Source organism: Sulfurihydrogenibium subterraneum DSM 15120, assembly GCF_000619805.1.
Lineage (GTDB): Bacteria > Aquificota > Aquificia > Aquificales > Hydrogenothermaceae > Sulfurihydrogenibium > Sulfurihydrogenibium subterraneum.
Genome location: NZ_JHUV01000008.1, coordinates 345077 through 402747, shown reverse-complemented (window position 1 = coordinate 402747; position 57671 = coordinate 345077). Strand labels below are relative to the sequence as shown.

Below are 57671 nucleotides of genomic sequence, written 5' to 3'. Positions count from 1 at the left end.
AGAGAAGTTATTTTCTAATCAGCAGATATTAGACGCTTTGCTAAAAGGCAAAGATATATGTGCCAAGAAACCAGAAGAAATTAATAAAATTTCACCATTACATAAATATACATTTTTATACTTTCTTTTTGAAGAAATAATTGGATTCAAACAAAAAGAACTTTATAAAAGAAGTGATAAATATGATTTATTAACACAAGAAGATATAAAAATGTATTTAACTCAAAAACCTATATTTGAAAGGAAAAAAGATAAAATAGAAGAAGCTATTAGCAATACTTTAAATTATGAAAAAGAAATAAGAAAAAATATTGATGGATTTATATTTACTTATTATCAATTTTTTACAGTCCTTTTTACAGAACTTTTCTTTTTATTTAGAGAAAATATAGAAAGTGAGCTTAAAAAGTATATAGAAAAAAATTACTCTAAAGCAAAGGAAATTTTAGCAATAAAAAGAGATGAATTAGAACTTATTAAAAATACTAAAAAAGATAAAACTAAATTAGAAAAAAGCGTAGAATATTTTGAAAATTATGTTAATCAGCCTTTAAACAAACTTGCTTATTATATGGCTACTGGAAGTGGAAAAACTCACATACTTCACATAAACATCCTTCAAACAAAAAAATATTTAAGAACTGAAAAAAAATATTTTCTAATTGTCCCTAATAACGAACTTGCACTGCAACATAAGAAAAATTTAGAAAAGTTTGGAATTAATAACATTGGATATATAGAAGACAACAGAGATACTAAACTTTTTAAAGAAGTTGAAAAACTTATATTAGAGTATGAAAGTAATAATTATGATTTAGTAATTTTAACGGTTCACCAATTAAGATCTTTTATGAGTAGATATAAAGATAAAGATATTGGAGACTTTGGGGATAATATTTTATTTGTTGATGAGGGTCATAAAGGAGGAGAATCAGGGTGGAGAGAAGATAGAAATAAACTCGCAGGAAACAATGGATTTGTATTTGAGTATTCTGCTACTTTTGCTCAAGCTATTAAATCAAATGAAAAACTTTTAAGAGAATACTCAAAATCAATTATATACTTTTATCCTTATCATAAATTTCACGATGATGGATATGGAAAAACACCAGAGTTTTATCCTAAAGAAGAAACCTCAAAAGTTTTATCAATTATGACAGAAAACAAAAGTAAAACAAAAATTAAAGAAATTACAGTTGATAAATTTAAGCTTTTTGTTCAAAACTTGTTATCCCATTATAATCAAGTAAAGTATTATCTAAAAAATAAAGACGATAAAGAATTCTCTGAAAAGTTTAAATTACCATTAAATATGTTTGTTGTTTATAGAGTTGGTTCTAACAAAAATGAAGATGTTTCATCTCATATATACGAGTTATACAAATTATTTCAAAGATTTTTAAAAAATGAAAATAATGAAACTTTGAATTTAATTTTAAAATATAGAGAAGATTTTAACTTAGACCTTCCTGAAAGAGATATATTTGATGAAATAATTACTTATTGCCTTTATGGAGATAAAAATGACGATAATCAAAGTATTAGAGTATGGGAATTTAGCAATAATGAATTATCATTTTCCTTAGGAGAACCTGATAAATCATTTGCGGTTGTATATGTAGGAAATGTTGCATCTATATCTGAGTTTGAAAAAATAAAAGTGAAATCACATCTTTATAATTCTATCATAGATAATTTCTTATCAGACCCAGATAACAGCAATATTCAGTTCTTAATTGTAGGAAGAAAATTATTAGAAGGCTTTGATACTATAAGAATTAATACTTTATCTTTATTTGAAATTGGAAAAAGTGAAGGTAGTTTAGTAGTTCAGTTATTTGGGAGAGGTGTAAGACTAAAAGGTAGTAAAGAAGATCCTTTAAAAAGGGAAAATAAACATCCTGTTATGGAAAAATTAAACATATTTGGATATAACGCAGAATATTTGAGAGACTTTATAGAAAATGTAGAACTGTATGATGTAATAAATGAAGTTGAATATGTAGTAAAAATTAACTTTGAAGATGATAGTAATGGAAATCCTTTATACAAGGATAAAAAAATACCCCATATAGAAAAATCTTTTGAAGAAAGTGATGAGTATTTCTTACTATATAAAGATGAGAAAATAAAAAGTAAAATAAAGAAGAAAATTTCAAATTATTTAGAAGAGTATGAAGATGGTTTAGAGTTGCAAAAACTTATCCAGTTTAAGTATATATTCAACAGAGTTTTAGAAGAAGTTAAATACAGCCATGTATTAATAACTTATAAAGATTTAGAAGATATCTTTAACTTTCTTTTTGATAAGAAATATAAATTTAAAGCATACTTTAAAAATTTAGATGCTCTTAATGAGTTTATTATTTTAATGTTAAAAAATTATATTTATTTGCTCTATAATCAAAAAAGAAAAGAATATGAAACTGAGCATATTACTTTAAAATCCTTAGATGAGACACACAAAAACTTAAACTTTTCTTACAAAATAAGAGTCCCAGAAAATTCAGAAATTAACAAGGTCTTGAAAAATATTAGCAAGAATGGAGAAATAAATCTATCCCTAAATCAATCTACATTTGACAATTATTGTTTTGAAACAATGTATTTAGAAAATAAAGATTTAAATAAAAAAGAACTCTTTGCCATAAAAGTAGATAGACATATATACTATCCTCTTTTATGTAAAATCAATGATGACAATATTTTAATATCTCCAGATAGATTGGAAGAAAGCGAAATAAAATTTGTCGATAAGTTTTGCTCTTTTATAAAAAAAGAAAATAGTTTAAAAGAAAATCTTACACTACTAAGAAATCTTAAATCAGGTGTTGGATTTTCAGGTTTTTATCCTGATTTTATCTTATGGTATTTAGAAGAAAAAGAAAATGAGACTATTGAACATATAATTTTTATTGACCCTAAAGGAATGACGGCTCATAATGTAAGAGAAGTTTTAGAAAAATCTAAATTATCTTTAAGATTAAAAGAATTAGAATTAAAATTAAGAGAAAAAGATGAATTTAAAAATGTACGATTACATTCATTTATTCTTTTAAATCAACCTTTAGAGGAATATTTGAAAATTGAAGAAATGAAAGATAGTATAAATAATTTTTTTACAGAAGAAATTATTGGAGATACTAGAAAGATAAATATAGAAGAGTTAAAAGATTTAATGAGATTATATAATATTTTTTATTTAGAAGAAGAAAATGTAATTAATGGTATTTTGAATAAATTAAGTACTAACCTTATAGATGAATACGAAAACATCAAAAAAATTTTTATTGAAAAATACAAAAAAGATGAAAAATTAAAACAATTTTTTACAGAATGGCAAGAAATAAAAACTGAAAAAAATTTAAAAAACATTAAAGAAAAATACGGATTATGCACTCAAGTAATTAAGAAAGAAGAAGCATTAATTGCTTTCTTATTAAAGATTTTAATAAGTGATAAAGATTACGAAGAATACTGTAAAAAATTAGGTGAATTTTCAATTAACTTTAAAGAATTAAAAGATGAATTAAAAGAACAAGGAATGGAAATTTTAATAGAAAAGTTTTTTGATAACTTATTCTCCGAAATTCTTAATGGAGTTCCTTTGGCAGGAAAGATTTATAAAGCAACAAAAGAATTTCTAAAAAGAAAAGGATATAATATTCCTTAGATAACTTTAAATTCAAGTAAATAATAAAAATCTTATGATATTAGTTATTGTAAATAATTGCTAACTAATATAGATTTTTAAGACAACTTGATTTTAGGAGAGAGTTTAATGAGCCATTACATAGAGCCTAAACTTAGTATAGAGCTTGCCCATCAGTGTGTCAAATGTTCAGCTTGCCGTCAAGTTTGCCCAACTTACTCTGTTGTTAAAGAGGAAAGGTCTTCTCCAAGGGGAAGGTTAGCTCTGGCTGAGGCTGTAGTTGACGGAGTACTTCCTTTAACGGAAGAGATAGCAGCTCAGTGGAACCAATGTGCTATGTGTAGAAGATGTGAATGGATATGCCCTAATGAAGTAGAGTATAAAGAGATAATGTTTAGAGCCAGAAATATGGCAAAAGAAAAAAGTAAAAAGGATTACTTTAAAAATGTTGTTTTTAAAGGTCTTGCAATGATGGGTAATCCTCTTACAAAAATAGGAATGAAATTTGCTCCTGCTCTAATGGAAGCTTACGGAAAAATGCTTGGCAAAGAAGTGCCCGAGTATAACGCAGTTTATATAGATGTAGGTATTCCTAAGTACGCTAAACTTATGCCAAAGCCTTCTGCAAAACCTTTTGGTCTGAGAGGTAAAGAGGTAAAATCAGAAAAATCAAAAGGTAAACTTTTATTTTTTACTGGATGTATGATAGATGCATTTCAAGGAAAAGTTGGAGAAAGTGTTTTAAAGCTTATGGAAAAGGCTGGATACGATGTAGTTGTTCCAAAGGATATAAGATGTTGTGGAGCTCCTCACCTTTACAGTGGCGAGATAGATTCTTTTAATAAACTTATGAAGCATAATAAACAAGAGATAGATAAATACCAATTTGATTACATAGTGGTTGCGTGTCCAACATGTGGTGGAGCTCTAAAAGAAGAGTATAAGTACCCTGTTAAAGACTTTGCGGAAATATTAGAAGAGGAAGGATTTTTTACGTTTAGAGGTAAAGGAGAAAAAGTAACGTTCCACTTTCCGTGCCATTCTTACACAGCGATGAAAACAGACCCTAACGTTTATAGAAATGTTTTAAAGAATGTTAAAGATGCAAATTATGTAGAAGGGGAAGAGGCAATGATGTGTTGCGGGTTTGCGGGATACTTCTCTGTTGCAAACTACGAAGTAGCATCTGAACTCCAAAAAAGAAAGATAGAAGACTTGAAAAAAACTCAGGCAACTTATGTTTTAAGCGACTGTCCGGGATGTGTTTTAAATCTTGCTGATGGAATGTATAAGCATGGTGATTATAAAAATGTTAAAGTAATGCATTTAGCTGAATATTTAGCGGAGAGATTAGAAGATGAAGGTGCTGCTGAAGAAAGAAAGTAATGTAAAGTATAGATGTAGAGTTTGTGGATACGTGTATGACCCGGAGAAAGGAGATGAGATAAATCTTATCTCTCCGGGGATAGAGTTTATAGACCTTCCGGATAAATGGAGATGTCCTGTTTGTAACTACTCAAAGAAAGAGTTTAGGAAGGTTTAGGTAGTATATTCTGCGTTTATCTCTACATACTTGTAGCCTAAATCACAGGTGTAGAAAGTCCATTCTTCTTCGCCTCTACCAAGGTAGAGGTTTATAACAATCTCTTTATTATTTTTTAAGTAATCAATAGCTGATGGTCTATCAAATTCCATCGGCTCTCCATTGTAAAGTAAAAAATCTCCCAGATAAAGTTTGACTTTTGAAAAATCTATATCTAAGTGGAGCTGTCCTACAGCTGAAAGTATTCTTCCCCAGTTTGGGTCGTTTCCAAACATTGCAGTTTTAAAAAGGTTTGATGTCGCTATAGCTTCTGCGACTTTTTTAGCTTCTTCTTTTGAAGATGCTTGGAATACGTTTATCTCTATAAGTTTTGTAGCACCTTCTCCATCTTTAACGATCATTTTTGCAAGTTCTAAAGCCACTTCATATAGCTTTTTTGCAAAGTAAACTCTGTTTGAATCATTTATCTCAACGTTTGACTCTCCTGTTGCAACTACTACAAAACTGTCGTTTGTACTCTCACATCCATCTACTGATATTGAGTTAAAAGTCCTATCTACAACAAGTTTTGTAGCTTTGTCTAAAAGGTTTTTATCTATTTTAACATCTGTAAATATGTAAGCAAGCATAGTTGCCATATTAGGATGTATCATTCCTGCACCTTTTGCTATACCTTTTACGGTAAAGACTTCTCCATCTATCATTCCAGTTGTCTCATAGTACTTATAAAAAGCATCTGTTGTAGATATAGCTCTTGCTGCCAATTCTAAATCTAAATCTTGAAGGTTTTGGCAGGCTTGTTTTATGCCATTTTCCACTTTATCCATAGGAAGCTGAACGCCTATCACACCTGTTGAAAACACCATAACTTCTGATTTATCTAAACCTAAACACTCTGCGGTAATTATTGCCATTTTTTCAGCATTTTCAAAACCTTTTTGACCTGTTGCTGCGTTTGCATTTCCACTGTTTATAACCAAAGCTGATATTTTATCCTGTATCTCGCAAACTAACCTATCGTACAAAACTGGAGCTGCAGCCAAAGAGTTTTGAGTAAACATTCCACTGTAAACAGAAGGAGGAAATTTAACAACAAGTATATCGTAATCTCCTGATGGTTTTATCCCAGCCTTTGCAACACCTATTTTAATATTCATCTAACACCCCAATATTTTTTAATTTCCAGTTTGTAAGATTTTCTGACCTTAAAGAAAAGTAAGAGCAGTCCCATATATCTGGTTGATACCTTACTATCCAATCTGGAATTGAGTCATCGTAAGGTTTTGATTCTATATTAACTTTATCTACCTTCAACATTCCTTTTAATCTGTTTATAATATCTGTGTTTTTATATGGGGATTTTATAGAAGTTTTTGATTTTCTTTGACCTGTTATAAAGTCGTAGTGTCCATCTTCCTCTATCCAAGTATTTAATGATATTACTACATCACTTGTTAAAGCCAGTCCATCTTCAAAAGGTGTAAATATAGCTTTTAATTTTAATTTACCTAATATCTCTTTAAGCTTTTCTTCTTCTACTATTAGAGAGATTTCTTCTCCAAAGATTATTAAGTTTTCTATCTCACCCGATAAAACTTTTTCAAAGATTTTAGTTATGGGGTAAATGTTTTTAATGTTGTTTATAACTCCAAAAGCGTTTGAGTATGGTGGAGATATTACAATTTTACAGCCTTTTTCAACTTCAAGATTTTTAAGGACTTCTCCTAAATACTTTGCATCTTCTCCATAAAAGTAAGATGAGTAAACTATTACGCTACCTTCTTGTGCTACTTCTTTTATTTTTTCTATAATATCTCTACCTTTAGCCTGTATAAAGTGAGGATACAGCTTCTTTATTCTTCCTAAATTTTCTCCTATGTACACAACTTTTTTCTTCATGTAGTAAGTTAAAACAGGATTGGTCAGGGTTATATCATCTCCTATAACTATGTAGTGGTTTGCATTTTTTATCTCTTCTTCAGTAGGAGGTTTGTAATCTCCAAAACCTTCAAGAAGTGGAACAATATCTAAAGTGATAATAGAGGTTGTAATTAATCCAAGGCTGTTTATACTTTCTAATACTTCGTTTGAAAGGTAAGGAGATACAATAACAGCTGTTTTTGAAGGATTTTTGTTTACTGTTTCTGCAACGTACTTTAAAGCGTTGTCTAAAGATGTGTTTTCTCCGTTAATCTTTGGACTTTTTAATCTGTTTGTGTTAAAAGCATCATAACCTAAGTAGGGTTTTGCGCATACTTCCAGCTCAGCTGTACTTCTTATTCTAAAAACTTTTTTACCGTCGTGGTCTATTACAACTGAACAGCCTAAACTACATAAGCTACAATGGGTAAATGTTTCATTTAAAAGCCAGGGACGAGCATTAAACTTAAAAGGTCTAAATATTATTGCACCAACAGGACATATATCAACACACAAACCACACATCTCACAGCTGGTGGTATCCATAGGTTTATTAACAGGCGCTATTAAAGTTTCAAAAGCCCTTTCAAGTGGATAAATAGAATGAGACTGGTTTATATTATCGCAAACACTAACACATTTCATACATAAAACACATCTGTTAGATATATATTCAAGATAATCACTTTCCCAGTCAACTTCTTCTCTTATCTTTTCATAAGGGGTTATAGGTAAAACTGTATTTTGAGGACCCCAGTAAGTTCCCCAGTTTTGAAGGTCACATTCTCCAGCTTTATCACATATAGGACAGTCAAGAGGATGTCTTGTAAAAAGCATCTCTAAAATAAACTTTCTATCTTCTTTTACTTTATCATTTTCTGTTTCTATCTCCATTCCTTCGTATACATAACTACCACAGGCAATTATGCTTCTTTTAGCTTTTACGTCGTAAACAAGGCACATTCTACAACCACCAAAGATAGGCAGTTTTTCGTGGTAGCAGAATGTAGGTATTAGTTTGTTGATTTTTTTTGCAGCTTCTAAAACTGTTGTGCCTTTGTTAACTTGTATCTCAATACCATCTATCTTTACGTTTACTTTTTCCATAGGTTTTAACCCCATAGCTTGAACTTTAAAGCATTATAACAAAAATTTTGAATTTATTCTAATTTTCTGATATTATAATATGTGATATTTACAAAGAAGGAGGAGTTTATGCACGTAGGGATAAATCTTGACCAAACCTTATTTATTCAACTTGGACTGTTTTTAGTATTTATGTTCGTAATGAAAAAAATCTACTTTGACCCTTATTTACAAGCATTTGAAGAAAGAGAATCAGCAGTTAAAAAGCTGTTAGAAGAAGCTGAGGCCAATAACAAACAAGCTCAAGATATACTAAAAGAAGTTGATACAATTTTGTCAAAAGTAAAAGAAGAGAGTAAAAAGATATTAGAAGAGTCTTCAAGAGAAACAAATCAGATAGTTGCTGATATTATAAGAAAAGCTCAAGAAGAAGCTGAGAAAGAGATAGAAGAAGCTAAGAAAGACATAGATAGAGTAGTTGAGATAGAAATAAAAGCTTTAGATACAACAATAGAAAAAATAGCTGAAAAAATAGTTGATAAACTAACTCTCAAGGAGAAGGCAGCATGAAAAAAGTTTTTTTAATGGGTTTGTTTATAGTAGGAATTTCTTTTGCGTCTGAAGGGTCTGAAGAGTCAGGTGTTTTACTTTGGAAGGCAGTTAACACTATAATTCTTTTAGGTGTGATTGCTTACTTTGGTGGAAAACATATTAAAAATTTCCTAGAAAGCAGAAGACAGTCAGTTTCCAATATGGTTTTAGAAGCACAAAAAGCTAAGGAAGATAGCATTAAAGCTTTAGAAGAAGCTAAAAGGAAATTAGAAGAAGCAAACTATAAGTTGGAAGAAGGGATAAGACTTGCAAAAGAAACAGCTGAAAATGAAAGAAAACACGCTATTGCTCAAGCAAATGAAATAGCAGAAAGAATAAAATCACAGGCAAAAGAAACTATAAATATAGAAATTAAAAGAGCAGAATTAAAGATTAAAAAGTATGCAACTTCAAAAGCTTTAGAGTTGGCTCAAAACTTACTAAATCAAAAAGTAGACCCAGAAACAACTAAGTCTATAATAAACAAAACAATAAAAGAGTTGGAGGCTTAAGTTGAAAGTAGATAAAAAATTTTTAAAGAACATTGTTAAAAAGATAATAAAAGTTTTAGGAAATGATGAAGAGAAGCTTTCTAACACATCAAAGGCTTTAGATGTTCTTTCTTTATTTTACAAATCAAATTCAAACTTTAGAAACTTAGTCTTAAGCCCGACAGTATCTTTAGAAGAGAAAGAAAAGGCTATCTTGAAAGTTTTAACTACATTAAATTTACCTGAAGAAGTAAAATCTTTAATTCTTCTATCTATAAGAGAAAATAAAGGAAACATCATTAAAGAGTTAAACAAAGCTTTTAAATTTGAAGTAGAAAAGTTTTTTGCAACAGTTCAAGGGGAAGTTATTACAGCTCATCCAATTGATGAATCCTTACTAAATGGAATAAAAGCTTCTTTAGAGTCTAAAATTGGTAAAAAGATTGAGTTTACAGTGAAAGAAGATAAAAGTTTAATTGGTGGTGCGGTTATAAAAGCTGGAAGTTATATACTTGATACTTCTGTAAGAAATTACTTAAAGCAACTTGAAAGAACATTAACCAGATTTTAATATAACAGGAGGTTTATAGATGTCTGTGATAAGAGCTGATGAAGTTTTAGAACAATTAAACAAGCAACTTCAAGAGTTTGAAGTTTCTGCAAAACTTGAAGAAATTGGAACAGTTATTCAGGTGGGAGACGGTGTTGCCCGTATTTACGGTCTTGAAAAGGCTATGATGGGAGAGATGCTTGAGTTCGAAAACGGTGGTGTTGGTGTTGTATTCAACCTTGAAGAAGATAACGTTGGTGCGGTTTTACTTGGTTCTGATGTAAACGTAAGAGAAGGTAGCGTTGTTAAAAGAACAGGAAGAATTTTATCTATACCAGTAGGAAAAGGACTTCTTGGAAGAGTAGTTGATGGTCTTGGAAACCCAATAGATGGAAAAGGTCCTTTAACTGATATAGCATATTACTCTCCTGTTGAAAAGATTGCTCCAGGGGTAGTAAAAAGAAAATCAGTTCACGAACCTCTTCAAACAGGTATCAAAGCAATTGACGCAATGATACCAATAGGTAGAGGACAAAGGGAGTTAATAATTGGAGATAGAGCAACTGGTAAAACGACTGTTGCTATAGATACTATACTAAATCAAAAAGGTCAGGGTGTTTACTGTATTTATGTAGCAATAGGTCAAAAGAGAGCAAACGTTGTCCATATAGTTGAAACATTACAAAAACACGGTGCAATGGAGTATACAACAGTAGTTGCTGCTACAGCATCAGATCCTGCAACAATGCAGTACATAGCTCCATTTGTTGGATGTACAATAGGTGAGTACTTCAGAGACAACGGAATGCACGCTTTAGTTATATACGATGACCTTACAAAACACGCTTACGCTTACAGACAGTTATCACTCCTCTTAAGAAGACCCCCAGGAAGGGAAGCGTATCCGGGAGACGTTTTCTACCTACACTCAAGATTATTAGAGAGAGCTGCTAAACTAAACGATGAACTTGGAGCAGGTTCTTTAACTGCTTTACCTATAATAGAGACACAAGCAGGTGACGTTGCTGCATACATACCAACAAACGTTATATCTATTACTGATGGTCAGATATTCCTTGAAGCAGATTTATTCTATAAAGGTATAAGACCTGCTATTAACGTAGGTATCTCTGTTTCAAGGGTTGGTGGAGCTGCTCAAATAAAAGCTATGAAACAGGTGGCAGGTACTTTAAGACTCGACCTTGCTCAGTTTAGAGAGCTTGAAGCATTCGTTCAATTTGCATCAGACCTTGATAAAGCAACTCAAGCTCAAATTGCGAGAGGTCAAAGAATGGTTGAGCTCCTAAAACAACCTCCTAACCAACCTGTTCCAGTAGAAAAGCAAGTAGCAATCATATACATAGCAGGACAGGGATACCTAGACGATGTACCTGTAAACGCGATTCAAAAGTTTGAGAAAGAGTTTTACACCTTCTTAGATACAGAAAAGCCAGACATCCTTGAAGCCATAAGAAGAGAAAAAGCATTGTCAGACGATATAAAAGCAAAACTTGATGCGGCTGTTAAAGAATTTAAGCAAAAAGTCGCATTTTAGGGAGATGAAAAATGGCTAAGTTATCGCCAAGGGATATTAAAAGAAAGATAAATGGTATAAAAAATACAAGAAGAATAACTTCAGCAATGAAGATGGTTTCTGCGGCTAAATTGAGGAAAGCCCAGAACCTTCTTTATGCTACAAGACCTTACTCTGAAAAGCTGTATGAGCTTATTTCCGACCTTTCTATATATATAGATAGAGAGGCTCATCCACTTTTAGCAAAAAGAGAAGTTAAAAATGTAGACCTTATCGTTATAACAGCTGATAGAGGACTTGCAGGGGCATTTAACGCAAACGTTTTAAAAACAACTTGGAGAGAGATACAGAACTTTCAATCAGAGGGAAAAACTGTAAATTTAATTTTAATCGGAAGAAAAGCGGTTAACTTTTTCAAAAATAAAGGTTTAAATGTTGTTGCATCTTATGAAGACGTCTATAGAAATCAGATGAATCTGTCGTTTACCTCATTACTGGGAGGAATTATCTCTTCTAGATTTATAGAAGAAAAGACAGATGCAGTTCATTTGATTAACAACGAGCTTATAACATCTTCTACTTATGAAACAAAAATAAGAGGACTTCTGCCATTAGAGCCTAAGGAAACTTCCAGCAAAAAGTATGATGAAATGAGTATATACAATATTGAGCCTTCTAAGGAAGAGGTTTTAAGCTCCTTACTCCAAAGGTACATTAACTTTCAGCTTTACAGAGCATTAGTTGAATCTTCTACTGCAGAACATTCTGCAAGGATGATAGCAATGGATAATGCTACTAAAAATGCTGGAGAAGCTATTAGAAAGTGGACTATCATATTTAATAAGGCAAGACAAGAAGCTATTACAACAGAGCTTATAGATATTATTAACGCTGCTGAAGCAATAAAGTAAAAATTAAGGAGGATATATAAATGGCAAAAGGAAAAGTAGTCCAGATTATAGGTCCGGTAGTAGACGTTGAGTTTCCGGAAGGACAACTGCCGGCAATAAGAAACGCTATAAAAGTTCAAAGAACAGCTATTGATGACACTGGAAAAGAGTACGTTGAAGACCTTTACCTTGAAGTTGCACAGCATCTTGGAGATTCAAGGGTTAGAACAGTTGCTTACGGCCCTACTGACGGTCTTGTTAGAGGAGTTGAAGCTGAGGATTTAGGTTCTCCTGTAAAAGTGCCTGTAGGAAAAGCAGCTCTTGGTAGAATATTTAACGTTGTAGGACAACCTATAGATGAAGCAGGACCTGTAAACGCAGAGGAGTATTGGCCAATATTTAGAGAAGCTCCTTCTTTTGAAGAACAATCTACAAAGGTAGAACAGTTTGAAACAGGTATTAAAGTTATTGACTTATTAGTACCTTTAATAAAAGGTGGTAAAGTAGGACTGTTTGGTGGTGCTGGAGTTGGTAAAACTGTTTTAATGCAAGAGCTTATACACAATATAGCTAAATTCCACTCTGGATACTCTGTTGTTGTTGGTGTTGGTGAAAGAACAAGGGAAGGAAACGACCTATGGATGGAAATGAAAGAGTCTGGTGTTTTACCTTACACAGCGATGGTTTACGGTCAGATGAATGAGCCTCCCGGAGTTAGATTTAGGGTTGCTCAAACAGGACTTACAATAGCTGAATACTTTAGAGATGTTGAAAAGCAAGACGTTCTGATATTCATAGATAACATATTTAGATTCGTTCAGGCAGGTGCTGAAGTTTCTACTCTTCTTGGAAGACTTCCTTCTGCAGTTGGTTATCAACCAACACTTGGAACTGACGTTGGTGAAGTTCAAGAAAGAATTGCATCTACTAAGAACGGTTCTATTACGTCTATTCAGGCTGTTTATGTTCCTGCGGACGATATTACAGACCCTGCTCCAGCATCTATATTTGCTCACCTTGATGCAACTATCGTTCTCCAAAGAAGATTAACAGAGTTAGGTATATACCCAGCTATAGACCCATTAGAGTCAACATCAAGAGCTTTAGCTCCAGAGTATGTAGGTGAAGAACACTACTATGTAGCAAGGGAAACTCAAAGAATCTTACAAAGATACAAAGAGCTCCAAGAGATTATAGCAATTTTAGGTATGGAAGAACTTTCAGATGAGGATAAAGCTATCGTTGGAAGAGCAAGAAGATTACAGAGATTCCTTGCTCAAAGATTCCATGTTGCTGAACAGTTTACAGGTCAACCTGGTTCATACGTTAAGAAAGAAGAAACTATACAATCTTTCAAGGAAGTTGTTGAAGGTAAGTGGGATCATTTACCAGAACAAGCATTCTACATGGTCGGTGGTATAGAAGAAGCCAAAGAAAAAGCTGAAAAATTAGGTGTTAAAGTTTAATAGATTTAAGGGAGGTTAATCCTCCCTTTACATTTAAGAGGTTTTGAATATGGAACTTGTGCTCATTGTTATGGGCTTATTTTTCTTAGTTGTTTTATTTGCTGGAATATTAGGTATGAAAATCTCTAAGTAGTTGAGGAAACTTATCTATTCTACATTTAGCCTTTGCTTCAAAGTCTAATCTAAATCCTTTTTTGTATTTTGAAAATCTTTTAAAGCCTGTAAAAGCAACCATAGCACCGTTGTCTGTGCAAAGATTAAGAGGAGGATAATAGAATTCAATATCTTCAATTTTTGAAACTTCTTCTCTAAGTTTTGAGTTGGCGGATACTCCTCCGGCTATTACAACTCTTTTTACGCCAAACTCATTGCAAGCGTCTAAAGTCTTTTTTAAAAGGGTCTCTATAACAGCAGCCTGAAAAGAAGCTGCAATGTCTTCCTTTTTATATAAACCTTTTCTTATTTCTTTTATTACTGCTGTTTTTAAGCCACTGAAAGAGAAGTTAAATCTGTTTTCCCCTTTTTCGTTTATGAGAGGTCTTGGAAATTTTATTATTTCTTTTCCGTTTTGTGTTAATCTGTCTATTACAGGACCTCCGGGAAAACCTAAATCCATAGCTCTTGCCACTTTATCAAAAACTTCTCCAACTGCGTCATCTAAAGTCCCACCTATATAAACATAATCCTCAAAATCTTTGACTAAAACTAACTCTGTATGTCCTCCTGATACTACAAGAGCTATAAAAGGATATTTAATCTCTTTTATCAAAAAGTTTGCAAATATGTGTGCTTCTATATGATGTACAGGTATAATTGGTTTCTTTAAAATAAAAGTTAGAGATTTTGCAGCTGCAACACCAATTACCAATGATACAATAAGTCCCGGCATAAACGTTGCTGCTACTGCATCAATATCTTTAAGGGAAATCTTTGCATCTTTTAATGCTTTATCTAAAACAGGTAAAAAGTTTTTTGTGTGTTCCCTTGCAGCAAGTTCTGGATAAACTCCTCCAAACTCTAAGTGAATAAATTGAGATGATACTACATTTGAAAGGATACCTCTTTCACTGTCATAAACAGCTACAGAGGTATCATCACAGGAGCTTTCTATTCCTAAAATTATCATCTTAATTTAATTTTTTGGCAAAGTTTAAAATTTTTACAGCATTTATGGCAGCTTCAAGTTGAGGGTCTTTTATTTCGGCTTCTTTTCCGTTCATTTTAGCTTCTCTTTCTGCTTTTGCTCTCTCAGCTTCTTCTTCTTCACTTACTTTTACTATTATATCGGGAGTTATACCTTTATTCATTATAAGATTTCCATTTGGAGTGTAGTAGTGGGCTACAGTTAATTTAACACCAGCACCATCAGGTAAAGGTATAAGTGTTTGTACAGACGCTTTACCGAAAGTTGTATCACCGACTATAATCGCTCTGTTATTATCTTTTAAAGCTCCGGTTAAAATTTCTGATGCAGATGCAGAGCCTTTATTAACGATAACCGCTATTGGAATTTTTTTATCCACTACTGGTTCTGATTGGGAGTAGAACTCCTCTCTGTTCTTAGGGTCTCTACCTTGTGTGTAAACGATCAATTTACCTTTAGGTAGTAGCATATCAGCAATAGAAACTGCAGAAGTGAGTAATCCACCGGGGTTGTTTCTAAGGTCTATTATAATACCTTCTTTATTTTTAAAAGATTTTAAAGCTTTTTCAAATTCTTCAGCTGAATTTTCTTGAAACTGGGTTAATCTTATGTATCCTATTTTCCCGTTTTCTAATTCTTTTGTTTTAACACTTTTTACTTTTATTATGTCTCTTACTAACTCTACTTTAAATGGCTTTTCTACACCTTTTCTAAATATAGTTAAGGTAACTTTTGTTCCCGGCTTTCCTCTCATTTTTTTAACTGCTTGAAAGAGAGTCATCTTATCTGTTGGTTCTCCATCTATTTCTATTATCCAGTCTCCAGGTTTTATTCCTGCTTTAAATGCAGGAGTGTCTTCTATCGGCGATACAACTAAAAGTTTATTGTTTTCCATTGTTACTTCCATTCCAAGTCCACCAAACTCTCCCTGTGTTTCTGAAGTAAACTCTTTAAACTCCTCTGGTGTAAAGAAGGTTGAGTAAGGGTCAAGTGAAGATAGTAAACCTCTTAGTGAGCCATAAAGTAATTTCTTAGATTCCGTTGGTTCAACGTAGTTATCTTCTACTAATTTTAAAACGTCTGTATAAGTTCTTATTATTTGAATATCTTCGCTGTAATCTGTTTTTGGTGTTTTTGCGTTAAGTCCAAAACTCATTCCGGCAACAAATATTAAAATCACACCTACAACCATTGAGATTCTGCTTTTCATCTTATCTCCTTTAAATAATTTTATCTAAAATTTAGTATATCATAAACTTATTTTTTATCTACTGCTTGAAAATATAAAATCAATTTCTTCTTTTTCAAGTTTAGGATACTTTTCTATCTCTATGTTTTCTAAAAGATGGTTTACTTTACTCATACCTATAAGCACTGTTCCTACTCCCGGAGTACTTCTTACAAACTGTATAGGGATATGGACATCTTTTTCTACTTTGAATAATTTTTTAGCATTTTCATCAAATCTTCTAACTATTCTTCCTTGGAATAATGGTGCGCTTATGTATGTATATATACCAAGAATTTGAGTTGCTTCTAAAGTGGAGTAGAGCTTACCATTATAATATTGATTTTTTAGTGTGTAGCTTTCAGTCATTGCTAAGTTATAAGGTAGCTGAATAAATCTAAAGTGATGGTTTTCTCCGCCTACTTCTTTGGCAATATCAAAAATTTCAAACAGATTTAGATGTTGGATATGGTCAGGATTAACTCTAAAACCGTTCCACGTTGCAAGTCCATAATATCTTAGCTTTCCTTGATTTACTTTTCCTTCTAAGAGTCTGAAAACCGTCCAGAGTTTTTTGTAAAACGTTTGTTTATCTACTATCTGAAGCTGGTCTTCTGGATTATGTAAAAAGTATATGTCAATGTAGTCTGTGTTTAAGTTTTCTAAACTTTTTTCAAGAGACCAGTCTATGAATTTTGGCGTTAGTATATTTCCGTAAGGTGTGATGTCCTCTTTGTTTACAATGCCTTTATCTATTAAATTTTCCTTCAAATACTGTGTGATGTTTTCTACTTTAAGTCTATTATCCTTTGGAAAGTATCCGCCTTTCGTAGAGATAATTAAATTTTTTCTATCTATCTGTTGTAAAACTCTACCTATAACCCTTTCACTTTCCATATCTCTGTAATTTATAGCTGTATCTATTACGTTGATGCCCAGTTTTACTGCTTTTTTTATGGTCTCTTCATAGTTTTTGTTTGTATTTTCATCTGGACTGCCTAAGTAAGTTCCAACTCCTATTTCAGATAGCTTTAAATCTAAAAAGTTTTTATAGTTCATAATTTTCACCTTCTTTTATCTGTATTCTTTTTAACTGCTTTTCTTCTGTATCTAAAAATAAAGCTTGGAATATATAATTCCCTTCTTCTGGTTCATACTTTACAGGCATTCCTGTTATAAATTTCTCTATGATTTGATGGCTTTTAACTCCTATTACAGAGTTGTAAGCTCCTGTTAAGCCTACATCTGATATATAAGCTGTGCCTTTTGGTAGAAATCTTTCATCCGAAGTTTGTACGTGGGTGTGAGTTCCAAAGACTAAAGTTGCCCGTGAATCTACGTAATAACCAAAAGCTTGTTTTTCTGAAGTTGCTTCTCCGTGAAAATCCACTATTATGTAGTTTGATGTATCTTTTACTTCGTTGTAGATTTCATCAAAGGCTCTAAAAGGACAATCTAAAGGAATTCCCATAAAAACTCTTCCCATAAGGTTTATAACTGTTATTTTTTTACCGTTTTTTTCGTAGGTGTTAAAACCTTTTCCTTTTGCAAGGGGTGGAAGGTTTGCAGGTCTAAGTAATCTTTCATCATCTATGATTGCATACACTTCTTTTTTATCAAATGTATGATTTCCAGATGTTATGACGTCTACTCCTGCCGTTAGGATTTCGTCAAATGTAGGTTTTGTAATACCGTTTCCGTGGGCTAAATTTTCTCCGTTTAAAACTACAAAGTCTATCTTTAGCTTTTCTTTAAGGAAAGGAAGAACCTCTTTAACGGCTCTCCTTCCTGTTCTTCCTATTACATCACCTATTACTAAAAATCTCATACTTAACCTACTTTGCTAATTCTACAAACCTTGATTCTCTTATTGTGACAACTTTTATCTGTCCAGGGAATTCTACTTCTTTTTCTATTCTTTTTGCTATTTCTTTTGTTAAAAGGTAAGCTTCCTCGTCTGAGAGTTTTTCTGCGTTAACTATGACCCTTACTTCCCTACCTGCCTGTATTGCAAAAGACTTTTCTACATTTTCAAAAGAGTTAACAATAGCTTCTATTTTTTCAAGTCTGTTTATGTAAGATTGTAGAACCTCTCTTCTTGCTCCTGGTCTTGCTGCTGAAAGTGCGTCTGCAGCTGCTACTAAAACAGCTTCAGGATACCTTGCAGGTTCATCTCCGTGGTGGTAAAGAATTGCATTTATAACGTAGTCTGGCTCTCCGTATCTTCTTGCTATTTCAGCTCCGACCTTAGAGTGAGCTCCTCCTACTTCGTGGGATATAGCTTTACCTATATCGTGCATAAGCCCTCCTCTTCTTGCCATCTTTTCATCTAAACCAAGCATTGCTGCCATCATTCCTGCAAGGTGTGCAACTTCTTTAGTGTGTAATAAAACATTTTGGGTATAAGATGTTCTGTAGTTTAACTTTCCAATGTAGTAGTAAAGCTCAGGATGTACATCGGTAAAACCAAGTTCAAGACATGTTTCTTCTCCTAACTTTCTAATATGCTGATCCATTTCTTCTTTTACTTTTTCAACAACCTCTTCTATCCTTCCAGGATGTATTCTACCATCAGCTATAAGTCTCTCTAAAGCTGTTTTTGCAATCTCTCTTCTTAACGGGTCAAAGGAAGATATTGTAACTATGTCTGGTGTATCATCTATTATTAAATCTACACCTGTTGCCATTTCAAAAGCTCTTATGTTTCTACCTTCCCTTCCTATTATTCTACCTTTGATGTCATTGCTTGGAAGGTCAACAACTGAAACTGTATACGTAGTAGTTGCTTCTGGAGCAAGTCTTTGAATTGCAGTAACAAGATTCCATTTTGCTTCTTTTTCTGCATTTTTCCTTGCCTCTTCTTCTATTTCTCTCATAAGTTTAGCAGCTTCTAACTTTGCTTCTTCTTCTACTTTTCTCATAAGTTCTGTTTTTGCTTCTTCTTTTGTCATGCTTGCAATTCTTTGAAGCTCTAAGATGTACTGTTCTTCAGCAGATTTGACTTTTTCTTCTTTTTCTTTTAACTGTTTCTCTAAAGCCTTTATCTCTGTTTCTAATTTAGCAATTTCTGTAGCTCTTTTTTCTATTTCTTCTTCTCTATGTTCTAATCTTGCAAGTCTTTTCTCTAACTGAGATTCTTTCATTAAAAGTTGTTTTTCTAAGTTTTGAAGTTCCTCTCTTTTTTGTCTAAGCTCGTTTTCAAGTTCCTGCTTTCTTTTTAACAGCTCTTTTTCAATAATAAACTCTTGTTGTTCTTTTAGTTTTAATGCTTCTCTCTCTATTTCTGACGCTCTTATCTTTGCCTCTTTTTCTGCTTCTTTTATGACCCTTTCAGCTTCTTTTTCAGCTTCCTTTTTTATCCTTTCAGCTTCCTCTTTTGCAAGCTTTTCTAACTCTTCTTTTCTGCTTAATACTTTGCTATACTCTTGCTCTTTTTCTTTTAACTTTTTTTCTACCATTACTTTACAAGCAGTAAATCCAGCTCCACCAGCAAAAACTGCAGATAATAATCCTACTATCACTTCATTCATTTTACTTCCTCCTTCTTTGTTTTTAAAATTTGTGTTGGTGTGATAATTAAATCAACTTGTATATCGTGCAAGTCATGGGGCAGTTTTTCTAAAAGTTGAAAATCATAACAAAAACCTACTTTTACTGTATCTTTTCTTAGTTTTGGTAAAAATCTGTCGTAATAGCCTTTTCCATAACCAATTCTGTATCCTTCTTTATCGTAGGCAACTGCAGGAACAACTATTATGTCTATATCTTGAGTGTCTATCTGGATACCTACAGGCTCTTTGATGCCAGCATACCCTACGATTAGATTGTCTAAATCTTTGATAATAATTGGTTTAATATCTTGTCCTGATACTTTTGGCAGAACTACGGTTTTTTTCTCTTGTAATAGTTTTCTTATCAAAGGTACGGAATCTACTTCTTTTCTGTGTGGATAATAAAGCATGAATGTTTTAAAATTTAAGAAGTCGGAGTTTTGCAGAAAATTGTTGACGATTTTGTTAGAGTCTTCTTGCCAGTTAGGATAAATCTCCCTTTTTGCTAAAAGCTTCTTTCTAAGTTCTACTTTCAATATGACCTCCCAAACTAACTTGGAAGGTCAGGGCTAAAAAAGTGTTTTAGGCTCCCACAGAGCCGTTGGGATGGTTCTTCTGTTCTTGGGCACTTCCCCAATAGGTGGGTGCTCCCACTGTAGTCCCAAGGGATCTACAGAATATCGAGCTCCCTTTCTGATGTATATAGCCCAGAAAATTTTTAAACCATCCCAGTCGTACCCCGCAGGAAAGCCTTAATTATTTCTAAATCTATATAAAAATCTTTTATCACTTTTTCAGCTCCTGACTACTTCCTTAATTCAATGTCAGGATAAATTAATTTAAGTTTGTTTAAAATTTCTTCAACTTCTACATTTACCTCTTCATCTGATAAGCTTTTATCAGGATTTAAAAACTCAACAGATACCGCAACACTCTTAAGACATTCAGATAAGAAGTAAACGTCAAAAAGTTTAACATTCTTAATAAGATTTGAAGAGTTCTTTAAATCTTCTATTAAACTTCCAACTTTTACATTTACGTCTACTACAAAAGCAAGGTCTCTTTTAACAGGTGGATGTTTCGGAATCTCTTTATAAATAACAGGTCTTTTATTTAGATAGTAGGTATAGATGTATCCTTCCTTTACTGGATTTTCTTTAATCTCTCTTGGAACGTACTTTAGTTTTAACTCAAAAACAAAAGTGTTTTTTGGAATCTCAAACTCTGCTGCAATTTGAGGATGGATTTTTCCAACATAACCAACTATAAAGCCGTTAATGACTATATTAGCTGATTCGTAAGGATGTAAAAATACAGGTAAATTTTCATCTGAAATGGAGTACTCTAAACCAAGGGAATTTAGAAGATTGTTTACAACACCTTTTAACGATAAGAAATCCCAATCTCTGTCTGTCCTGAAGCTTCTTACAGGTGAAGTATAGTTATAACCATCTACCAATTTACCACTTACAAGCCCTGCTACGTTTATTGATTCGTGGTCTTCAAAAAATGTAGATGATATTTCAAAAATAGAGAGGTCTTTTCTACCAAATCTTAAGTTTTCAATCTGGTTTTGAATTAGGCTAACTATAATAGTGTCTCTCATTACACTTTGAGATTTTAAAATGTAGTTTAAAATCTGTATCTTAGGAACTGGCAAAGATAAAGTGGTATAAAAATCTGGAGATGTAAAGGTGTAGTTAAGAACTTCTGTAAAACCGTTGTCTAAGAAAAACTGGCGTACTTTAGTGTCAAATTCGTAATCTTTAGGTCTGTTAAAGGTTTTAGTAAAGATTTTAAGATAGTCTTCTTTAAAGTTATCGTATCCGTAAATCCTTGCAACTTCTTCAACTAAATCTATCTCCCTTTCTAAATCGTAAGTTCTAAAAGAAGGAATGTAAACTTTAAAATCTTCTCCATGTTTTTCTACTGGTATCTCTAACCCTGTTAGTATTTTTTCAACAGTTTCAGACTCTATTTTGCTACCTAACACTTTTTCTATAAAAGATGGTCTTAGGACTATAGTTTTAGGCTGATAAGGTTTTAGGTATAAATCTTTTACAGCTCTAACTTCTCCACCTGATAAAGAAAGGATTAAAGAAATTGCCTTGTCAGAAGCTGTAGAGCAGTTTTCTACGTCTACACCTCTTTCAAACCTATAGGAAGAGTCTGTAAGGATAGAGAGTCTTTTAGCTGTTTTTCTTACGCTTATAGGGTCAAATACAGCAGCTTCTAAAAGGATGTTTTGTGTGTTTTCATCTATTTTACTGTTTTCTCCACCTATTACTCCTGCAATTGCAAGAGCTTTTTTATCGTCAGCTATAACTATATCCCCAAATGTTAAAACTCTTTCTTGACCATCTAAGGTTATTATCTTTTCTCCTTCAAAAGCATTTCTAACTGTAATTTTACCTTCAATTCTGTCTAAATCAAAGGCGTGGAGAGGTTGACCTTCTTGAAGAAGAATGTAGTTTGTAATGTCTACGATGTTGTTTATAACAGATATTCCAGATTTTATAAGTTTTAATCTGATAGATAATGGAGATTGTCTTATTTTTATACCTTTTATAACAGTAGCTTTGTACCTTAAGACTTTATCCGTTTGAATGTTTATTTTTACATAATCTCCTACAGTAGAAAGTTGTGGATAGTAATCTTTTCTTTTTAAACCAAATGCAGCTGCTATTTCCCTGCTTAAACCTCTAACGCTTAAAACGTCTCCTCTGTTTGGAGTGATTTCTACTTCAAAAATATCATCTTTGCCAAGGTCTAAAATCTCATTTGCATCTACTCCAACAGGTGTATCTTCATCTAACAAAAATAAACCGTCAGATTTCTCTTCCAACCCAAGTTCTTCAAGGGATAAAAGCATTCCTTCTGAGGTGAAAGAACCAAAGTTAACAAGCTTTATCTCTTTACCTAAGATGTTAGCCCCTACCTTTGCAAGAATTGCAACATTACCAGCTTTTACGTTGTCAGCTCCTGTTATAACCTGATACTCTTTTTGTCCATTACTTACTTTACACACAAAGAGTTTGTCTTTTTCTGGATGTTTTTCTACTGATAAGACTTTTACTGTGATTATGTTAGGAATGTAATTACCAAACTTATAAACGTTTGTTTCTATACCTATAAGATTTAATTTCTCTGCAACTTCTTCGGCTGGAATATCAATATCAACAAACTCTTTAATCCACGAGTAAGGAATCTTCATCCTATCCCCTTAAACTGAGAGTTAAACCTCATGTCGTTGTTAAAAAGTAGTCTGATGTCGGTTATTTGATACTTTAGCATAGTGATTCTCTCTATTCCAAGTCCAAACGCAAAACCTGAATAAACGTTAGGGTCTATACCACAGGCGGTAAATACGTTAGGGTCTACCATACCACAGCCAAGTATTTCAAGCCATCCAGTATTTTTACAAACTTTACAACCTTTCCCACCACAAACGGTACAACCAATGTCAACCTCAGCCGAAGGCTCTGTAAATGGAAAGTAGCTTGGTCTAAACCTTATAGGAATGTTTTTACCAAATACTGACTCTAAAAATATCTTTAAAACACCTTTTAACTGCCTAAAGGTAATATCTTTGTCAACTACAAGTCCTTCTATCTGGTGGAACATAGGAGAGTGGGTAGGGTCTAAATCCTTTCTGTAAACTCTACCAGGAGCAACTACGGCAATAGGTGGTTTCTTTTTTAACATAGTTCTTATCTGAACGGGAGATGTATGAGTTCTAAGAATCATACCGTTGTTTAAATAAAAAGTGTCCTGCATATCCCTTGCAGGATGATTTTCTGGTATGTTTAACATAGTAAAGTTATAGTTTTCATCTTCAACTTCGGGTCCAGATTCAACAGAAAATCCCATATACAGAAATATATCTGTAATCTCTTTTAGTGTTTGTAAAACAGGATGAGGACTTCCAATTTCAAACCAGTTTGGTGGTAAAGATACGTCTATCTTTTCTTTTTTTAGAGATTCTTCTAACGCTTTCTTTTTAAAACTTTCTTCGTACTCTCTTATTTTTTCTTCTAAAAACTCTTTTATAGAGTTTGCAAGCTGTCCTATCTCTTTTCTCTCTTCAGGTGGTAAAGTACCTAAGGTTTTTAATATAGATGTAATTACTCCTTTTTTACCTAAGTACTTTACTCTAATATCATTTAAGGAAGAAGGGTCTTTAACCCCTTCCATCTCTTTTAAAACTTCTTCTTTAAGACTAAGAAGCTGAGCTTTTATATCCATAAATTAAGCTGCCAAAGCAGATTTCGCAGTTTCTACTAATTTAGCAAAAGCTGGCATATCGTTTACAGCCATGTCTGCAAGAATTTTTCTATCAAGTTCTATTCCTGCCTTTTTCAGACCGTTAATCAATTGGCTGTAGCTGATCCCATTTAATCTTGCAGCTGCATTTATTCTTGTAATCCATAAAGATCTAAACTGTCTTTTCTTCTGTCTTCTGTCTCTGTAAGCGTAAGCAAGAGAGTGCATTACTTGTTCTTTGGCTCTTCTGTAAGACCTATGTTTTTGTCCGTAGTAGCCTTTAGCCAGCTTTAAGATCTTCTTTTTATGTTTCTTTGAAGATGGTCCTTTTACTCTCATTTTTAATGACCTCCTGTTTAGTTATTAGGTAAAAGTGCTTTAAGTTTATGCTCTATACATTCTGGAGCGTATTGTGGTTTTCTTCCTTGTCTTTTTCTTTTAGATGATTTTTTAGTATTATAGTGAGAAACGCCACCTTTTGTGTACTTAATCTTTCCTTTTGCTGTAAATTTTAATCTTTTTGCAGCAGTTCTATTTGTTTTCATCTTAACTTTTGCCATTGATTTCCTCCTTCAAAAATTTGTAAGAGATAATTATAACATACTTTCCAAAAAAATTTAAAATATGTTATAATGTTTTTTCGTTTAAATTTAACTTAAGGAGGATGTTTAGATGATTCAAACGATAGAATGGAAGGCATTACCAAGAAAAAAAGGAACAAAATCAGAAGTTAAACAAAACAGAATGAAAGGGTTAATACCTGCAGAAGTTTACGGAAAAGGGCACCCTAACTTGTCTGTATATATACAGAAAAAAGCACTTTTAAGCAGACCTCACGGAAACTTTCTCATTAACCTTTTAGTAGAAGGAGACCCAGAACCAAAATTATGTGTATTAAAAGATATCCAGTACAACTACTTAGGAGACGAACCTATTCACGTTGACCTTTATGAAGTCACTTCCGGAGTTGAGTTTGATATAGAAGTTCCTGTAGAGTTTGTAGGTAAAGCAAAAGGTGTAGAAAAAGGTGGAATATTTGAAGCTCATCTACACTCTATAGTTGTTAGGACAGAACCTAAGAATATTCCAGAAAAAATAGTTGTAGATGTATCAAACCTTGATTTAGGAAATGTTTTACACGTTAGAGATATAACTCCTCCAGAAGGCGTTAAAATAATGACTCATGGAGAAGAAGTTTTAGCTGTAGTGGCTGAGCCTGAAGAAGAAGTAGCCGAGGAAACTACAGAAGGGGCATCTGCTTAATTGATTAAAGCTGTTATAGGACTTGGAAATCCAGGACAAAAGTATAAAGATACACGCCATAACGTCGGTTTTATGGTTGCCGACGCTATGGCAAAAGTCTTAAAATGCAATAACAAATATAAAGAAAAAGCATTTTCTCACATATACGAATGTCCAGATTATGATGTTATAGTTGCAAAGCCTCAAACGTATATGAATTTAAGTGGAAATGCTGTTTTAAACATATTAGAGGATTACAATTTAAAACCAAATGAAATACTTGTAGTTTACGATGACCTTGATTTGAATTTAGGTACTATAAAGGTAAGAACAAAAGGTTCAAGCGGCGGGCATAACGGGTTAAAATCTATTATAAGTATGATAAAAACGGAAGAATTCCCAAGGTTGAGAATAGGAATAGGAAGACCAGCTAAAAAAGAAGAAGTATCTGATTACGTTCTATCCCCTTTTACAAAAGAAGAAAAGTTTATAGTAGATAAAGTTATAACTGCTGCTACTGAATGTATATTAAATGTGTTAAAATATGGAATAGAAAAATCTATGAACAGCTGTAATAAGAGCGTAATTTAAGCCTTGCTTTTCCGTAAAACGGGAAGGCTGATTTTATAAAAATCATCCAGAAGGAGGTATGTGTATGAGACATTATGAGCTTGTGTGCGTTTTGAAACCAACTCTTTCAGAAGAAGAGTTGAACGCTAGAGTAGAAGCAATCCAAAACCTGATTAAAGAAAATCAGGGAGAGATTTACAACTTAGAAAAGTGGGGCAGAAGAAACCTTGCTTACCCTATTCAAAAGTTTAATTCTGGGTACTATTACTTGATTAACTACAAAACAGACAACAGTAAACTTGCTGGAATCCTTGAGTATAACTTAAGAATCACTGAAGAAGTCATAAGATTTTTAAACATGAAAATCCAAGTTAAAGAGGATAAAAAAGAGGTAGCATAATTATGCTTAATAAAGTTTTGCTAATAGGTAGGTTAACAAGAGACCCTGAAATAAGGTACCTTCCGAGTGGAATGCAAATAACCAGCTTTTCTTTAGCTGTTAATAGAAGATTTAAAGATAAAGGTGGAAACTGGCAAGAGGAAACATATTTTTTTGATATCGAAACTTTTGGATCGTTAGCAGAAAGACTTGGAAAACAGTTATCCAGAGGAAACCAGATCTTTTTAGAAGGTTCCTTAAGACAGGACAAGTGGGAAAATCAAGCAGGAGAAAAAAGGTCTAAGATTAAGATAGTAGCTGAGAAGGTATCTTTACTTTCAAGACCTACTCAAGGCGATTCAAATCAAAAGTCTTCTTATGAAGATAATGAGTTTGTAGAGCCTACAGACTTAAACTCTGATGAAGACGTACCATTTTAATTTTTGAAAAAGGAGGTATTTAAATATGGCAAACGTTCAACAAAACAAACCATTTTTCCAAAAAAGAAAAAAGTACTGCAAGTTCTGTGCAGAAAAGAAAGAACCAAATTACAAAGATGTTGAAATGCTGAAAGAGTTTATATCAGAAAGAGGTAAAATTGTTCCAAGAAGAATATCCGGAACCTGTGCAAAACATCAAAGAAAGTTATCTGTTGAAATCAAAAAAGCAAGACAGCTTGCTTTAATACCTTATGTGATAGTGTAAGGAGGTTAGAAGATGAAGGTTATCTTAACTAAAGATGTAGAAGGTTGGGGAACTCTTGGTGATATCATAGAAGTAAAGGATGGCTTTGCAAGAAACTACCTTATACCAAGAGGATTAGCTTATCCGGCAAATGACCAGTATGTAAAACACGTTCAAGAAATACTAAATCATAAGGCAAGAAAACTCCAGAGAGAAAAAGAAAAAGCTTTAGAACTTGCTAAAAAATTAGATGGTGTAGAGATAGAAATAAAAAAACCAATAGGTGTTACTGGAAAAATGTACGGATCGGTTGGAACTAACGAGATTGCTGAAAAGTTAGCAGAAAAAGGCTTAGAAGTAGATAAGAAAAAGATAATGCTTAGAAGTCCTATAAGAAACCTTGGTAGTTACAACGTTCAAATTAAACTTCATCCAGAAGTTTCTGCCACTATAAGAATTCACGTTCAACCCGAATAATCATGGCTACCAATAATGACAGCCCTATCTTACCTTACGATGAGGTTACGGAAAGGGCTGTCCTTGGTAGTTTGTTTATACATCCAGAGATTGTAGATACAGCTGTAACGAAGTTAAAACCTTACGATTTTTTTAATCAAAGACACAAAGAAATATTTAACGCTGTAATTCATCTATTTAACGAAAGTAAACCTATAGAACCTATCTTAGTAAAAGAATTTTTAGAAAAAAAAGGTAGTTTAGACTTAGTAGGTGGACTTCAGTATCTCACAGAACTTGCTTTAGAATCTGTCCCACCAGAGATATTTTATCAACTAATTGATATACTCAAAGAGAAAGCTACTTTAAGAGCTTTAATAGAATCTGCCCAAAAAATAATAACGAAAGCAAAATCTCCAAGTACAGATATAAACTCCCTTTTAGAAGAAGCAGAAAGTATTATATTTCAGGTAACTGAATCAAAAGAAAATATATACTATTACAGTATTGGGGAAGTATTAAAAGAAACTTTAAGAATAATAAATGAACTTGCAAAAAAAGAAACGGTAGTAACCGGTATCCCGACAGGATTTTATGATTTAGATAGACTCACAACTGGCTTTCATCCAGGAGATTTGGTAATAATAGCAGCAAGACCCGGTATGGGTAAAACAAGTTTTGCATTATCAATACTTCACCATCTTTCTATCATAGAAAATGTTCCTTCTGCTTTTTTCTCATTAGAAATGTCTAAAGAACAGATTGCTATGAGGCTATTAGGTGAAGAAACAAAAATACCACTAAAGAAAATAAGGTCTGGGTTTTTAAATGATGGTGAGATAGAAAGTATTACAAAATCAGCCATCAAATTAATGAAAACTCCTCTATATATAGACGATACAGCATCTTTATCTATTTTAGATTTAAAGGCAAAAGCAAGGAGACTGAAAAAAGAAAAAGATATAAAAATAATAGTAATAGACTACCTTCAGCTTTTAAGGTCTCACAGAAGAGTAGAAAATAGGCAGCAAGAAGTAGCGGAAATATCAAGAGGATTAAAAGGTTTAGCAAAAGAGCTTGGAATACCCGTTATAGCTCTTGCTCAGCTTTCTCGTCAGGCTGAGATGAGAGCAGATAAAAGACCACAACTTGCAGACCTTAGGGAAAGCGGTTCTATAGAGCAAGATGCAGACCTTGTTTTATTTATACATAGGCCGGAGTATTATAAAAAAAATCCGTCTCCTCAAGAGGAAGGACTTGCAGAGATAATAATTGCAAAACAGAGAAATGGTCCTACAGGAGTTATAAACTTAGCCTTCGTAAAAGAAATAACAAAATTTGAAAATTTAGCTAAAACCAGTGATAATATAGTAGAAGAAGAATTTGAAGAAATAAATCAATACGAAGAAGATGGGGTAGACTTCTAATGTTTTTTACTAAGTTTGTTGAACATACAGGTGAGATAACTTTATTTTTTATAAAAACAATAGTTGCTACTTTTAAGAGATTTCCAAAATTAAAACATATACTAAAATATATGGAAGATATAGGAGTTAATGCCGCTTTACTTATAATTTTAACAGGTTTTTTTACCGGTGGTGTTTTGGTTGTTGAAACTTATCCAACATTTCATAAATTTAACGCAGAGTATTTGATGGGTGCTCTCGTTTCTCTTTCTTTGGCAAGGGAGCTTTCTCCAGTTTTAGTTGCTCTTCTTGTAACTGCAAGGTCTGGTTCTGCAATTGCAGCAAATATCGGTACTATGAGAATAACAGAGCAGATAGATGCCCTTGAAGTTATGGCTGTAAATCCATTTAGTTATCTTGTTTCTCCAAGGCTCATCGCTGCTATAGTAATGGTTCCTGCGTTAACTGTTTTATCTTATGTAAGTGGTGTAATAGGTGGTTATTTTACCTCCGTTTACATATATGGGATAAATGAGTATATGTATTGGGAAAAATTAAAGGATTTCACAGAGTTAAAGGATATATTTGGTGGACTTTATAAGGCAGCAGTATTTGGAGCTGTACTGACTACTATAACCTCTTATTTTGGATATATCACAAGGGGAGGAGCAGAAGGAGTTGGAAGGTCTACAACGACAGCAGTGGTAGTTGCTTCTGTTTTAATACTGATACTTGATTACTTCTTAACAGCTCTCATTTACTAATGAGAACAAATGAGAATATTAGATAGATATATATATCAAAAACTTACAGTATACTTCTTTATAATATTCCCAGCTTTCTCTTTAGTTTCTGCTTTAGTTGAACTTATAGAAATTCTTAGAAAATCAAAAGTTCAGGATTTTAGTTTAATATTAGTTTATGTTTTGGCAAAACTCCCGGAGAATTTTTATTACATAGTTCCAATTTCTTTAATAATATCTGCTTTTGTTGTAGTAAATGAGATTGTGAAAACAAGGGAAATCTACCCTATACTGCTTAACGGTATACCTATAAACTACATATCTAACAGGATAATAATTTTCTCAATTTTTATAACTTTTTTACAGATTTTAAATCTTGAGCTCTTAATGCCTAAATCAAACAAAATTTATATAGAAACTTATCAAAAGCTAAAAAATCAGCCTTTAGAGGATGAAAAGGCTATAGCTTACAATCTTTGGCTTAAATTAGATGAAAAAAATTTTATATATTTTGATTTTTTTGATTTAGAAAAAACAGTTGGGAAAGAGATAGTTCTGATAAAAATGGATGATAACTTTTTACCTACTAATAGATGGGAAGCTGAAAGTTTTAAAGTAGAGCCAAATAGCTTAATCCTTTTTAAAGGAAGAGAGATTATTGTAAAGTACATAGAAGATGTAAAAGTGAATAATTTTGATGAAAAGAGAGTATATGTAAGTATTGACCCAGATAAGATAAAAAAACTTATTAAAGAAAAAAAACCTGTATCTATCACTCAACTTTATAAAGTTGCAAAAATAGCCCAAAACTATGGATACGATGCATCTTATTTTTGGAGTAAATTTTATCAAAAGCTTGCAACTGTAATATCTCCTTTTGTTTTAACTGTTTTTGCAGTTGGTTTTATATGGAGAAAAAATAAGTTTATAGTCTTAGCTGGCTTTTTATCTACAGTGCTATACTGGTACGGAACATCAATAGTATCTGCTATAGCTTCAGTTGGGAATATACCATACTACTTTATATTTTCTTTTGATATTTTATTTTTATTAGTAGGATTTTACTTAATGTTTAAAACTAAACATCCTGAGCTTTAGGATAAGAGCCTAAAACTTTAAAAAATGGAACATTGTTTTTAAGCTCTTGTAATGTTTTAGAAACTTTTTCATCTTCAATATGACCTTCTATATCTGTAAAGAATATGTAATCCCATGCTTCTTTTTTTGAAGGTCTTGACTCAATTTTTGTCATATTTATCTGATTTTTGTAGAAAGGCTCTAATGCCTTGTAGAGAGCTCCTACCTGATTTTTTACAGAAAAGATAAAGGTTGTTTTGTCTTTTCCTGTAGGTTGTGGTATCTCATTTCCTATGATTAAAAATCTTGTATAGTTGTATAAATGTTTATCTATCTTTCTTTCTAAGATGTGAAGTCCGTAAACTGTTGCAGCTGATTCGCTTGCTATGGCTGCAGATTCATAGTCATCTCTTGCCATCTCTGCTGCTTTTGCAGTACTTTCTACTTCTATTATTTGGGCATTAGGCATGTTCTTTTGTAGCCAATCTCTACATTCTGCTATTGCAAACTTATGGCTGTATATTCTCTGGATTTCGTTTATGTTTGGGTTTATACTCATTAAATGAAGGGATATTTCTAATATAACCTCTCCGATTATCTTTAAATCATAGTCTAAAAACATATCAAGGGTGTAGTTAACAACACCTTCTATCGTGTTTTCAACTGGGACAACGCCGTAGTTTACTTTTTTCTTAGCTATCTCTTCAAAGACATCTTTTATAGTTGAAACCGGGATGTGTTCAACACTGCTTCCAAAGTACTTTAAACTTGCTTGATGGGTAAATGTAGCCTTTGGTCCAAGGTAAGCAACTTTTATGTTTTCTTCTACACTTCTACACGCAGATATAATCTCTCTAAAGATATGTTTTATTACATCGTTTGAAAGGGGTCCTGTATTTAACTTTTCTAATCTTTCAAAAATTTCTTTTTCTCTTGTTGGAACGAATATAGGAAGGTTGTTCTTTTTCTTTATCTCTCCTACTTGTTTTGCAAGTAAAGCTCTTTTATTTAGAAGTTGTAATATGGTTTGGTCTATATTATCGATCTCTTTTCTAATTTTTTGTAATTCTTTTTGATAGTCCATTTCTATCCTCTTTTTTTATTGACAATATCAAAAAGAAATTTATAAATCTTTTCTCCTCCAGCTATGATATCTCCTGACGAAAAGTCTTCTCCACCGTCAAAGTTTGTACATATTCCTCCTGCTTCTTTTATCAAAAGGATTCCAGCTGCTATATCCCATATTGATAGTTTCATCTCGAAAAATCCGTCAAAAACTCCTTCTGCTACTAATGCCAAATCTACTGCAGCCGCTCCTGGTCTTCTAACACCTGAAAAAGTTATCATTGCCTCTCTTAGCATAGACAGATAACTGTCTAACTCTTTTATCTCTCTAAAAGGAAATCCAGTTGAAACAACAGCTGATTCTATAGGTCTATCTGATACTTTTATCTTTTCTCCGTTTAAGTAAGCACCTTCACTTTTTCCTGCCCAGTAAAGTTTGTCCAGTATAGGTACGTAAATACTTCCGGCTATAATATCTCCTTTATGTATTAAAGCAACAGATACAGCAAAAATCTCAAATCCACAGATGTAATTCTTTGTGCCATCTAAAGGGTCTACCACCCATACATAATCACTATTTCCAAACTTTCCGTCTTCTTCTCCTAAAAAAGAGTGGTCTGGATACTTTGAAAGTATATAGCTTCTAATTCTTTCTTCAGATAATTTATCTACATAAGTAACAAAATCTTTTATTCCTTTATTTTCTACGTCAGATTTTTTGACTTTTTTAAAGTTTTCTTTAAGGATTCCTCCTCCTATTAAAGCTGCTTCTTTTGCAGTTTGTACGAAGTTATTCAACTACGTCTCCTTTTTTGTTATAGCTTGTAAACAAGGGAGCTGTTTACCTTCAAGAAGTTCTAAGAAAGCTCCTCCTCCTGTGGAAAGGTATCCAATTTTGTCTACCACTCCTGCTTTGTGTATAGCGTAATCTGTATCTCCACCTCCAGCGATAGATAAAGCAGGAGATTCTGCTATTGCATGGGCAAGCTCAAATGTCCCCATTTTAAACTTATCTATTTCAAATACTCCCATAGGTCCATTCCATACTATAGTTTGGGCATCTTTTAATATTTCTTTTATAAGGATTACAGAAGCGTGTCCTATATCAAGACCAAGCCAGCCTTTTGGTATTTCCTGCCATGCTACTTCTACAACTGGCGTTTGGTCTGAAACAGCCTGACCACAGACAAAGTCTACTGGTAGGTAAAACTTTACATCTTTTTGTTTTGCTTTTTCCATAATCTCTAATGCTTTTTCAAGCATATCATCTTCAACTAACGATGAACCTACATTGTATCCCATCGCTTTTATAAATGTAAAAGCCATAGCTCCGCCGATAAAAATCTTATCTACCTTATCTATTAAAAACTCTATTACACCTAATTTAGATGATACTTTAGACCCTCCTAAGAAAGCTACTACAGGTCTTTGAGGGTTTAAAAGAGCTTTTCTAAAGTACTCAAGTTCTCTTTCAAGTAAGAATCCCATCACAACAGGCTGGATAAAATCTTTTATTCCGTAAACAGAAGCGTGTTTTCTGTGGCAAGTTCCAAATGCATCTACTACATAGATTTCTGATAGAGAGGCAAGTTTTTTAGCAAATTCTGGATCGTTAGCCTCTTCTTCTTTGTGAAATCTCAGGTTCTCTAAAAGGATTATATCTCTTTCTTTCATTTTGAAAATTTCTTCTTCAATATCTTTTCCAATACAGTCTGGTAAAAATTTAACTTCTTTGTTAAGGAGTCTTTCTAACCTTTTTGCAACAGGATATAAAGAGTATTTAGGGTCTGGTTTTCCTTTTGGTCTTCCGAGGTGAGATGCAAGGATTATTTTTGCATTTCTGTCTAAAAGGTAGTTTATAGTAGGGATAGTTTCTCTTATTCTTACGTCATCAACAATATTGCCGTATTCATCTAATGGGACGTTGTAATCAACTCTTACAAAAACCCTTTTTCCTGATACATCAACATCTTTTAACGTTAGATAGTTATCAAACATAAATACGTACCCTCCTTTTAGATTTCTTCGTCGTTTTCGCCTTCTATTGTGTCAAAAAGGTTAAATCCATCTGAATCTATACCTTTTAGTTTTAAGGCAGTCTCTCTGAGAAGTTCTAAATAAGAGGCTATTTCTTTAAAAGACTCAAGCATTGCAGAAAGTTTAACTATCTGTCCAGGTGATAGTTTTTTTTCATAAACTCTTATAGCTTTTTTTATAGCAGCTTTTGTTACTACTATCTCTCCAGCTTTCTTCTGCCACTCACTCCAAAATTCGTTCGTTCCAAGTGGGCTTTTTACTATAAATCTGTCTAAATTTGTTATCTCTTGAGCTAAGAGTAAATCAAAATCATTAAAATTTTTAACTTTTTTCATTATTTGTCCTCCTAATCTATCCAATAGTTAGGTGCTTCTTGAGTTATATATATGTCGTGGGCATGGGACTCTCTTAGTCCAGCATTAGTTATCTTTATAAATTTAGTTTTTTCTTGAAGTTCTTTTATTGTCTTACAACCTGTGTATCCCATTCCAGACCTTAATCCTCCAACGAGCTGGTAAACAACGTCAGATAGTGGTCCTTTAAAAGGTATTCTTCCTTCTATTCCTTCTGGAACAAACTTTTCTACATTTTCTTGAGAGTATCTATCGCTACTAAATCTTGCTTTCATTGCGCCAAGTGAACCCATTCCTCTGTAAACTTTGTAAGACCTTCCTTGGTAGAATATTCTGTCTCCAGGAGCTTCTTCTGTACCAGCAAAAAGACTTCCAAGCATTACTGTATCAGCACCAGCTGCTATGGCTTTCACTATATCTCCTGAGTATCTAATACCACCGTCAGCAATCAGCGTCTTTCCATACTTTTTAGTTACTTCAGAACATTTCGCAATAGCTGTAATCTGAGGAACACCTATACCAGCTACAACCCTTGTTGTACAGATAGAACCCGGTCCTATCCCTACTTTTACACCATCAGCTCCTGCTTTTATTAAATCTTCTGCTGCTTCTGCTGTAGCTATGTTCCCACCTATAACGTCAAGATTCGGAAACTCTGCCTTTATTCTTTCTACAGTTTCTAATACTCTTACAGAATGACCATGGGCTGTATCAACAACTATAACGTCAACCTTTACAGAAACTAATGCCTTAACCCTTTCCATAACGTCAGGACCAACTCCTACTGCAGCTCCTACTCTTAATCTTCCAGCTGCATCTTTACAAGCGTTAGGATACTTTTTCCTTTTTACTATATCTTTTATTGTTATTAAACCTTTTAGAACACCGTTATCATCCACGACAGGAAGCTTTTCTACTTTGTGTTTTTGAAGTATCTCTATTGCATCGTCAAGAGATATTCCTTCTTTAGCTGTTATGAGAGGAGCTTTTGTCATAAACTCATAAACAGGTTTGTTATAATCTTTTTTGTGTATAAATCTAAGGTCTCTGTTTGTAAGTATTCCCACAAGCTTATTTTCATCATCTACTACAGGAACTCCAGATATTTTATAAATAGACATGATGTTTAGAGCTTCTTGAACTGTTTGATTTGGTTTTATAGTAACAGGGTCTGTTATCATTCCACTTTCTGCTTTTTTAACCTTTTCAACCTCATACATCTGGTCTTCGATAGACATATTCCTGTGGATTATACCTATGCCACCTTCTCTTGCCAAGGCTATAGCTAATCTGTGTTCTGTAACTGTGTCCATTGCGGCTGATACTAATGGAATGTTCATCTTTATATTTGGTGTTAAGTAAGAGCTAACATCTGTCTCGTGAGGTAGTACATCTGATTTTTGTGGTAAAAGTAAAACATCGTCGAACGTTAGTGCTTCTTCTACTGGGAACGTAAGCAAGACTAAAAACCTCCTGTTGATAAAAATTATTTATATTTTAACATATTTATGCTAAAATTTTTATCCTATAATTTAATATGGAGGCAATGTAATTGGCAAAAGTAAAAGGGCTTAAATGTAAGGAATGTGGAGCTGATTATCCGGTTGAACCCATTCACGTTTGTGAGTTTTGTTTTGGTCCTTTAGAAATAGTATACGATTATCAGGAAATAAAGAAAAATATATCAAGAGAAAAGATAGAAAAAGGTCCTAAAAGTCTATGGAGGTACGTAGACCTTCTACCTGTAGATAATCCGACGGTAGGTCTATCTGCTGGATTTACACCTTTAGTAAAAGCGGAAAATTTAGGAAAAGTTTTAGGTTTAAACAACCTTTACATAAAAGATGATTCTGTAAACCATCCTACACTATCTTTTAAAGATAGAGTTGTATCAGTAGCTCTGTCTAAGGCAAAAGAATTTGGTTTTGATACTGCAGCCTGTGCATCTACAGGAAACCTTGCAAACTCTGTTGCAGCCCACGCCGCTTCTGCAGGAATGAAGTGTTATGTTTTTATACCTTCTAACCTTGAAACAAATAAGATAATAGGAAGTCTTGTGTTTAATCCTGTTGTTGTTGCTGTTGATGGTAATTATGACGATGTAAACAGACTTTCTTCTGAGATTGCAAACGAATTTGGTTGGGCGTTTGTTAACATAAACGTAAGACCCTTTTACTCTGAAGGTTCTAAAACCCTTGCGTTTGAAGTTGCAGAGCAACTTGGATGGAAGATTCCTGACACAGTAATAGCACCTTTAGCATCTGGTTCTTTATATACTAAAATATGGAAAGGATTTAACGAGCTGATAGAAGTTGGTTTAGTAGAAGGAAAACCACCAAGAATGTTAGGAGCTCAGGCAGAAGGTTGTAGTCCAATATACCAAGCGTTAAAAGAAGGAAGAGACTTTATAAAACCAGTAAAACCAAATACAATAGCTAAATCTATAGCTATAGGAAACCCAGCTGACGGTCCTTATGCTGTCAAAGTTGCAAAGGAAAGTGGTGGAGATATACAGATAGCCACAGACGAAGAGATAATAGAAGGAATAAAATTACTTGCAAAAACAGAAGGAATATTTACAGAAACGGCGGGTGGAACAACCATAGCAGTTCTTAAAAAGTTTGCTGAGGCAGGTGTTTTTGACAAAGATGAGGTTGTAGTTGCTTACATTACAGGAAACGGCTATAAAACGATGGAAGTTTTAGAAGGAAAGTTAGAAAAACCTATTCACATAAAACCATCATTAATAGAATTTAAAGAAAAAGTTATGAATAAAAATCAATAAGGAGGAAAGTATGGCAATAACTGTAAGAATACCAACAGCTTTAAGAAGAATCACACAAGGACAAGGGGAAGTTACAGTAGAAGCTTCTAGCATAGCACAGCTTATAGATGCTTTGGAAAAAGAGTTTCCGGGAATAAAAGAAAGATTAGTTGATGAAAACGGTGAAATAAGAAAGTTTGTAAACTTCTTTGTTAACGACGAAGATATAAGATTTTCACAAGGTAAAGATACTCCTTTAAAAGATGGAGACGTGGTTGCAATTATTCCAGCTATAGCAGGTGGAAATAAATAAAGAGGTAAAAAATCATGACTTCTATGAAGCTGAAGTTAATATATCCAGAAGAAAAAATTAAAGAGCCTCTTCTTAGCAAAGTTTGTAAAAACTTTAATGTAGATATAAACATAAGAAAGGCAAACGTTCAGGAAAAAATTGGTTGGCTCGAACTTGAATTTATAGGAAGTGAAGAAGAAATAGAAAAGGCTATACAGTTTTTAGTTGAAAACAATGTAGAGGTTCTTCCTATAGAAGGTCAAGTATTTATAGAGTGATGAATGATTACTTTCAGAAGAAAATTATTGAAAAAAAAGATATTCTTTTAGATAGCATAAAAAAAGCTTACGGGTATAATCTTGAAGCTGTAGTTTTATTCGGCTCCGTAGCAAGAGGAGATTTCGCAAGATATTCTGATATTGATGTTTTAATTATTGTTGAAGATAGTGATTTATCATTTAGAAAAAGGATAAATGAGTTTTATAATAAAGTTGGATACTACTTTGAAAATCACTATTTAAGTCCTGTAATTTTAAAGAAAGAGGAAGCTTTAAATTTTCATCCTTTATTTCTGGGAATTTTTGAAAGTTATATAACTCTTTACGATAAAAATGGTATAGTAGATAAAATTGTTTTGCTGATAAAAGATAAGAAAATTAAAGGTCAAATTATAGAATTTGAAAAGCCTGTAAAGTATTGGAGAATATTAGATGAAGCCTAAAATAGTAGTACTCATTGATATTGGGACATACTCAACCCGTATGCTAATAGTAGCTGTTCATGGAGATGGCAGTTTTAACGAAATTTTTTCTGTCGGAAGAATTACAGCTCTTGGCAGAAAGCTAAAAGAGACAGGCTACCTGCAAAAAGAAGCAATGGAAGAAACCTTATCTGTTTTAAGAGAGTATGTTTTAATAGCAAAAGAGTATCATCCAGATAAGAAATTAGCAGTTGCAACTCAAGCCTGTAGAGAAGCAAAAAACGCACCAGAATTCTTAGAAAGAGTAAAACAGCTTGGAGTAGATGTAAAAGTAATATCAGGAGAGGAAGAAGCTTCACTTTCATTTTTAGCAACATCTAAAGCTCTAAACATTCAAGATAAATTTGTAGTAATTGACCAAGGTGGAGGAAGTACTGAATTTTCTTACGGAGAAAAAGATAAATTAATAAAAGCAATATCCTTTCCTTTTGGGATAGTTAACCTTACAGAAAGATTTATAAAATCAGACCCACCTAAACCTCATGAATTGGACTCTTTACAAGAATTTTTAAAAGCTCAGATAGATACTGCTTACAAAGAGATGAAAGATGCAAATCAATTAGTTGGTCTTGGTGGTACTATAACAACTGTTGTAGCACTTGAAAAAAGTCTATATCCGTACGACTCAAAAAAAGTCCACGGTTCAACCTTAACTTACGACAGTATAAAAAAGTGGTTTGAGAAACTCTCTTCAATCACAGTAAGTCAGAGAAAATCTATACCTATGATAGAAGACAAGAGAGCTGAAGCTATTGTATCAGGGATAGCTATATTTAAAGTTGCAATGGAAACGTTCCAAAAAGATACAATAAAGATAAGTGAGTGGGGCATAAGACACGGATTACTTCTAACCTACTTACAACAGTTATAGTTTTAAAAATGGAAGATAAATTAAGACTTTCAAAAGAAGAAATTCAAGCGATAAAAGACCTTGCATTAGATATTTTTGGCAAAGATGTAAGATTATGGATTTTTGGAAGTAGAGCTAACCAAAGCAGAAAAGGTGGAGATATTGATATTTATATAGAAACTCATAATTTAGAGAATATAGTTGAAAAACAAATAAAATATTTATCAAGATTAAAACTAAAAATAGGCGACCAAAAAATAGATTTGATTATTAGACCTTACGACTGTGAAGAAATTATATGTTTAGAAGCAAAAAATACGGGAGTTAGACTAATTTGAATGCTCAATTGATATATAGGCAAACCTATCAAGAAACTCAGAAACATATAGATAGATTAAAAAATGCATTTAATACTTTAAAAGATAAAGGCTTTTTACCTTTAGATGAAGAAAAAATTGATACAATCTTGGAAGATGATTATCTTTTAGCAATTTTAGACCAGATAGTTTATAGATTTTCAAAGTTGCAGGATTCTTTAGCAAAACTTGTTAAAAGCTATCTGTATATTAAGGGAGAAAATGTTGAAAATTTGACGATGGTAGATATTTTAAATAAGTTAGAAAAGTTAGAACTTGGAATAACAAAAGAAAAGTGGTTTGAGTTAAGAGAGCTAAGAAATATTCTTGTCCACGAATACGAAGATGAAAAATACAAAATTGCAAAAACTTTTAATAAGATTTACGATGAAATTAATTTTTTTGAAAACTTTTTAGGAAAGTTAAAAGATGAATAAGTCAATATTTAAACTGAAAGCACCTTTTGAACCTACTGGAGACCAACCAAAAGCTATAAAACAGCTGTATGAAAATCTAAAGTCAGGTGTAAATGAGCAGGTTTTACTTGGAGCTACAGGAACAGGAAAAACCTTTACGATAGCAAACCTTATAGAAAAGTATGGGAGACCTACCCTTATACTTTCTCACAACAAAACTTTAGCGGCACAGCTGTATAGAGAGATAAAAGAGCTTTTCCCTGATAATGCAGTAGAATATTTTGTCTCTTACTACGATTACTATCAACCAGAGGCATACATTCCTCAAAAAGACCTTTACATAGAAAAAGACAGTGCTATTAACGACTCTATAGACAGACTTAGACACTCTGCAACAAGAAGTTTGATAGAAAGGCCAGATACGATAGTAGTTGCTTCCGTATCCTGTATATACGGTCTTGGAACCCCTGAATTTTATGAGAAATTAAGACTTCAACTTTACGTAGGAATGGAAATAGACCGTCAAACCCTACTTAGAAAACTCGTGGAGCTCCAGTATCAGAGAGATGACTTTTCTTTAAAAAGAGGAACGTTTAAAGTAAAAGGCGATACAGTAGAGATACTTCCAGCTTACACAGAAGATATAATTATTAGAGTTGAGTTTTTTGGAGATGAAATAGAAAACATAACCGAAATAGATATATTCAACAGATACGTAAAAAGAAAGTTAGAAAGGACTGTAATATTTCCTGCAAGCCACTACGTAATACCAAGACCTGATATGATAGAGGCTATAAAGCAGATACAGAAAGATTTAGAAATAGAAGTAGAAGAGTTTAGAAAACAAGGAAAAGAGATTGAGGCAAATAGACTTTGGCAAAGGACAAATTACGATATAGAAATGATGTTAGAACTTGGAACCTGTAAAGGAATAGAGAACTACTCAAGATATTTTGACGGTAGAAAACCAGGAGAACCTCCTTACACGCTTATAGACTACTTTCCAGAAGACTTTTTACTTATTATAGATGAATCTCACGTAACAATTCCACAGATAAAAGCTATGTACAACGGAGATTTGGCAAGGAAAGAAAACCTTGTAAAATACGGTTGGAGAATGAAATCAGCTTACGATAACAGACCTTTAAAGTTTGAAGAGTTTGTTAGTAAAATCCAGAAGGCTATTTACGTATCAGCAACACCTGCCCAGTGGGAGATAGAAAGGTCAAAAGGCGTGATAGTAGAGCAGATAATACGACCAACAGGACTTTTAGACCCTGTTATAGAAGTAAAGAAAACGGAAGGACAGATAGATGACTTAATAAACGAAATATGGAAAGTAAAAGAGAGAAACGAAAGAGCCTTGGTAATCACACTTACAAAAAAAATGGCTGAACATTTGGCAGATTATTTGCAAGAAAGAGATATAAAAGCTGTTTATCTTCACTCAGAGATAGACACTATAGAGAGAGCAAAGATAATAAAAGAGTTTAGAGAAGGAAAGTATGACGTTATAGTAGGAGTAAACCTACTCAGAGAAGGACTTGATATGCCAGAAGTTTCTTTAGTGGCAGTTTTAGATGCAGATAAGCAAGGATTTTTAAGGTCAAAAACAGCCCTTATCCAGACAATAGGAAGAGCTGCAAGGAACGAAAACGGAAAAGCAATACTCTATGCAGACAAACTAACACCTGCTATGGTAGAAACGATAGAAGAGACAAACAGAAGAAGAAAATTACAGCAAGAGTATAACGAAAAACACGGTATCACACCAAAAACAGTAAAAAAAGAGATAAAAGATTTAATATCTTTAGAAGAACTTGGAATATTAGAACTTTATCAAGAGATACCTGAAGACATATCTACAGAAGAAGATTTACTTAAAGAGATACAAAAGTTAGAAAAACAGATGTGGGATTATGCTAAAAACTGGGAGTTTGAAAAAGCAGCCCAAGTAAGAGATAAGTTAGAAAAATTAAAAAAATTAGCAACAGTATTGTAGAATCAAGCGAATAAATCTATATGTCCTTTTTCTGCTTTATTTTTTTCTTCCTCTTTACTTTCATTTTTTAAAGTTTCTTTTTTTACAACAGTTTTTTTCTTTTTTATAAACTCCCTTTTTGATTGGTCTTCTGAAATCGGTTTTATCTCAAAAACTTTATCAACGTTTAAATCATTCATTTTAATAACCTTAAAAAATCATTTAATATAACTAAATTTATGGTAAAATTAGAGAAAAACAATCTCAACGAGGAGAGTATATGAAAGAGTTTATTCTTGATGCAAGAGGATTACCAAAAACTGCAATAACTACTGCGATAGAATCTGGTGTAGATTACATACTTATTGAAGAAGAAAAAGCAAACGAAATAAAAAAATTAGGTAGAGTAAAACTAATACTTCAAGATAAAGAAGGAAATCTTACAGAAGACTTTGTTATAGTAAAAATAGAAAATAAACAAGACGAAGAAAAAGCAGCAAACTTGGCAAAAAGTGGTAAAAAAGTTATAGTTCAGACTACAGACTGGACTATTATCCCACTTGAAAACCTTATAGCACAATCTCCCAACATATACTCTATAGTAAAAGATGCAGAAGAAGCAAAAACATCGGTAGGTATCCTTGAAAAAGGTGTAAGAGGTGTAGTCCTTAAAACAGATAACTTGAACGAAATAAAAAAAGTAGCGAAAATTATAAAAGAAGATACAGAAAAATTAAACATGGTAAAAGCAAAAGTAGTAAACATAAAACCTGTAGGTATGGGTGATAGAGTAGCAGTAGATACAACATCTTTACTCAAAAGAGGTGAAGGAATGCTTGTAGGCAACTCTTCAGCAGGAATGATTTTAGTCCACGGAGAAACGGAAGAGTCAGAGTACGTAGCATCAAGACCTTTCAGAGTAAATGCTGGAGCAGTTCACATGTATACCAGAATACCAAATGGAAAAACAGCTTACTTAAGTGAGCTTTCTTCTGGAAAAGAAGTGATGATATACGACTTTAATGGAAACGGAAGAGTTGTTTATGTAGGAAGGGCAAAAGTGGAAAGAAGACCTATGCTTCTTATAGAGGCAGAATATGAAGGGAAAAAACTCTCTGCTGTCCTACAAAACGCAGAAACTATAAGAGTTGTAAAGCCAGATGGAACTCCTATATCGGTAGTAGATTTAAAGGTCGGAGATGAAATAGTAGGCTACGTAGAAGAAGCTGGAAGACACTTTGGAATGAAAGTGGAAGAAACAATAATGGAGAAATAGCAATGAATAACTCTGTAAAAGTAGGTATATTTGTATTAGTAATAGCTGGTTTGTTAGGCTTTTTAATAATAAAATTCAGCGGAAAAGAGTTTGGTCAAAACTATAAAGAATATTTTGTTTACTTTACAGATGCTCAAGGACTTTCTCAAGGAGCTGACGTTCAAGTTCAAGGTGTAAAAGCTGGAAAAGTAGAAGAGATAACCTTTGAACAAGGAAAAGTTAAGGTAAAGTTTAAAGTTAAACAGGAAATACCTGTTTACAAAGATGCTAAAGTTGTAATAAGGACATACGGTTTAATGGGAGATAAGTACATTTACGTAGAACCGGGTAATCCATCTTTTGGGGAGCTGGCTTCAGGAGGAGTTATTGAAAATACCACTAAAGTGGCATCTACCGAAGAGATGATAGACCAAGTTCAGTTGTCAGCTAAAAAATTTGGAGAGTTGATGGATAACTTAAACAAAGCATTAGGAGATGAAAGATTAAAAAAACTTATAGAAGACTTTGATAAATTTGCATATAATACAAATGAGGTCGTAGTAGAGAACAAAGAAGACGTAAGACAAGCTATAGCAAACATTAGGGCTATAACAGCAGAACTTAGACAAAAGCTACCAAGTATAGCTGAAAATTTAGACAAAACATTGGAAAATACGAAAAATATAACAGATGAAAATAGAGAAGATATAAGGAAGTTAATAGCAAATCTAAAAGATTTATCAGTAGCATTAAAAGAAAAAGCACCTAAAACCCTTGACTCTGTTGACAAGGCAGCAACAGAAATAGAAAAAGCTGTAAGCGAAAACAGGCAAGATTTAAAACTAAGTATAGAAAACATAAAAAAAGCTTCAGACAACTTAAACCAAATCCTTGCAAAAGTTAACGAAGGAAAAGGAACTTTAGGTAAACTTGTAAACGAAGACAGTCTTTATAACAACGTTAACGAAGGTGTAAAGTCATTTGCAGAACCATTTAAAATTGTTAAAGAATCAAACCTTAAAGTTATAATGCAAGGAGAAAAACATACAGGAAACAAAGATTCTAAAGCAGGAGCTGCCTTTAAGTACATACCACCAGGTGATGATAGATACTACTATGTAGGAATTCTTTCTAACTCTCAAGGATACGTAGATAAAAAAGAAGAAATAACAGCAAACGGGACTACGACAACATACGTTACTAAAAAGTACGGAATACTCTTTGATTTACAATATGCAAGAAAGATTTTAAACCTTGGAGAATACCAGCTTTGGGCAAGGTTTGGTATAAAAGACTCATCAGCTGACTTAGGAGGAGATTTGGTTTTAAGTCCTAATCTAAAGCTCATAGCTGATGTTTACAGATTTAATAGAAAAGATTTAGTAAATCAGCCTAACAATCCACAGTTTGATTTTGGTTTAGAGTATAGATTTAATAAATATCCTATCTTCGTAAAAGTAGGTGGTTCAGACCTTTTAAACAGTTCTGTTAGAGGTGTTTACATAGGTGGAGGATTTGTATTTACCGACAATTACTTAAAGTACCTTTTAGGTTCCTTACCTAAAGTAAGATAAAGAGGTGAGAGTATGAGAGAAATCAAAAACATAGATAAATTAAGTATTTTAAAGGAGATACCACTTTTTTCAGGCTTAAAGGAAGAAGAACTTAAAAATATAGAAAAGTTTTTTATATATAAAGAGTATAAAAAAGGTGAGTACATCTTTTATGAGGGAGATAAAGAGCCGGGGATACACTTTGTTGTTGATGGGATAATAAAATTAATCAAAGAGACATCTGATGGTAAAACCGTTATTTTGAGATTGGCAACGAAAGGAGAGAGCTTTGGCTGGCTTGTTATGAAAGATTCTACGCCTGCAAGTACCTACTCAGCTCAAACATTAATAGATTCAAAAGTTTTGTACATATCAAACCAAGACTTTTTAAAACTTCTTTTAATGTATCCTGCTTTAGCTGTAAGAATAACTTGTGATTCTACAAAGAAAACCCTTGAGGCTTACGATAGATTAAAGAGTCTTGCTGTAGAAAAGGTAGAAGGAAGAATTGCTACATTAATTTTAGAGTTAGTAGAAAAAATAGGAAAAAAAGAAGGAGATAATGTTGTAATAAATGCTCCTATAACCCGTCAAGATATAGCAGAGATGGCTGGAACGACCGTAGAAACAGCCATAAGAGTTATAAGCCGATGGAAAAAAGAAGGTATTTTAGATACAGAAAGAGGAAAAATAGAGATATTTGATATAGATTACCTGCAAGATTTAGTCAGCTAAAAATATGCCAAAAATCAGAAAAGTTCTATTTGATAGTGGTATAATAATATATTAATATTCTAATATTCTAATAAAGAGGTTAAGAGAATGAGGAAAAAGAAAAGTTTAGGTTTGCTAATAATATCCCTTTTGACTACTTCATCTTTTGCCAGAGAAATATCTTTAGAAGAAGCTATTCAAACAGGATTACAAAACAACTACGAAGTAAAAGCATCAGAAAAGATGGTTAAATCAAAAGAGTATGCATACCAGTCTGCTAAGGGTTATATGTATCCATCTTTAACTTTTAGTGAAATGTTTATGAGAACAAATGAACCCGGATATGCGATGTGGAACACTATGAGCCAAAAAAAGCTTGATTTTATGACTTCTTCAAAATTTGTAGATATGACTGCTTTAAATCCTATGTTTAGCGGTATGGGAATTAGTTTTGCTAAACCTTCCTATCCAGAGGTAAACAGCTGGAGAACAAAGCTTGAGCTTCAAGTTCCAATCTACACAGGTGGAAAAATATCTTCTGGTATAGAGATGTCTAAAAGGGATTACGAATCTGCAAAAAACGAGTACACAAGGTCTAAAGAAAAAGCAATATACGATATATCAAAAGCTTACTATGGTGCTCTACTTGCAAAAGAAGCTATAAAACTTGCAAATCAGGCTTACAAAGATGCAGAAAAACATTACCAAACAGCTCAATCAATGGTAAAAAATGGTCTTGCTATTCCTGCTGATGAACTTAGAGCTAAGGTCTATATGTCAGAGATGTCAGCAAAGATAAAGGAAGCTGAAAACAACTACTTAGTAGCAAAAAGAGGACTACTTTTAGCAATGGGGTTAGATAAAGCAGACCCATCAGAGATAGATGTTGTAGGAAATCTTGTTTGTGAAAACATAGAGAAACCTGTTGAAGAATATCAAAACTATGCTTTATCTAACAGGTCAGACCTTCTATCTGTAAGAGAAAAAATAAAAATGGCTCAAAAATATGTAGATTTTAATAAGGCTGACTTACTTCCTACTATAGGAGCTTTTGCATCATATGAACTTAACGATGGAAAGTGGATGCTTGGGAACGAAGGAAAGTGGTGGATGGCTGGAGTTGCGTTAAACTGGAAAATATTTGACGGTTTTCAATCTTTTAACAAGTATAAAAGTGCAAAGGAGATGTATGACCACTACAAACAGCAAGAAAAAGGATTTGAAGAGTTTATAAAATTCAACGTATATAAAGCTTACAAAGATTATCTAACAAGTAAAGAAAAATTAAAAACGGAAATAGAAAACGTAAAGTATGCTGAAGAAATTTTAAAAGTTACAGAAACAAGGTATAAAAATCAGCTTGCTTCTATGATAGACCTTTTAGACACACAGACTATGTTTGATAAAATCAAGTTTGATAAAGCTCAAGCAGAGTATAACTGTCAGTTATCGGTTTTAGAGCTTAAATATCAATCAGGATTACTAATTCAAGAAAATCAAAAAAGAGGAGAGTAGCGATGAACAAGACAGTTAAATTTATACTCTTTTTTGTATTACCTATTGCCATTTTCATACTTTGGCTTGGAGGATTTTTATCCCACAGAGTAGAACCTGGAGAAGCTACAGAAAAAGGCAAAGTTGTAAGCGGGCTACCAGTTTTAACTGTTGAAGAAAAAGAGGTACCTAACATTTACAAAGCCGATGGTATGGTAACTGCAGAGAACAACGCAAAAGTATCAACAAAATGGATGGGTAGAATTCTAAAAATCTATGTAAACGAAGGTGATTACGTTAAAGCAGGTCAAACCTTAGCAGTTCTTGATGATTCAGAGATAAAACAACAAAAAAATGAAGCTTTAGCAGGTTTGGAAGAGCTTTCAAAAGCAAGAGATGAAGCGTTGGCGGCAAGGAAAGCAGCTTTAGAAAACTACGAGTTTGCAAAAAGGACTTATGAAAGATTTAAAAATCTCTACCAAGAAAATGCAGTTTCAAAACAACAGTTAGAAGAAATAGAAACTAAGATGATTGCTGCCAAATCTATGGTAGAGCAGGTAGATGCAAAACTTGCTCAGCTAAAGGCAAAAGAATCCCAAGTAAAAGCTAAAATTAACCAAGTAGATATAATGGCAGGATATGCTGTTATAAAAGCTCCTTTTGATGGATACGTTATAAAGAAGATGAATGATGAAGGAGATATGGCAGCTCCCGGAATGCCTATATTTATAATAGGAGAGAAAAAGCTCCAATTTGTTGCTAACTTAGATGAGTCTTTACTAGATAAAGTAAAAGTAGGAGACACTTTAAAAATTAAACTTGGAGATAAAGAAGTAGAAGGAAAAGTTATAGAAAAAAATTCAAACATAGACCCGATGAACAGGACTTTTAAAGTTAAGCTTGATATACCTTACTCAGAGACTATAACTTCTGGAATGTATGGAAAAATTTTAATACCAATCTCAGCATCTAAAAAAATTGTGATACCAAAATCTGCCGTGTTTAAGTGGGGACAGCTTACAGCTGTGTACGTTGTAGGGCAGGATAACGTAATTCGTTTAACTTACGTAAAGTTAGGTGAAGATTATGGAGACAGTGTAGAAGTTTTATCGGGCTTGAAACCAGGAGACAGAATTGTTGCATCTCAAACAGAAAAAGCTTGTGATGGATGCAGGTTAGGAGGTTAAGATGGAGAACCTCGGACTGGCAGGAAGGGTAGCAAAGTACTTTCTTAACTCTAAACTCACACCTCTTTTAGTTGTTGCATCTTTATTACTTGGATTTTTTGCAGTATTTACAACTTCAAGAGATGAAGAGCCTCAAATTGTTGTTCCTATGATAGATATAATGATCCCATATCCGGGAGCAAAATCTCAAGAAGTAAACAGTTTAGCTGTAAAACCTCTTGAAAAGTTAATGTGGGAGATTCCAGACGTTGAGTACGTTTACTCTTACGCTGGAGATGGTTTTGGAATAGTTACAGTTAGATTTAAAGTTGGTGCAAACCCTGAAGACTCTCTTGTAAAACTATACAGCAAAGTTATGTCAAACTACTATAAAATGCCTAAAGGGGCAATGGACCCTATAATAAAACCAAAATCTATAGATGACGTTCCTATACTTTCAATTACCTTACATAGTGATAAATACTCCTCTTATGATTTAAGAAGGGTAGCTGAGGTTATAGAAGATGAGATAAAACAGCTTCACAACGTTTCAGAAACTACAATCATAGGTTCAAAACCGAAAGAAATTGATGTTTTATTTGACCCTGTTAAACTAAATGCTTATAACATAATGCTTCCTCAAGTAGTTCAAGCCTTAGAAAGCGCAAATTTCTCTTTACCTTCTGGAGAGTTTGATAAAGATAATTACAGATACATAGTAAGGACAGGGCAGTTTTTAAAGACAAAAGAAGACGTAGAGAATATTGTAGTAGCTGTCTATAACAACGCTCCTATCAAAGTAAAAGATATAGCAAAAGTTGAAGAAGGTGAAGGTGAGATAGAAAATTACGTCCAATTTGGATATGGTCAGGCTTCTGGAAATAAAGATAAATCTTTAGAAAATGCAGTAACGATAGCAGTTGCTAAAAAAACTGGTAGTAATGCGGTAGTAGTTGCAGAAAACATAATAGAAAAACTTAACGAAATGAAGGGAAAAGTAATCCCTTCTGACATAAACTTTACAATAACAAGAAACTACGGAGAGACAGCTTCTGAAAAAGCAAACGAACTTATAGAACATTTACTTATTGCTACTTTTTCAATTGTATTACTTATAGCTGTTACTCTCGGATTTAGAGAGTCTTTAATTGTTGCAGTAACAATACCTGTTACCTTAGCCATAGCTCTTTTCCTTAGTGAGATGTATGGTTATTCTCTAAACAGGGTTACACTTTTCGCTTTAATATTCTCAATTGGTATCCTTGTAGACAACTCTATCGTTGTTTTAGAAAACATTCACAGATGGTTCTCTATGAGAAAAGTTTCACAAGAAGAAGCTGCTGTTATTGCAACAGATGAAGTTGGAAACCCTACAATCCTTGCAACGTTTGCAGTTATAGTAGCATTACTCCCTATGGCTTTTGTTACTGGACTTATGGGCCCTTATATGAGACCAATACCTATAAACTCTTCTGTTGCTATGTTCTTCTCTATGCTACTTGCATTTATACTTACACCTTATCTTGCTATAAGATGGCTTAAACACGATGAACATCACGAGTCCCCAGAGTCTCTTGGAAAAGAAGATGAAGCAAGGGCAGGATTTTTGGTAAGATTTTTCAATGCAGTTTATATGCCACTATTTCAAAGTAGAGTAAAAAGATGGTTATTTTTAGGTTTTGCAGGTATGCTTTTAGTTATTTCTGCATTGCTTATTGTAAGCCGTGCCGTTCTTGTTAAAATGCTCCCTTACGATAACAAAAGTGAATTACAGGTTGTCTTAGATATGCCAGAAGGAACGCCTCTTCAAGAAACATATAGAGTTGCAAAACAGATTGCAGATTACATTAAGAATACAAACGAAGTTAAAAACTATGTAATATACGTAGGACAACCTGCACCTTTTGACTTTAACGGATTAGTAAGACACTATTACCTAAGGGAAGCTCCTAACTTAGCTCAAATCCATATTAACCTTATAGGTAAACATGACAGAAAAGATCAATCTCACGAGATAGCTGAAAGGATAAGGGATAAAGTAGCTGAGATAGCTAAGAAAAATGGAGCTAAATATGTAGCAGTTGTAGAACCTCCACCAGGACCACCTGTTTTATCTCCAATAGTAGCAGAAGTTTACGGTCCAGATTATAAAGGACAGCTTCAAGTTGCAAACGAGATTAAAAAAATTTTTGAAAACACTAAAGGCGTTATAGATGTTGGAATATACACAAACTATCTACAAAGAGAGTACCAGATTGATGTAGATAGAGAAAAGGTTAGAAGATACGGTTTATCTGAAGATGTAATTGTAAAAACTTTAAGAATAGCCTTAGCAGGACATAAAGTTGGATTAGTCCACTCTTCAGATGACTTAAATCAAGTTCATATTGTTGTTAGACTTGATGAAAAGTACAGACAAAGCCTTGACGATATCCTTTCTATGAAGATACCTACACCTATGGGCGGTATCCCAATCGGTTCATTAGTGAGTGTTAAACCTTCTTCTACAGAAAGTGATATTTATAGAAAGAACCTACAACCTGTTGTTTACGTTATAGCAAACGTTAACGACACATTAGGTAGCCCTGTTTATCCTATATTAGACCTCTGGGATAAGATAAAAAATATTAAAACTCCAGATGGAAAACCTGTTGAAGAGCTCCTTACTCACCAGCCAGAGCTTACAGATAAATACTATGTAAAATGGGACGGAGAATGGCAAGTTACTTATGAGACGTTTAGAGATATGGGAATAGCATTTGCAGTTGCTATAGTTGTTTTATATATCCTTCTTGTTGGATGGTTTAAATCTTTCAAAATGCCAGCTGTAATAATGTCTCCTATACCTTTCACATTGGTTGGTATAATACCAGGACACTTATTGATGGGAGCTTTCTTCACAGCGACATCTATGATAGGATTTATAGCATTAGCTGGAATAATACTAAGAAACTCTATACTCCTTGTTGAATTTACAGAACAGAAGTTAAAAGAAGGATACTCTTTAGAAGAAGCTCTTTTAGAAGCAGGAATAGTAAGGACAAGACCTATTCTACTGACTGCTGCTGCTATAGTGGTTGGTGCGTTTGTTATCATATTTGACCCTATCTTTAACGGTCTTGCAATAGCTTTAATATTTGGAACAGTAGCTTCAACTCTTTTAACGTTAGTAGTCGTTCCTGTTCTTTACTACATGATTGTAGGAGAGGAAAGAAAACTTCACCTATGTCCAGCTGTACCAATAGATAAGAAAGAAGAAAGCTGTTAAAGATAAAAACCCTCTCCATAAAAGGAGAGGGTTATGTTTATTTAAAAAATGAATTGGAACATTAAAGTAACTGCATCATTTTTAATGTCGTAATTAGATTCTTTATTTTTAGTATACTCTAACGTCCATCTAAATCTTTCATCTTTATAATAGTAATTAAAACCAATTCCTGTTGTTTTTATTTTACCTACTCCACCTGGATTTTGGGTTGATGATAAAACTACAAAGTCTCCATAATAGTTTGTACCTACTTTTTTAATGTCAGGATTGTATACAGAATAGCTTATATAAGGCTCGAAAAGATTGATTTTATTTTCTGGTATGAATATGTATCCTGCTTTAAAGTAGTATCCTTTGTTTTTAAATGTTTCTTTTCTGGCAAGATTAGTAGGGTCAACTGCTACATTTTTAAAATCAACTTCTAAATATTCTGTATTAAAAGATAAATTTTTGTAGTGAAAGCCTAGGTCTATTCCGTATGATCTCATATCTACTTTATTTCCAATCAATTGAGGATTTTGAATTGGATTTGGTAAAAGTAAATAAGGAATTCTAATCTGTGAAGAACCTAGTCCCAAAGTTCCTTTTGCATTAGAAGAAGTATCTTCTATACCTTGAGTATCTGTTATTCTATCTTGAGATATTTTATTTTGAAAGCCGTAGTTAACACCAATAGTTAAACCTTTCCTTTTCCCTAAATAAGTTTCTCTGTACAACCAGTTAAAGATTTCAGGTCTTCCCTCCATATCTCCTATCTGGAAAGTTCCTCTAATAGTATACAAAAGACTGTTAGTTGGATTTCCTCTCAATTGGCTTTTATATTGAGGTTTTAGAGTACAGTTGAACATACCTCCAATAGATGTACAGTTCCAATAAGCATTTGAGTCATTTGATGTTGAAAGATATGAAGTTTGTGTTTCTTCCCAAGGAGCTTTTGTAGACGAATATCCTGTAAATGCTCCTAAGAATAAATCTAAATGTAATCCCTTGAAAGAGCCGATATCTTTTTCTATAGTTTTTCCAACATGTACATAACCTCCTGTACTTCTTCCTGTAACATCCGAAAGACCAAGCTGAGTAAGTCTTAAAGTAGAAAATGTTCTGTCTAAATCTATATTGTCGTAAACTCTCATTGATTGCTCACGTCCAAAAGGTATCCTTGGATATCCTAAATGAACATCAAATCTAACAGTTTTATTTATTTCCAGTAACTTATTCAAGCCGAAGATTGCGTCAAATTCATGAATTTCTACTTTATTACTCCTTTGTTTACTTGAGGGAGTACCACCAAAAGGTTGATCATAAGGATCTCTTGAAGTATCGTTTTCTCTTAAGACAAAGTTTACCTTGAACCAAGGATTTACGCTTCCAAAAACTCTAAATCTCCATCTTCTTATAAAGATATCATCTTTATTTTGGGCGTTAATGAAATTCGCTCTGTTTTGATCATCAGATAAATCTTGATGTCTGATCCAAATCTGAGTCAGTAAGTTAAAATCCATATAAGTGTCTTGACTTGAAGTGGTAAGTCTCATAGCGCTTGAATCTTGAGTAAAAATTCCCAAAATAGCCGATCCTAAAATAATTGTTGATTTTAAACCAATTTTTCTCATTCTAATCCTCCTAATCAATTATTTTTTTATTGGGCTTTTATATAAGCAAAACCTTTTGATTGCAATTCTGTAATTGCAACAATTCCAGCAGGTACAACTTTGCAAAAGTCAGGAAAATCTTCTTTCTTTAGATTAAAGTTTTTTATAGTATTGTTACATATCCAGAATTCTACACCATAAGTGGTTAAATCTTTGGCTTTACTTATGTGTTTTTTTGTGTCTATTTCTTCTTTTTCCCAAGGAGAATTAAGTAGTGTTTTCATTAGAAACTTTACTCCTGGACCTATACAAACTACAATTATTTTGATTTTAGTTGGATCGGCATTAAAATAATTAAGTTGGTTTGTGATATAATTCATCATTTGGTTGAATCGAGCTTCTTGAGGAAAATCACAGTGGTAAACGGTTGCAAAATCTGTGTCTTTTTGAACACTGGTGGGCGATATATCTGAGGGAAGGGAAAAACTACTTTTACTGAATAATGGAATAGAACTTAGAAAAGATAACAGAATCATTTTTCTTCTGTTCATTTTGTACCTCCTGCAAAATGTTTTTTTTATAATTCAAGTAAATTATTAATCAAAAAATATGCCAATATGTTTTACATAATTTTAATATTTAGTTATAAAAAATATAATTAATATATTGATATAGAGATTACAGGTAAATTTAAGGGTGAATGAATGTCCAAATCTGAACAGATTGTTGTCCTAAATGGAACAAAAATATGTTAATTTTTTTATTTAGAGGATAAAAATTAAAGTATAAAGATGTCCTATACGGAACAATTTATGTAATAACTCCACCGCCTAAGAGAATATCATCTTGATAAACAGCAAGTATCTGACCTGGAGCCATCTTTTGTTGTTTTTCTTTGAATATTACTTTAAGAGTATCTCCGTCGAAGTAGTATTCTTTAACTTCTATCGGTTTTTGTCTGTACCTTCCTTGGACGGTAATGTTTTTCCATTTTTGTATAGGAACCAAAAAATTAAAGTTTTTTGCTGTAGCACTATCTGTTAAAAGATATTCCTTTTCTCCCACTATTATTGTATTTTTTATAGGGTCTTTATCTATAACATAGAGAGGTTCTTTCCATCTAATTCCTAAGCCTTTTCTTTGTCCAATAGTGTAGGCTTCTAAACCTTTATGTTTCCCTAATATTTTTCCAGATACGTGAACTATATCACCAGTTTTTAAAGGGACTCCTATACTTTTAAAGTACTCTTCTGGTGTTTTTCCAGCTGTAAAACATATCTCAAAACTCTCTGATTTTTGACTTACAGGAATTTTATTTTCACGTGCAATTTTTCTAACTTCCTCTTTTGTAAGATTTCCCAAAGGAAAAATAAGCATATCTATAACTTCTTTTTCTACAAGAGCCATAAAGTAAGACTGGTCTTTAGATAAGTCTTTACCTCTTTTAATAACTTTTTCTCCGTCTAAAAAATCAGTTTTTACATAATGTCCAGTTGCAAAAAAGTCAGATTTTAATATTTTCTTTGCATACTTTGCTAAAAGTCCAGTTTTTACTTCTCTGTTGCATATACTACAGGGATTGGGTGTAAGTCCAGATTGGTATCCTTTTATAAAGTAATCTATAACTTTTTCTTTAAATATTTCTTGCCAGTCTATTACATAGTGAGAAATACCAAGAAAAGAAGCCACTTTTTTTGCATCTAAAATATCTTTTGTAGAACAACATACCTGTTTATCAAGACTACACTGGTCAACTTCTGACAGTTTTAACGTTATACCTATTACTTCGTATCCTTGCTGCTTTAAAATATATGCAGCGGTGGAGCTGTCTACTCCACCACTTAGTCCAACTACAACTTTTTTCAACAAACCACCGTTTTAGATTTTTTAACATGATAATATATGCCAGAATTTATTTCAATAAATTACTTAATAAGTTCTCCCAACTTGAATATTGGTAGATATAGAGCTATTAGTATAAATCCAACGATTCCACCTATTACAACCATTAGCATTGGCTCTAATGTAGATATTAAAGCATCAACTTCCCTATCAACTTCGTCTTCATAAAAATTAGCGATAGTATCAAGCATTTCATCTAACCTACCAGTATTTTCCCCAACAGCTGCCATAGCTATGAACATTGGAGGAAAATACTTCTTATCAAGAGATTGATTTATTGGTTTTCCTTTTTCAATGTCGTTTTTTGTTTTTTCTAATGATTCTTCAATAAGAGTATTCCCAACTGTTGAAGATGCAATTTCTACGGCTCTTATAATAGGAACTCCACCACTTATCAATGTTGCAAAAGTTCTTGCAAACTTTGCTAAAGCTCCTTTATGTAGAATTTTTCCAATTAAAGGAATTTTGAGGAAAAGATTATGATAAAACTTTTTCCCTTGATAAGTTTTATAAAATATTCTATTTATTAAAAAGAATATGATTAAGAAGCCTAAAATGAATAAGATATTCTCTTTTAGATTATTACTAATGTCAATAAGCAATTGTGTTAAAAATGGTAGTTCTCCGCCAAAGCTGTTATAAATTTGCGCAAATGTTGGGACTACAAAAGTTAAAAGTCCAAGTACTATTATAGTTGCAATAACTAAAACGGCTGTAGGGTACCAAGAAGCACTTTTTATTTTTCCTTTTATCGCAGCTATTTTTTCATAATAGATGGTTGCTCTTTTTAGGGTTTCATCTAATTTACCAGACTCTTCTGCTGCAGCTATAAGATTTACTAAAAAAGGAGGAAAAACCTTAGGATGTTTTGCCATGGCTTTTGATATAGACATCCCTGTTATTACGTCATCTTTAACTGCAGCAATAGAATCTTTTAATGTCGGATTTGGTAATTGTTCCGAGAGTATTTCAAGGGCTTGTGCAATACTAATTCCAGCACCTATCATAGCTCCAAGCTGCCTTGTAAATATGGCTAAATCTTGCTCTTTAACTTTTTTCTTAAATAGGGCTAAATCCTTTTTCTTCTTTTGAGCCTCGCTTTTAGTTGACTTTTCACTTAATTTAATATCAACAAAACCCTGTTTCCTTAACCAATCTTCTGCAGAACTAATATTTTCTGCATCTATTTCACCTTCTCTTTTTATTCCGTATTTATCCCTCGCTAAATATTTATATCTCATCATTTAACTCCCGCAACTGCAATCATTCTTTTTAGTTCCTCTGGATCGGGGGATATTTTAAAAGCATCTTCTAATGTAATTAACTTGTTTTTCAAAGCTTTAAGTATAGATTGATTCATTGTTTGCATTCCACTTTCCGCTTGACCTGTTTGCATCAATCCGTATATTTGATGTATTTTGTTTTCTCTTATGAGGTTTCTTATAGCTGTGTTAGGTATCATAACCTCGTGAATTAAAACCCTTCCACCTCCTATTTTAGGTAGTAGTCTTTGAGATATAACACCTTGTAATACAAAACTAAGTTCTGTTCTTACTTGATCTTGTTCTTCCATTGGAAATACGTTAATTATTCTGTTTATAGTTTGTACAGCTGTGTTAGTGTGGAGCGTTCCAAATACAAGGTGTCCTGTTTCTGCAGCTGTTAATGCTGCCCTGATAGTCTCTAAATCCCTCATCTCACCAACTAAAATTACGTCTGGGTCTTCCCTGAGAGCATACTTTAAAGCTCTTGCAAAAGAATCTGTGTCATTTCCTATTTCTCTTTGTGCAACAGTAGATTTTTTATGTTGAAAAATATATTCGATAGGATCTTCAATTGTGATAATGTGGTATGGAAAGTTTGTATTTATATAATCTATCATAGAAGCTAATGTAGTTGTTTTACCAGAACCTGTGGGTCCTGTAACTAAAACAAGTCCCATAGAAAAATGACAAAGATCCTTTACTTTAGGAATTAATCCAAGTTCCTCCATGGGTTTTATCTCGTATGGAATTCTCCTTAAAGCAGCCGCAACTGTTCCTCTTTGATAAAATACGTTTACCCTAAATCTACCAACTCCTTTAATTCCAAATGAAAAATCAAGTTCTTTTTGATCTTCGAATGTCCTTTTTTGTTTTTCATTCATAAAGGAATATATTAATGATTGTGAATCCTTTGGGGTTAACATATAATATCCTGCTAATGGTATCAACCGCCCATCAACTCTTATTACAGGGGGAAGACCTGCCGTTATATGAATATCCGTTGCATTTCTCGATACAGCTTCCTTTGCTATTTCATCTATTGAAATATTTTTTATTGATGCTTCGCCATTCATATCTTCCTCCTATTTCATAAGTACTCTTTCTATCTCTGTTATATCTGTAATCCCTTTTTTTACTTTTATAAGTCCATCCTGATAAAGAGTTTTCATATTACACTTTGAAATTGCATTTTCCCTAATATCATCTGCACTTTTTCCTTCTACAACAAGTTTTCTTATATCATCTGTTAACTTTAAAATTTCATGTACGGCAGTCCTTCCTTTATAACCCGTTCCGTTGCACTTTTCACATCCCTTTGGGTTATGTACAAAGAAACTTCCTTCTTTTATATCTTCGTCAGAAAATCCAAAACTCTTTAATACTTCTGGTGGAAAGTTTGCAGGTTGTTTACAGTTGTTACATAACTTTCTTATAAGTCTTTGTGCTACGATTGTATGAACAGCCGTAGCTACTAAAAACCTATCTACTCCGATGTCTATAAGTCTTGTTATGGTAGATGGAGCATCGTTTGTATGAAGGGTAGAAAATACCAAGTGTCCTGTTAATGCTGCTTTTACAGCTATTTCGGCAGTTTCTCTATCCCTTATCTCACCTACAAGAATAATATCTGGGTCTTGTCTTAAAAATGCTCTTAGAGCAGCTGCAAAGGTAAGTCCTATTTCCTCTTTTACATGAACTTGATTTATGCCGAAGATAGATACCTCGACTGGGTCTTCTGCAGTCATAATGTTTACATCGTCTTTATTCCTCTCCATTAGCGCAGAGTAGAGAGTAGTTGTTTTACCTGAACCTGTTGGACCTGTGACAAGAACCATACCCCATGGAGAGTAAATACCTTCTCTAAATATTTTTAAATCATCTTCCTCAAAACCTAAATCTTCTAATTTTACATTTAGATAACTCTCTGCATCCTGTATCCTCATAACGATTTTTTCGCCGTAAACAGTGGGAAGTATAGAAACCCTTAAATCGTATTTTTTCCTGTTTATAACTATCCTTATCCTTCCATCTTGAGGTAATCTTTTTTCAGCTATATCTAGGTTTGACATTATCTTATATCTGGCAGCTAAGGCATCTTTTATGCTGGGAGGAAACTCTTTAA

General features: G+C 33.0%; 56 protein-coding genes (2 of these 56 running past the window's edge). 32 read left to right on the top strand and 24 right to left on the bottom strand.

Translation table 11 applies throughout. The features are described 5' to 3' along the window. The 3 genes from Q385_RS0102855 to Q385_RS0102845 form a co-directional block, all read left to right on the top strand. A protein-coding gene (locus Q385_RS0102855) for a DEAD/DEAH box helicase family protein (RefSeq protein WP_028950218.1) crosses the window boundary here: on the top strand, window positions 1-3673 show its 3' portion. It extends 59 nt beyond the left edge of the window; 3673 of the gene's 3732 nt are visible here — the last part of the coding sequence; its start codon lies beyond the left edge, outside the window; the stop codon is at window positions 3671-3673. 108 nt (window positions 3674-3781) lie between these two features. Then, window positions 3782-5038, top strand: coding sequence for a (Fe-S)-binding protein (locus Q385_RS0102850; protein WP_028950217.1), 1257 nt, complete (start codon window positions 3782-3784; stop codon window positions 5036-5038). Next, complete coding sequence (locus Q385_RS0102845) at window positions 5010-5195, top strand: rubredoxin (protein WP_028950216.1); 186 nt, start codon at window positions 5010-5012, stop codon at window positions 5193-5195. The genes Q385_RS0102850 and Q385_RS0102845 overlap by 29 nt, the downstream gene beginning before the upstream one ends. On the opposite strand, the gene argJ is transcribed toward Q385_RS0102845, so the two are convergent. Continuing rightward, window positions 5192-6352, bottom strand: a complete 1161-nt coding sequence (argJ, locus tag Q385_RS0102840) for a bifunctional glutamate N-acetyltransferase/amino-acid acetyltransferase ArgJ (RefSeq protein ID WP_028950215.1) — start codon at window positions 6350-6352, stop codon at window positions 5192-5194. The two genes, Q385_RS0102845 and argJ, sit on opposite strands and share 4 nt — an antisense overlap. Next, window positions 6342-8222, bottom strand: coding sequence for a 2Fe-2S iron-sulfur cluster-binding protein (locus Q385_RS0102835; protein ID WP_028950214.1), 1881 nt, complete (start codon window positions 8220-8222; stop codon window positions 6342-6344). Before Q385_RS0102835 ends, argJ begins: the two co-directional genes overlap by 11 nt. Before the next feature lie 108 nt (window positions 8223-8330). Between Q385_RS0102835 and Q385_RS0102830 the strand changes: the two genes are divergently transcribed. The 6 genes from Q385_RS0102830 to atpD are packed head-to-tail and all read left to right on the top strand — an operon-like array spanning window position 8331 to window position 13723. Then, entirely contained in the window at window positions 8331-8771 is a 441-nt protein-coding gene (locus tag Q385_RS0102830) for a F0F1 ATP synthase subunit B (RefSeq protein WP_028950213.1), read from the top strand. After that, window positions 8768-9304, top strand: coding sequence for a F0F1 ATP synthase subunit B (locus Q385_RS0102825; RefSeq protein WP_028950212.1), 537 nt, complete (start codon window positions 8768-8770; stop codon window positions 9302-9304). The genes Q385_RS0102830 and Q385_RS0102825 overlap by 4 nt, the downstream gene beginning before the upstream one ends. 1 nt (window position 9305) lies before the next feature. Then, complete coding sequence (gene atpH, locus Q385_RS0102820) at window positions 9306-9854, top strand: ATP synthase F1 subunit delta (protein ID WP_028950211.1); 549 nt, start codon at window positions 9306-9308, stop codon at window positions 9852-9854. 19 nt (window positions 9855-9873) lie between these two features. Further along, window positions 9874-11388: a F0F1 ATP synthase subunit alpha gene (gene atpA, locus Q385_RS0102815; protein WP_028950210.1), complete on the top strand. Its 1515-nt coding sequence runs from the start codon at window positions 9874-9876 to the stop codon at window positions 11386-11388. An 11-nt stretch (window positions 11389-11399) separates the two neighbouring features. Beyond that, window positions 11400-12278 carry a F0F1 ATP synthase subunit gamma gene (locus Q385_RS0102810; protein WP_028950209.1) on the top strand — a complete coding sequence of 293 codons (879 nt, stop codon included), beginning with the start codon at window positions 11400-11402 and terminating at the stop codon, window positions 12276-12278. Between the two features lie 20 nt (window positions 12279-12298). Next, window positions 12299-13723 carry a F0F1 ATP synthase subunit beta gene (atpD, locus tag Q385_RS0102805; RefSeq protein ID WP_028950208.1) on the top strand — a complete coding sequence of 475 codons (1425 nt, stop codon included), beginning with the start codon at window positions 12299-12301 and terminating at the stop codon, window positions 13721-13723. A gap of 109 nt (window positions 13724-13832) precedes the next feature. Here the strand turns inward: atpD and tsaD are convergent, their stop codons facing one another. The 10 genes from tsaD to rpmI form a co-directional block, all read right to left on the bottom strand. After that, entirely contained in the window at window positions 13833-14849 is a 1017-nt protein-coding gene (tsaD, locus tag Q385_RS0102795) for a tRNA (adenosine(37)-N6)-threonylcarbamoyltransferase complex transferase subunit TsaD (RefSeq protein ID WP_028950207.1), read from the bottom strand. A 1-nt stretch (window position 14850) separates the two neighbouring features. Beyond that, window positions 14851-16077, bottom strand: coding sequence for a S41 family peptidase (locus Q385_RS0102790; RefSeq protein ID WP_028950206.1), 1227 nt, complete (start codon window positions 16075-16077; stop codon window positions 14851-14853). 54 nt (window positions 16078-16131) lie between these two features. Then, window positions 16132-17154 (bottom strand): aldo/keto reductase, encoded by a 1023-nt coding sequence (locus Q385_RS0102785; RefSeq protein ID WP_028950205.1) that lies wholly within the window; start codon window positions 17152-17154, stop codon window positions 16132-16134. Further along, window positions 17144-17923: a TIGR00282 family metallophosphoesterase gene (locus Q385_RS0102780; protein ID WP_028950204.1), complete on the bottom strand. Its 780-nt coding sequence runs from the start codon at window positions 17921-17923 to the stop codon at window positions 17144-17146. Before Q385_RS0102780 ends, Q385_RS0102785 begins: the two co-directional genes overlap by 11 nt. Before the next feature lie 7 nt (window positions 17924-17930). After that, window positions 17931-19625 carry a ribonuclease Y gene (rny, locus tag Q385_RS0102775; RefSeq protein ID WP_028950203.1) on the bottom strand — a complete coding sequence of 565 codons (1695 nt, stop codon included), beginning with the start codon at window positions 19623-19625 and terminating at the stop codon, window positions 17931-17933. Further along, on the bottom strand, window positions 19622-20182 hold the full coding sequence (locus Q385_RS0102770) for a 5-formyltetrahydrofolate cyclo-ligase (protein ID WP_028950202.1): 561 nt from the start codon (window positions 20180-20182) through the stop codon (window positions 19622-19624). Before Q385_RS0102770 ends, rny begins: the two co-directional genes overlap by 4 nt. A 269-nt stretch (window positions 20183-20451) precedes the next feature. Continuing rightward, a complete protein-coding gene (gene pheT, locus Q385_RS0102765) occupies window positions 20452-22860 on the bottom strand; it encodes a phenylalanine--tRNA ligase subunit beta (protein ID WP_028950201.1) in 2409 nt (802 codons plus the stop codon). After that, window positions 22857-23891 carry a phenylalanine--tRNA ligase subunit alpha gene (pheS, locus tag Q385_RS0102760; RefSeq protein ID WP_028950200.1) on the bottom strand — a complete coding sequence of 345 codons (1035 nt, stop codon included), beginning with the start codon at window positions 23889-23891 and terminating at the stop codon, window positions 22857-22859. Before pheS ends, pheT begins: the two co-directional genes overlap by 4 nt. Window positions 23892-23894: 3 nt before the next feature. Further along, on the bottom strand, window positions 23895-24248 hold the full coding sequence (gene rplT, locus Q385_RS0102755; RefSeq protein WP_028950199.1) for a 50S ribosomal protein L20: 354 nt from the start codon (window positions 24246-24248) through the stop codon (window positions 23895-23897). Between the two features lie 17 nt (window positions 24249-24265). Next, window positions 24266-24469 (bottom strand): 50S ribosomal protein L35, encoded by a 204-nt coding sequence (gene rpmI, locus Q385_RS0102750; RefSeq protein ID WP_028950198.1) that lies wholly within the window; start codon window positions 24467-24469, stop codon window positions 24266-24268. 115 nt (window positions 24470-24584) lie between these two features. Between rpmI and Q385_RS0102745 the strand changes: the two genes are divergently transcribed. From Q385_RS0102745 to Q385_RS0102705, 9 genes are all read left to right on the top strand, one after another. Continuing rightward, complete coding sequence (locus Q385_RS0102745; RefSeq protein WP_028950197.1) at window positions 24585-25172, top strand: 50S ribosomal protein L25/general stress protein Ctc; 588 nt, start codon at window positions 24585-24587, stop codon at window positions 25170-25172. Beyond that, window positions 25173-25742, top strand: coding sequence for an aminoacyl-tRNA hydrolase (pth, locus tag Q385_RS0102740; RefSeq protein WP_028950196.1), 570 nt, complete (start codon window positions 25173-25175; stop codon window positions 25740-25742). Window positions 25743-25806: 64 nt separating this feature from the next. Further along, window positions 25807-26121: a 30S ribosomal protein S6 gene (rpsF, locus tag Q385_RS0102735; protein ID WP_028950195.1), complete on the top strand. Its 315-nt coding sequence runs from the start codon at window positions 25807-25809 to the stop codon at window positions 26119-26121. A 2-nt stretch (window positions 26122-26123) separates the two neighbouring features. Next, window positions 26124-26540 (top strand): single-stranded DNA-binding protein, encoded by a 417-nt coding sequence (locus Q385_RS0102730; protein ID WP_028950194.1) that lies wholly within the window; start codon window positions 26124-26126, stop codon window positions 26538-26540. A 25-nt stretch (window positions 26541-26565) separates the two neighbouring features. Beyond that, window positions 26566-26805 carry a 30S ribosomal protein S18 gene (gene rpsR, locus Q385_RS0102725; protein ID WP_028950193.1) on the top strand — a complete coding sequence of 80 codons (240 nt, stop codon included), beginning with the start codon at window positions 26566-26568 and terminating at the stop codon, window positions 26803-26805. A 12-nt stretch (window positions 26806-26817) separates the two neighbouring features. Continuing rightward, entirely contained in the window at window positions 26818-27261 is a 444-nt protein-coding gene (gene rplI / locus Q385_RS0102720) for a 50S ribosomal protein L9 (protein ID WP_028950192.1), read from the top strand. Between the two features lie 2 nt (window positions 27262-27263). Continuing rightward, window positions 27264-28667, top strand: a complete 1404-nt coding sequence (dnaB, locus tag Q385_RS0102715; protein WP_028950191.1) for a replicative DNA helicase — start codon at window positions 27264-27266, stop codon at window positions 28665-28667. Further along, window positions 28667-29410, top strand: a complete 744-nt coding sequence (locus tag Q385_RS0102710) for an MlaE family ABC transporter permease (protein WP_028950190.1) — start codon at window positions 28667-28669, stop codon at window positions 29408-29410. The genes dnaB and Q385_RS0102710 overlap by 1 nt, the downstream gene beginning before the upstream one ends. Window positions 29411-29419: 9 nt before the next feature. After that, window positions 29420-30487: an LptF/LptG family permease gene (locus Q385_RS0102705; protein ID WP_028950189.1), complete on the top strand. Its 1068-nt coding sequence runs from the start codon at window positions 29420-29422 to the stop codon at window positions 30485-30487. On the opposite strand, the gene pheA is transcribed toward Q385_RS0102705, so the two are convergent. From pheA to guaB, 5 genes are read right to left on the bottom strand one after another with little or no spacing between them, the layout of a single operon-like run. Then, complete coding sequence (gene pheA, locus Q385_RS0102700) at window positions 30468-31550, bottom strand: prephenate dehydratase (RefSeq protein ID WP_028950188.1); 1083 nt, start codon at window positions 31548-31550, stop codon at window positions 30468-30470. The two genes, Q385_RS0102705 and pheA, sit on opposite strands and share 20 nt — an antisense overlap. Window positions 31551-31552: 2 nt before the next feature. After that, entirely contained in the window at window positions 31553-32329 is a 777-nt protein-coding gene (locus tag Q385_RS0102695) for an inositol monophosphatase family protein (RefSeq protein ID WP_028950187.1), read from the bottom strand. Next, window positions 32330-33529: a phosphoglycerate kinase gene (locus Q385_RS0102690; RefSeq protein ID WP_028950186.1), complete on the bottom strand. Its 1200-nt coding sequence runs from the start codon at window positions 33527-33529 to the stop codon at window positions 32330-32332. Between the two features lie 17 nt (window positions 33530-33546). Further along, window positions 33547-33903 carry a hypothetical protein gene (locus tag Q385_RS0102685; RefSeq protein ID WP_028950185.1) on the bottom strand — a complete coding sequence of 119 codons (357 nt, stop codon included), beginning with the start codon at window positions 33901-33903 and terminating at the stop codon, window positions 33547-33549. Between the two features lie 11 nt (window positions 33904-33914). Then, window positions 33915-35381, bottom strand: coding sequence for an IMP dehydrogenase (guaB, locus tag Q385_RS0102680; RefSeq protein WP_028950184.1), 1467 nt, complete (start codon window positions 35379-35381; stop codon window positions 33915-33917). 92 nt (window positions 35382-35473) lie between these two features. On the opposite strand from guaB, the gene thrC reads away from it, so the two are divergent. From thrC to uvrB, 8 genes are read left to right on the top strand one after another with little or no spacing between them, the layout of a single operon-like run. Continuing rightward, on the top strand, window positions 35474-36706 hold the full coding sequence (gene thrC, locus Q385_RS0102675; protein ID WP_028950183.1) for a threonine synthase: 1233 nt from the start codon (window positions 35474-35476) through the stop codon (window positions 36704-36706). 10 nt (window positions 36707-36716) lie between these two features. After that, complete coding sequence (locus Q385_RS0102670; protein ID WP_028950182.1) at window positions 36717-36998, top strand: MoaD/ThiS family protein; 282 nt, start codon at window positions 36717-36719, stop codon at window positions 36996-36998. Between the two features lie 14 nt (window positions 36999-37012). After that, window positions 37013-37255 carry an NIL domain-containing protein gene (locus Q385_RS0102665; protein WP_028950181.1) on the top strand — a complete coding sequence of 81 codons (243 nt, stop codon included), beginning with the start codon at window positions 37013-37015 and terminating at the stop codon, window positions 37253-37255. Next, window positions 37255-37698, top strand: coding sequence for a nucleotidyltransferase domain-containing protein (locus Q385_RS0102660; RefSeq protein WP_028950180.1), 444 nt, complete (start codon window positions 37255-37257; stop codon window positions 37696-37698). The genes Q385_RS0102665 and Q385_RS0102660 overlap by 1 nt, the downstream gene beginning before the upstream one ends. Next, window positions 37688-38608: a Ppx/GppA phosphatase family protein gene (locus tag Q385_RS0102655; RefSeq protein ID WP_028950179.1), complete on the top strand. Its 921-nt coding sequence runs from the start codon at window positions 37688-37690 to the stop codon at window positions 38606-38608. The genes Q385_RS0102660 and Q385_RS0102655 overlap by 11 nt, the downstream gene beginning before the upstream one ends. A gap of 8 nt (window positions 38609-38616) precedes the next feature. After that, window positions 38617-38925: a nucleotidyltransferase domain-containing protein gene (locus Q385_RS0102650; RefSeq protein ID WP_028950178.1), complete on the top strand. Its 309-nt coding sequence runs from the start codon at window positions 38617-38619 to the stop codon at window positions 38923-38925. A gap of 8 nt (window positions 38926-38933) precedes the next feature. Then, complete coding sequence (locus Q385_RS0102645) at window positions 38934-39380, top strand: hypothetical protein (RefSeq protein ID WP_245596349.1); 447 nt, start codon at window positions 38934-38936, stop codon at window positions 39378-39380. Continuing rightward, window positions 39373-41361 (top strand): excinuclease ABC subunit UvrB, encoded by a 1989-nt coding sequence (uvrB, locus tag Q385_RS0102640; protein ID WP_028950176.1) that lies wholly within the window; start codon window positions 39373-39375, stop codon window positions 41359-41361. The genes Q385_RS0102645 and uvrB overlap by 8 nt, the downstream gene beginning before the upstream one ends. A gap of 2 nt (window positions 41362-41363) precedes the next feature. Here uvrB and Q385_RS09375 read toward each other — a convergent pair whose 3' ends face one another. Then, window positions 41364-41540, bottom strand: a complete 177-nt coding sequence (locus Q385_RS09375) for a hypothetical protein (protein ID WP_169733161.1) — start codon at window positions 41538-41540, stop codon at window positions 41364-41366. A gap of 80 nt (window positions 41541-41620) precedes the next feature. On the opposite strand from Q385_RS09375, the gene Q385_RS0102630 reads away from it, so the two are divergent. From Q385_RS0102630 to Q385_RS0102605, 6 genes are all read left to right on the top strand, one after another. Continuing rightward, window positions 41621-42616: a 3-dehydroquinate synthase II gene (locus Q385_RS0102630; protein ID WP_028950175.1), complete on the top strand. Its 996-nt coding sequence runs from the start codon at window positions 41621-41623 to the stop codon at window positions 42614-42616. A 2-nt stretch (window positions 42617-42618) separates the two neighbouring features. After that, window positions 42619-44169 (top strand): MlaD family protein, encoded by a 1551-nt coding sequence (locus Q385_RS0102625; RefSeq protein ID WP_028950174.1) that lies wholly within the window; start codon window positions 42619-42621, stop codon window positions 44167-44169. 12 nt (window positions 44170-44181) lie between these two features. Then, window positions 44182-44883: a Crp/Fnr family transcriptional regulator gene (locus tag Q385_RS0102620; protein ID WP_028950173.1), complete on the top strand. Its 702-nt coding sequence runs from the start codon at window positions 44182-44184 to the stop codon at window positions 44881-44883. An 87-nt stretch (window positions 44884-44970) separates the two neighbouring features. Beyond that, window positions 44971-46377, top strand: a complete 1407-nt coding sequence (locus Q385_RS0102615) for a TolC family protein (protein ID WP_028950172.1) — start codon at window positions 44971-44973, stop codon at window positions 46375-46377. 2 nt (window positions 46378-46379) lie between these two features. Next, entirely contained in the window at window positions 46380-47543 is a 1164-nt protein-coding gene (locus Q385_RS0102610; protein ID WP_028950171.1) for an efflux RND transporter periplasmic adaptor subunit, read from the top strand. A gap of 1 nt (window position 47544) precedes the next feature. Beyond that, complete coding sequence (locus Q385_RS0102605) at window positions 47545-50790, top strand: efflux RND transporter permease subunit (RefSeq protein WP_028950170.1); 3246 nt, start codon at window positions 47545-47547, stop codon at window positions 50788-50790. Window positions 50791-50831: 41 nt separating this feature from the next. Here the strand turns inward: Q385_RS0102605 and Q385_RS0102600 are convergent, their stop codons facing one another. From Q385_RS0102600 to Q385_RS0102575, 6 genes are all read right to left on the bottom strand, one after another. Continuing rightward, window positions 50832-52403 (bottom strand): hypothetical protein, encoded by a 1572-nt coding sequence (locus tag Q385_RS0102600; protein ID WP_028950169.1) that lies wholly within the window; start codon window positions 52401-52403, stop codon window positions 50832-50834. A gap of 26 nt (window positions 52404-52429) precedes the next feature. Next, on the bottom strand, window positions 52430-52933 hold the full coding sequence (locus tag Q385_RS0102595) for a DsrE family protein (RefSeq protein WP_028950168.1): 504 nt from the start codon (window positions 52931-52933) through the stop codon (window positions 52430-52432). A 259-nt stretch (window positions 52934-53192) separates the two neighbouring features. Then, window positions 53193-54248, bottom strand: a complete 1056-nt coding sequence (mnmA, locus tag Q385_RS0102590) for a tRNA 2-thiouridine(34) synthase MnmA (RefSeq protein ID WP_028950167.1) — start codon at window positions 54246-54248, stop codon at window positions 53193-53195. Window positions 54249-54307: 59 nt separating this feature from the next. Continuing rightward, on the bottom strand, window positions 54308-55525 hold the full coding sequence (locus Q385_RS0102585; RefSeq protein WP_245596348.1) for a type II secretion system F family protein: 1218 nt from the start codon (window positions 55523-55525) through the stop codon (window positions 54308-54310). Beyond that, window positions 55525-56622 (bottom strand): type IV pilus twitching motility protein PilT, encoded by a 1098-nt coding sequence (locus Q385_RS0102580; protein ID WP_028950165.1) that lies wholly within the window; start codon window positions 56620-56622, stop codon window positions 55525-55527. The genes Q385_RS0102585 and Q385_RS0102580 overlap by 1 nt, the downstream gene beginning before the upstream one ends. Window positions 56623-56631: 9 nt before the next feature. Further along, window positions 56632-57671 carry the 3' portion of a GspE/PulE family protein gene (locus tag Q385_RS0102575; RefSeq protein ID WP_028950164.1) on the bottom strand. It continues 697 nt past the right edge of the window, so the window shows 1040 of its 1737 coding nt (coding positions 698-1737); the start codon falls outside the window, past its right edge — the gene reads right to left on this strand; its stop codon occupies window positions 56632-56634.

Bases quoted from the DNA above. Each gene is read 5' to 3' on its own strand.
- atpD (WP_028950208.1), top strand. From the start codon at position 12,299: ATGGCAAAAGGAAAAGTAGTCCAGATTATAGGTCCGGTAGTAGACGTT.
- Q385_RS0102710 (WP_028950190.1), top strand. From the start codon at position 28,667: ATGTTTTTTACTAAGTTTGTTGAACATACAGGTGAGATAACTTTATTT.
- Q385_RS0102850 (WP_028950217.1), top strand. From the start codon at position 3,782: ATGAGCCATTACATAGAGCCTAAACTTAGTATAGAGCTTGCCCATCAG.
- Q385_RS0102730 (WP_028950194.1), top strand. From the start codon at position 26,124: ATGCTTAATAAAGTTTTGCTAATAGGTAGGTTAACAAGAGACCCTGAA.
- Q385_RS0102610 (WP_028950171.1), top strand. From the start codon at position 46,380: ATGAACAAGACAGTTAAATTTATACTCTTTTTTGTATTACCTATTGCC.
- Q385_RS0102690 (WP_028950186.1), bottom strand. From the start codon at position 33,529: ATGTTTGATAACTATCTAACGTTAAAAGATGTTGATGTATCAGGAAAA.
- rpsR (WP_028950193.1), top strand. From the start codon at position 26,566: ATGGCAAACGTTCAACAAAACAAACCATTTTTCCAAAAAAGAAAAAAG.
- pheA (WP_028950188.1), bottom strand. From the start codon at position 31,550: ATGGACTATCAAAAAGAATTACAAAAAATTAGAAAAGAGATCGATAAT.
- Q385_RS0102665 (WP_028950181.1), top strand. From the start codon at position 37,013: ATGACTTCTATGAAGCTGAAGTTAATATATCCAGAAGAAAAAATTAAA.
- dnaB (WP_028950191.1), top strand. From the start codon at position 27,264: ATGGCTACCAATAATGACAGCCCTATCTTACCTTACGATGAGGTTACG.
- Q385_RS0102785 (WP_028950205.1), bottom strand. From the start codon at position 17,154: ATGAACTATAAAAACTTTTTAGATTTAAAGCTATCTGAAATAGGAGTT.
- Q385_RS0102660 (WP_028950180.1), top strand. From the start codon at position 37,255: ATGAATGATTACTTTCAGAAGAAAATTATTGAAAAAAAAGATATTCTT.
- Q385_RS0102670 (WP_028950182.1), top strand. From the start codon at position 36,717: ATGGCAATAACTGTAAGAATACCAACAGCTTTAAGAAGAATCACACAA.
- Q385_RS09375 (WP_169733161.1), bottom strand. From the start codon at position 41,540: ATGAATGATTTAAACGTTGATAAAGTTTTTGAGATAAAACCGATTTCA.
- rplT (WP_028950199.1), bottom strand. From the start codon at position 24,248: ATGAGAGTAAAAGGACCATCTTCAAAGAAACATAAAAAGAAGATCTTA.
- Q385_RS0102630 (WP_028950175.1), top strand. From the start codon at position 41,621: ATGAAAGAGTTTATTCTTGATGCAAGAGGATTACCAAAAACTGCAATA.
- Q385_RS0102595 (WP_028950168.1), bottom strand. From the start codon at position 52,933: ATGAACAGAAGAAAAATGATTCTGTTATCTTTTCTAAGTTCTATTCCA.
- rpsF (WP_028950195.1), top strand. From the start codon at position 25,807: ATGAGACATTATGAGCTTGTGTGCGTTTTGAAACCAACTCTTTCAGAA.
- rplI (WP_028950192.1), top strand. From the start codon at position 26,818: ATGAAGGTTATCTTAACTAAAGATGTAGAAGGTTGGGGAACTCTTGGT.
- tsaD (WP_028950207.1), bottom strand. From the start codon at position 14,849: ATGATAATTTTAGGAATAGAAAGCTCCTGTGATGATACCTCTGTAGCT.
- pheS (WP_028950200.1), bottom strand. From the start codon at position 23,891: ATGGATATAAAAGCTCAGCTTCTTAGTCTTAAAGAAGAAGTTTTAAAA.
- Q385_RS0102845 (WP_028950216.1), top strand. From the start codon at position 5,010: ATGAAGGTGCTGCTGAAGAAAGAAAGTAATGTAAAGTATAGATGTAGA.
- rpmI (WP_028950198.1), bottom strand. From the start codon at position 24,469: ATGGCAAAAGTTAAGATGAAAACAAATAGAACTGCTGCAAAAAGATTA.
- Q385_RS0102685 (WP_028950185.1), bottom strand. From the start codon at position 33,903: ATGAAAAAAGTTAAAAATTTTAATGATTTTGATTTACTCTTAGCTCAA.
- Q385_RS0102810 (WP_028950209.1), top strand. From the start codon at position 11,400: ATGGCTAAGTTATCGCCAAGGGATATTAAAAGAAAGATAAATGGTATA.
- Q385_RS0102780 (WP_028950204.1), bottom strand. From the start codon at position 17,923: ATGAGATTTTTAGTAATAGGTGATGTAATAGGAAGAACAGGAAGGAGA.
- Q385_RS0102790 (WP_028950206.1), bottom strand. From the start codon at position 16,077: ATGAAAAGCAGAATCTCAATGGTTGTAGGTGTGATTTTAATATTTGTT.
- Q385_RS0102615 (WP_028950172.1), top strand. From the start codon at position 44,971: ATGAGGAAAAAGAAAAGTTTAGGTTTGCTAATAATATCCCTTTTGACT.
- Q385_RS0102605 (WP_028950170.1), top strand. From the start codon at position 47,545: ATGGAGAACCTCGGACTGGCAGGAAGGGTAGCAAAGTACTTTCTTAAC.
- Q385_RS0102600 (WP_028950169.1), bottom strand. From the start codon at position 52,403: ATGAGAAAAATTGGTTTAAAATCAACAATTATTTTAGGATCGGCTATT.
- atpA (WP_028950210.1), top strand. From the start codon at position 9,874: ATGTCTGTGATAAGAGCTGATGAAGTTTTAGAACAATTAAACAAGCAA.
- uvrB (WP_028950176.1), top strand. From the start codon at position 39,373: ATGAATAAGTCAATATTTAAACTGAAAGCACCTTTTGAACCTACTGGA.
- Q385_RS0102655 (WP_028950179.1), top strand. From the start codon at position 37,688: ATGAAGCCTAAAATAGTAGTACTCATTGATATTGGGACATACTCAACC.
- Q385_RS0102825 (WP_028950212.1), top strand. From the start codon at position 8,768: ATGAAAAAAGTTTTTTTAATGGGTTTGTTTATAGTAGGAATTTCTTTT.
- Q385_RS0102625 (WP_028950174.1), top strand. From the start codon at position 42,619: ATGAATAACTCTGTAAAAGTAGGTATATTTGTATTAGTAATAGCTGGT.
- pheT (WP_028950201.1), bottom strand. From the start codon at position 22,860: ATGAAGATTCCTTACTCGTGGATTAAAGAGTTTGTTGATATTGATATT.
- Q385_RS0102580 (WP_028950165.1), bottom strand. From the start codon at position 56,622: ATGAATGGCGAAGCATCAATAAAAAATATTTCAATAGATGAAATAGCA.
- Q385_RS0102620 (WP_028950173.1), top strand. From the start codon at position 44,182: ATGAGAGAAATCAAAAACATAGATAAATTAAGTATTTTAAAGGAGATA.
- rny (WP_028950203.1), bottom strand. From the start codon at position 19,625: ATGAATGAAGTGATAGTAGGATTATTATCTGCAGTTTTTGCTGGTGGA.
- Q385_RS0102705 (WP_028950189.1), top strand. From the start codon at position 29,420: ATGAGAATATTAGATAGATATATATATCAAAAACTTACAGTATACTTC.
- argJ (WP_028950215.1), bottom strand. From the start codon at position 6,352: ATGAATATTAAAATAGGTGTTGCAAAGGCTGGGATAAAACCATCAGGA.
- Q385_RS0102650 (WP_028950178.1), top strand. From the start codon at position 38,617: ATGGAAGATAAATTAAGACTTTCAAAAGAAGAAATTCAAGCGATAAAA.
- Q385_RS0102835 (WP_028950214.1), bottom strand. From the start codon at position 8,222: ATGGAAAAAGTAAACGTAAAGATAGATGGTATTGAGATACAAGTTAAC.
- Q385_RS0102830 (WP_028950213.1), top strand. From the start codon at position 8,331: ATGCACGTAGGGATAAATCTTGACCAAACCTTATTTATTCAACTTGGA.
- Q385_RS0102585 (WP_245596348.1), bottom strand. From the start codon at position 55,525: ATGAGATATAAATATTTAGCGAGGGATAAATACGGAATAAAAAGAGAA.